The sequence below is a fragment of the Massilia sp. CMS3.1 genome (genome assembly GCF_051262535.1).
Lineage (GTDB): Bacteria > Pseudomonadota > Gammaproteobacteria > Burkholderiales > Burkholderiaceae_D > Telluria.
The window spans coordinates 1-56,565 of sequence record NZ_JBIMES010000012.1 but is presented as its reverse complement, the minus strand read 5'-3'; the positions used below and the strand labels follow the sequence as shown (position 1 = coordinate 56,565).

54 protein-coding genes and 1 riboswitch (1 of these 55 only partly in view) are annotated in these 56,565 nt (G+C 63.5%); of the genes, 37 read left to right on the top strand and 17 right to left on the bottom strand.

Annotated features, from left to right (window positions below):
• The 11 genes from purH to ACHAC9_RS18425 form a co-directional block, all read left to right on the top strand.
• Positions 1-84, top strand: the 3' end of a protein-coding gene (gene purH, locus ACHAC9_RS18475; protein ID WP_435762054.1) for a bifunctional phosphoribosylaminoimidazolecarboxamide formyltransferase/IMP cyclohydrolase. 1,518 nt of this gene lie to the left of the window's left edge; 84 of the gene's 1,602 nt are visible here — the last part of the coding sequence; the start codon falls outside the window, past its left edge; it ends in the stop codon at positions 82-84.
• Between the two features lie 108 nt (positions 85-192).
• Positions 193-729, top strand: coding sequence for a crossover junction endodeoxyribonuclease RuvC (ruvC, locus tag ACHAC9_RS18470; RefSeq protein WP_435762052.1), 537 nt, complete (start codon positions 193-195; stop codon positions 727-729).
• Between the two features lie 18 nt (positions 730-747).
• On the top strand, positions 748-1,326 hold the full coding sequence (gene ruvA / locus ACHAC9_RS18465) for a Holliday junction branch migration protein RuvA (RefSeq protein ID WP_435762050.1): 579 nt from the start codon (positions 748-750) through the stop codon (positions 1,324-1,326).
• Between the two features lie 28 nt (positions 1,327-1,354).
• Positions 1,355-2,416: a Holliday junction branch migration DNA helicase RuvB gene (ruvB, locus tag ACHAC9_RS18460; protein ID WP_435762048.1), complete on the top strand. Its 1,062-nt coding sequence runs from the start codon at positions 1,355-1,357 to the stop codon at positions 2,414-2,416.
• A 20-nt stretch (positions 2,417-2,436) separates the two neighbouring features.
• On the top strand, positions 2,437-2,892 hold the full coding sequence (locus tag ACHAC9_RS18455; RefSeq protein WP_435762233.1) for a YaiI/YqxD family protein: 456 nt from the start codon (positions 2,437-2,439) through the stop codon (positions 2,890-2,892).
• A gap of 91 nt (positions 2,893-2,983) precedes the next feature.
• Complete coding sequence (locus tag ACHAC9_RS18450; RefSeq protein ID WP_435762046.1) at positions 2,984-4,777, top strand: CIA30 family protein; 1,794 nt, start codon at positions 2,984-2,986, stop codon at positions 4,775-4,777.
• A gap of 18 nt (positions 4,778-4,795) precedes the next feature.
• Positions 4,796-5,923 carry a sensor histidine kinase gene (locus tag ACHAC9_RS18445; protein WP_435762044.1) on the top strand — a complete coding sequence of 376 codons (1,128 nt, stop codon included), beginning with the start codon at positions 4,796-4,798 and terminating at the stop codon, positions 5,921-5,923.
• Positions 5,920-6,525, top strand: coding sequence for a response regulator transcription factor (locus ACHAC9_RS18440; RefSeq protein ID WP_435762042.1), 606 nt, complete (start codon positions 5,920-5,922; stop codon positions 6,523-6,525). Before ACHAC9_RS18445 ends, ACHAC9_RS18440 begins: the two co-directional genes overlap by 4 nt.
• 147 nt (positions 6,526-6,672) lie before the next feature.
• The gene (locus ACHAC9_RS18435; protein WP_435762040.1) at positions 6,673-7,128 is read left to right on the top strand and encodes an MgtC/SapB family protein; all 456 of its coding nucleotides are present in this window, start codon (positions 6,673-6,675) and stop codon (positions 7,126-7,128) included.
• Positions 7,129-7,213: 85 nt separating this feature from the next.
• The gene (locus ACHAC9_RS18430) at positions 7,214-7,420 is read left to right on the top strand and encodes a hypothetical protein (RefSeq protein ID WP_435762038.1); all 207 of its coding nucleotides are present in this window, start codon (positions 7,214-7,216) and stop codon (positions 7,418-7,420) included.
• Between the two features lie 49 nt (positions 7,421-7,469).
• Positions 7,470-7,871, top strand: coding sequence for a hypothetical protein (locus tag ACHAC9_RS18425; protein ID WP_435762036.1), 402 nt, complete (start codon positions 7,470-7,472; stop codon positions 7,869-7,871).
• On the opposite strand, the gene ACHAC9_RS18420 is transcribed toward ACHAC9_RS18425, so the two are convergent.
• From ACHAC9_RS18420 to ACHAC9_RS18405, 4 genes are all read right to left on the bottom strand, one after another.
• A complete protein-coding gene (locus ACHAC9_RS18420; protein WP_435762034.1) occupies positions 7,868-8,209 on the bottom strand; it encodes an SMR family transporter in 342 nt (113 codons plus the stop codon). The two genes, ACHAC9_RS18425 and ACHAC9_RS18420, sit on opposite strands and share 4 nt — an antisense overlap.
• Before the next feature lie 54 nt (positions 8,210-8,263).
• Positions 8,264-8,713, bottom strand: a complete 450-nt coding sequence (locus ACHAC9_RS18415) for a DUF2147 domain-containing protein (protein ID WP_435762032.1) — start codon at positions 8,711-8,713, stop codon at positions 8,264-8,266.
• Between the two features lie 87 nt (positions 8,714-8,800).
• Positions 8,801-9,169, bottom strand: a complete 369-nt coding sequence (locus ACHAC9_RS18410) for a VOC family protein (RefSeq protein ID WP_435762030.1) — start codon at positions 9,167-9,169, stop codon at positions 8,801-8,803.
• Positions 9,170-9,238: 69 nt separating this feature from the next.
• Positions 9,239-12,037: a valine--tRNA ligase gene (locus ACHAC9_RS18405; protein WP_435762028.1), complete on the bottom strand. Its 2,799-nt coding sequence runs from the start codon at positions 12,035-12,037 to the stop codon at positions 9,239-9,241.
• Between the two features lie 234 nt (positions 12,038-12,271).
• On the opposite strand from ACHAC9_RS18405, the gene ACHAC9_RS18400 reads away from it, so the two are divergent.
• The 10 genes from ACHAC9_RS18400 to ACHAC9_RS18355 all read left to right on the top strand — a co-directional run bounded on the left by ACHAC9_RS18400 (position 12,272) and on the right by ACHAC9_RS18355 (position 22,764).
• Positions 12,272-14,389, top strand: a complete 2,118-nt coding sequence (locus ACHAC9_RS18400) for a hypothetical protein (RefSeq protein WP_435762026.1) — start codon at positions 12,272-12,274, stop codon at positions 14,387-14,389.
• 31 nt (positions 14,390-14,420) lie between these two features.
• Positions 14,421-14,831, top strand: a complete 411-nt coding sequence (locus ACHAC9_RS18395; RefSeq protein ID WP_435762024.1) for a hypothetical protein — start codon at positions 14,421-14,423, stop codon at positions 14,829-14,831.
• 105 nt (positions 14,832-14,936) lie between these two features.
• A riboswitch (TPP riboswitch) is annotated at positions 14,937-15,039 on the top strand.
• A 68-nt stretch (positions 15,040-15,107) separates the two neighbouring features.
• Positions 15,108-17,021: a phosphomethylpyrimidine synthase ThiC gene (gene thiC / locus ACHAC9_RS18390; RefSeq protein ID WP_435762022.1), complete on the top strand. Its 1,914-nt coding sequence runs from the start codon at positions 15,108-15,110 to the stop codon at positions 17,019-17,021.
• Between the two features lie 2 nt (positions 17,022-17,023).
• Entirely contained in the window at positions 17,024-17,239 is a 216-nt protein-coding gene (thiS, locus tag ACHAC9_RS18385; RefSeq protein WP_435762020.1) for a sulfur carrier protein ThiS, read from the top strand.
• A gap of 13 nt (positions 17,240-17,252) precedes the next feature.
• A complete protein-coding gene (locus ACHAC9_RS18380; protein WP_435762018.1) occupies positions 17,253-18,035 on the top strand; it encodes a thiazole synthase in 783 nt (260 codons plus the stop codon).
• Complete coding sequence (gene thiD / locus ACHAC9_RS18375; RefSeq protein ID WP_435762016.1) at positions 18,032-18,781, top strand: bifunctional hydroxymethylpyrimidine kinase/phosphomethylpyrimidine kinase; 750 nt, start codon at positions 18,032-18,034, stop codon at positions 18,779-18,781. Before ACHAC9_RS18380 ends, thiD begins: the two co-directional genes overlap by 4 nt.
• A 7-nt stretch (positions 18,782-18,788) precedes the next feature.
• Complete coding sequence (gene thiE, locus ACHAC9_RS18370) at positions 18,789-19,412, top strand: thiamine phosphate synthase (RefSeq protein ID WP_435762014.1); 624 nt, start codon at positions 18,789-18,791, stop codon at positions 19,410-19,412.
• Positions 19,413-19,525: 113 nt separating this feature from the next.
• Entirely contained in the window at positions 19,526-20,002 is a 477-nt protein-coding gene (locus tag ACHAC9_RS18365; RefSeq protein WP_435762012.1) for a chemotaxis protein CheW, read from the top strand.
• 127 nt (positions 20,003-20,129) lie between these two features.
• Positions 20,130-20,804, top strand: a complete 675-nt coding sequence (locus ACHAC9_RS18360; protein ID WP_435762010.1) for an ion channel — start codon at positions 20,130-20,132, stop codon at positions 20,802-20,804.
• A 79-nt stretch (positions 20,805-20,883) separates the two neighbouring features.
• Positions 20,884-22,764, top strand: a complete 1,881-nt coding sequence (locus ACHAC9_RS18355; protein WP_435762008.1) for a potassium transporter Kup — start codon at positions 20,884-20,886, stop codon at positions 22,762-22,764.
• Positions 22,765-22,835: 71 nt separating this feature from the next.
• Here the strand turns inward: ACHAC9_RS18355 and ACHAC9_RS18350 are convergent, their stop codons facing one another.
• Positions 22,836-24,413 carry a S8 family serine peptidase gene (locus ACHAC9_RS18350; RefSeq protein ID WP_435762006.1) on the bottom strand — a complete coding sequence of 526 codons (1,578 nt, stop codon included), beginning with the start codon at positions 24,411-24,413 and terminating at the stop codon, positions 22,836-22,838.
• 331 nt (positions 24,414-24,744) lie between these two features.
• Between ACHAC9_RS18350 and ACHAC9_RS18345 the strand changes: the two genes are divergently transcribed.
• The 3 genes from ACHAC9_RS18345 to ACHAC9_RS18335 all read left to right on the top strand — a co-directional run bounded on the left by ACHAC9_RS18345 (position 24,745) and on the right by ACHAC9_RS18335 (position 29,168).
• Positions 24,745-25,851 (top strand): S-(hydroxymethyl)glutathione dehydrogenase/class III alcohol dehydrogenase, encoded by a 1,107-nt coding sequence (locus tag ACHAC9_RS18345; protein ID WP_435762004.1) that lies wholly within the window; start codon positions 24,745-24,747, stop codon positions 25,849-25,851.
• Between the two features lie 219 nt (positions 25,852-26,070).
• The gene (locus tag ACHAC9_RS18340) at positions 26,071-26,736 is read left to right on the top strand and encodes a hypothetical protein (protein WP_435762002.1); all 666 of its coding nucleotides are present in this window, start codon (positions 26,071-26,073) and stop codon (positions 26,734-26,736) included.
• Between the two features lie 128 nt (positions 26,737-26,864).
• Complete coding sequence (locus ACHAC9_RS18335) at positions 26,865-29,168, top strand: TonB-dependent receptor domain-containing protein (protein WP_435762000.1); 2,304 nt, start codon at positions 26,865-26,867, stop codon at positions 29,166-29,168.
• Between the two features lie 4 nt (positions 29,169-29,172).
• Here ACHAC9_RS18335 and ACHAC9_RS18330 read toward each other — a convergent pair whose 3' ends face one another.
• A complete protein-coding gene (locus ACHAC9_RS18330; protein ID WP_435761998.1) occupies positions 29,173-29,502 on the bottom strand; it encodes a YnfA family protein in 330 nt (109 codons plus the stop codon).
• 118 nt (positions 29,503-29,620) lie between these two features.
• Between ACHAC9_RS18330 and ACHAC9_RS18325 the strand changes: the two genes are divergently transcribed.
• Positions 29,621-31,690, top strand: coding sequence for a M13 family metallopeptidase (locus tag ACHAC9_RS18325; protein ID WP_435761996.1), 2,070 nt, complete (start codon positions 29,621-29,623; stop codon positions 31,688-31,690).
• Between the two features lie 72 nt (positions 31,691-31,762).
• On the opposite strand, the gene ACHAC9_RS18320 is transcribed toward ACHAC9_RS18325, so the two are convergent.
• Positions 31,763-32,308 (bottom strand): SRPBCC family protein, encoded by a 546-nt coding sequence (locus ACHAC9_RS18320; protein WP_435761994.1) that lies wholly within the window; start codon positions 32,306-32,308, stop codon positions 31,763-31,765.
• Between the two features lie 384 nt (positions 32,309-32,692).
• On the opposite strand from ACHAC9_RS18320, the gene ACHAC9_RS18315 reads away from it, so the two are divergent.
• Positions 32,693-35,008 (top strand): UvrD-helicase domain-containing protein, encoded by a 2,316-nt coding sequence (locus ACHAC9_RS18315; protein ID WP_435761992.1) that lies wholly within the window; start codon positions 32,693-32,695, stop codon positions 35,006-35,008.
• A gap of 45 nt (positions 35,009-35,053) precedes the next feature.
• On the opposite strand, the gene ACHAC9_RS18310 is transcribed toward ACHAC9_RS18315, so the two are convergent.
• The 3 genes from ACHAC9_RS18310 to ACHAC9_RS18300 all read right to left on the bottom strand — a co-directional run bounded on the left by ACHAC9_RS18310 (position 35,054) and on the right by ACHAC9_RS18300 (position 37,405).
• Entirely contained in the window at positions 35,054-35,824 is a 771-nt protein-coding gene (locus tag ACHAC9_RS18310; RefSeq protein WP_435761990.1) for a BPSS1780 family membrane protein, read from the bottom strand.
• A 5-nt stretch (positions 35,825-35,829) separates the two neighbouring features.
• Positions 35,830-36,795, bottom strand: coding sequence for a homoserine kinase (locus ACHAC9_RS18305; protein WP_435761988.1), 966 nt, complete (start codon positions 36,793-36,795; stop codon positions 35,830-35,832).
• A gap of 61 nt (positions 36,796-36,856) precedes the next feature.
• Complete coding sequence (locus ACHAC9_RS18300; RefSeq protein WP_435761986.1) at positions 36,857-37,405, bottom strand: hypothetical protein; 549 nt, start codon at positions 37,403-37,405, stop codon at positions 36,857-36,859.
• 167 nt (positions 37,406-37,572) lie between these two features.
• On the opposite strand from ACHAC9_RS18300, the gene polA reads away from it, so the two are divergent.
• Positions 37,573-40,311 (top strand): DNA polymerase I, encoded by a 2,739-nt coding sequence (polA, locus tag ACHAC9_RS18295; RefSeq protein ID WP_435761984.1) that lies wholly within the window; start codon positions 37,573-37,575, stop codon positions 40,309-40,311.
• Positions 40,312-40,361: 50 nt separating this feature from the next.
• On the opposite strand, the gene ACHAC9_RS18290 is transcribed toward polA, so the two are convergent.
• Positions 40,362-41,363, bottom strand: a complete 1,002-nt coding sequence (locus ACHAC9_RS18290) for a helix-turn-helix transcriptional regulator (protein ID WP_435761982.1) — start codon at positions 41,361-41,363, stop codon at positions 40,362-40,364.
• 159 nt (positions 41,364-41,522) lie between these two features.
• On the opposite strand from ACHAC9_RS18290, the gene ACHAC9_RS18285 reads away from it, so the two are divergent.
• The 4 genes from ACHAC9_RS18285 (at position 41,523) to ACHAC9_RS18270 (ending at position 43,716) form a co-directional block, all read left to right on the top strand.
• The gene (locus ACHAC9_RS18285; protein ID WP_435761980.1) at positions 41,523-41,825 is read left to right on the top strand and encodes a hypothetical protein; all 303 of its coding nucleotides are present in this window, start codon (positions 41,523-41,525) and stop codon (positions 41,823-41,825) included.
• A 52-nt stretch (positions 41,826-41,877) separates the two neighbouring features.
• The gene (locus ACHAC9_RS18280; protein ID WP_435761978.1) at positions 41,878-42,183 is read left to right on the top strand and encodes a hypothetical protein; all 306 of its coding nucleotides are present in this window, start codon (positions 41,878-41,880) and stop codon (positions 42,181-42,183) included.
• Positions 42,184-42,252: 69 nt separating this feature from the next.
• Positions 42,253-42,951: a hypothetical protein gene (locus ACHAC9_RS18275; protein ID WP_435761976.1), complete on the top strand. Its 699-nt coding sequence runs from the start codon at positions 42,253-42,255 to the stop codon at positions 42,949-42,951.
• Between the two features lie 126 nt (positions 42,952-43,077).
• Positions 43,078-43,716: a head GIN domain-containing protein gene (locus ACHAC9_RS18270; protein ID WP_435761974.1), complete on the top strand. Its 639-nt coding sequence runs from the start codon at positions 43,078-43,080 to the stop codon at positions 43,714-43,716.
• An 18-nt stretch (positions 43,717-43,734) separates the two neighbouring features.
• Here ACHAC9_RS18270 and ACHAC9_RS18265 read toward each other — a convergent pair whose 3' ends face one another.
• A complete protein-coding gene (locus ACHAC9_RS18265; protein WP_435761972.1) occupies positions 43,735-45,300 on the bottom strand; it encodes a methyl-accepting chemotaxis protein in 1,566 nt (521 codons plus the stop codon).
• Positions 45,301-45,428: 128 nt separating this feature from the next.
• Entirely contained in the window at positions 45,429-46,172 is a 744-nt protein-coding gene (locus tag ACHAC9_RS18260; RefSeq protein ID WP_435761970.1) for a hypothetical protein, read from the bottom strand.
• Between ACHAC9_RS18260 and ACHAC9_RS18255 the strand changes: the two genes are divergently transcribed.
• Positions 46,155-47,039 carry a dienelactone hydrolase family protein gene (locus ACHAC9_RS18255; RefSeq protein ID WP_435761968.1) on the top strand — a complete coding sequence of 295 codons (885 nt, stop codon included), beginning with the start codon at positions 46,155-46,157 and terminating at the stop codon, positions 47,037-47,039. The two genes, ACHAC9_RS18260 and ACHAC9_RS18255, sit on opposite strands and share 18 nt — an antisense overlap.
• A gap of 186 nt (positions 47,040-47,225) precedes the next feature.
• Positions 47,226-47,900 carry a ZIP family metal transporter gene (locus ACHAC9_RS18250; RefSeq protein ID WP_435761966.1) on the top strand — a complete coding sequence of 225 codons (675 nt, stop codon included), beginning with the start codon at positions 47,226-47,228 and terminating at the stop codon, positions 47,898-47,900.
• Between the two features lie 42 nt (positions 47,901-47,942).
• On the opposite strand, the gene ACHAC9_RS18245 is transcribed toward ACHAC9_RS18250, so the two are convergent.
• The 3 genes from ACHAC9_RS18245 to ACHAC9_RS18235 form a co-directional block, all read right to left on the bottom strand.
• Positions 47,943-48,794, bottom strand: a complete 852-nt coding sequence (locus ACHAC9_RS18245; RefSeq protein WP_435761964.1) for a sulfurtransferase — start codon at positions 48,792-48,794, stop codon at positions 47,943-47,945.
• A gap of 8 nt (positions 48,795-48,802) precedes the next feature.
• Positions 48,803-49,738, bottom strand: a complete 936-nt coding sequence (locus ACHAC9_RS18240; RefSeq protein WP_435761962.1) for a DMT family transporter — start codon at positions 49,736-49,738, stop codon at positions 48,803-48,805.
• A 97-nt stretch (positions 49,739-49,835) separates the two neighbouring features.
• Positions 49,836-50,936 carry an aromatic ring-hydroxylating oxygenase subunit alpha gene (locus ACHAC9_RS18235; RefSeq protein WP_435761960.1) on the bottom strand — a complete coding sequence of 367 codons (1,101 nt, stop codon included), beginning with the start codon at positions 50,934-50,936 and terminating at the stop codon, positions 49,836-49,838.
• A gap of 363 nt (positions 50,937-51,299) precedes the next feature.
• On the opposite strand from ACHAC9_RS18235, the gene ACHAC9_RS18230 reads away from it, so the two are divergent.
• The 3 genes from ACHAC9_RS18230 to dxs are packed head-to-tail and all read left to right on the top strand — an operon-like array spanning position 51,300 to position 54,337.
• Positions 51,300-51,560, top strand: a complete 261-nt coding sequence (locus tag ACHAC9_RS18230; protein WP_435761958.1) for an exodeoxyribonuclease VII small subunit — start codon at positions 51,300-51,302, stop codon at positions 51,558-51,560.
• Entirely contained in the window at positions 51,557-52,462 is a 906-nt protein-coding gene (locus ACHAC9_RS18225; protein WP_435761956.1) for a polyprenyl synthetase family protein, read from the top strand. The genes ACHAC9_RS18230 and ACHAC9_RS18225 overlap by 4 nt, the downstream gene beginning before the upstream one ends.
• Positions 52,463-54,337 (top strand): 1-deoxy-D-xylulose-5-phosphate synthase, encoded by a 1,875-nt coding sequence (dxs, locus tag ACHAC9_RS18220; RefSeq protein ID WP_435761954.1) that lies wholly within the window; start codon positions 52,463-52,465, stop codon positions 54,335-54,337. It begins immediately after the preceding gene.
• A 24-nt stretch (positions 54,338-54,361) separates the two neighbouring features.
• Here the strand turns inward: dxs and ACHAC9_RS18215 are convergent, their stop codons facing one another.
• Positions 54,362-55,258 (bottom strand): DMT family transporter, encoded by an 897-nt coding sequence (locus tag ACHAC9_RS18215; protein ID WP_435761952.1) that lies wholly within the window; start codon positions 55,256-55,258, stop codon positions 54,362-54,364.
• A 97-nt stretch (positions 55,259-55,355) separates the two neighbouring features.
• Between ACHAC9_RS18215 and ACHAC9_RS18210 the strand changes: the two genes are divergently transcribed.
• Entirely contained in the window at positions 55,356-56,294 is a 939-nt protein-coding gene (locus tag ACHAC9_RS18210; RefSeq protein ID WP_435761950.1) for a LysR family transcriptional regulator, read from the top strand.
• Positions 56,295-56,565 lie beyond the last annotated feature (271 nt).

Sequence of the window (56,565 nt, the reverse complement as noted above, 5' to 3'; positions counted from 1 at the left end):
ATGCGCGACCAGGAAGTGATCGACGCGGCGGACGAGCGTGGGGTGGTGATGCTGTACACCGGGACCCGTCATTTCCGGCATTGATGTTCTAGGATGGGATGTTTGAGGTCCTCGGCCTCAAACATCCTATCTACCTGTGTTTTTACCCAGTATTTTTCCCACGAACGTTGCTGGCCGGTATAACATTCGTCCATGATTATCCTCGGCATCGACCCAGGCCTGCGCACCACCGGCTTTGGGGTTATTGAAAAACACGGCAGCAAGCTGCGCTACATCGCCTCGGGCACCATCAAGGCCGGCCTGGAGGGCGCTTTGCCGCCGCGCCTGAAGATCATCCTCGCCGGCGTGCGCGAAGTCGTGGCAACCTATGGCCCGGACTGCGCAGCCATCGAAAAAGTGTTTGTGAACGTGAATCCGCAGTCGACGCTGCTGCTCGGCCAGGCGCGCGGCGCGGCAATTTGCGCGCTGGTCGGCGCCGACCTCGAGGTCGCCGAATATTCGCCGACCCAGATCAAGCAATCGGTCGTCGGCAGCGGCAAGGCCGCCAAGCCGCAAGTGCAGGACATGGTCGCGCGCCTGCTGAAGCTGCCCGGACTGCCCGGTAGCGATGCGGCCGACGCCCTCGGTGTCGCCATCTGCCACGCCCACACCTATGACACGCTGGCGCTGCTCAACGTGCTCAACCCGCAGAAGACCACGCTGCGCATGAAAAACGGTCGCCTCGTCTAACCAGAAAAAAGGTCAACCATGATTGGTCGCATCTCCGGAATCCTGCTGGAAAAGAATCCGCCGCAACTGCTGGTGGATTGCCAAGGCATCGGCTATGAAGTCGATGTGCCGATGAGCACTTTTTATAATCTCCCGCACACCGGCGAGAAGGTGGTGCTGTTTACCCACCAGGCGATCCGCGAAGATGCGCATTTGCTGTTCGGTTTCGGCAGCGCCAGCGAGCGCGCGCTGTTTCGCCAGCTGATCAAGATCACCGGCGTCGGCGCCCGTACCGCGCTGGCGATATTGTCCGGCATGACGGTGACCGATCTGGCGCAGGCCGTTACCTTGCAGGAATCCGGGCGCCTGATGAAGGTACCCGGCATCGGCAAGAAGACCGCCGAGCGGCTGCTGCTGGAACTGAAGGGCAAGGTCGGCGCCGATCTTGGCATCGTCGGCAGCGCGCCGCGCGACGATACCCAGTCCGACGTGCTCAACGCGCTGCAGTCTTTGGGGTATTCTGACAAGGAAGCGCTGCTGGCCATCAAGAACCTGCCGGCCGGCTCGACCGTGTCGGACGGCATCAAGTTCGCATTGAAAGCGCTGTCGAAGGCATGAAGCGCCGTTTGTCATCAAAGATTGAATAATGAGCATCCAGACCGACAATTTCACCGAGCAGCGGGTCATCGACGCCGCGCCGGCCTCGCCCAACGAGGAGGCGATCGAGCGCGCCTTGCGCCCGAAGCAGCTCGACGAATACGTCGGCCAGGAAAAAATCCGCGGCCAGCTCGAGATTTTTATCTCCGCCGCCCGCAAGCGGCGCGAAGCGCTCGACCACACGCTGCTGTTCGGCCCACCGGGCCTGGGTAAAACCACGCTGGCGCACATCATCGCGCGCGAGATGGGCGTCAACCTGCGCCAGACCTCGGGCCCGGTGCTCGAGCGCCCGGGCGACCTGGCCGCCATTCTCACTAATCTCGAGCCGAACGACGTGCTGTTCATCGACGAGATTCACCGTCTGTCGCCAGTGGTCGAAGAGATCCTGTACCCGGCACTCGAGGACTACCAGATCGACATCGTGATCGGCGAAGGCCCGGCCGCGCGTTCCGTGAAACTCGACCTGCAACCGTTCACGCTGGTCGGCGCCACCACCCGCGCCGGCATGCTGACCAATCCGCTGCGCGACCGCTTCGGCATCGTCGCCCGCCTCGAGTTTTACAACGTCGAGGAGCTGACCAAGATCGTCACCCGCAGCGCCGCGCTGCTGGCAGCCCCGATCGATCAGGACGGCGCCAAAGAGGTGGCAATGCGTGCGCGCGGCACGCCGCGTATCGCGAACCGCCTGCTGCGCCGCGTACGCGACTACGCGGAAGTGAAGGGCAATGGCGAGATCACGAAAGAGATCGCCGACCTGGCCCTGATCATGCTCGACGTCGACTCGGTCGGCTTCGACGTCATGGACCGGAAACTGCTCGAAGCGGTGCTCTTCAAATTCGGCGGCGGTCCGGTCGGCATCGGCAACCTGGCGGCGGCCATCGGCGAAGCGGCCGACACCATCGAAGACGTACTCGAACCCTACCTGATCCAGCAGGGCTACCTGCAGCGCACCCCGCGCGGGCGCATCGCCACCCCGGCGGCTTATCAACACTTTGGCGTCGCCGCCCCGCGCATCAGCCCGACCGGGGACTTGTGGGATCCGTTGCGTTGAGCACTGACCTGACCCACGCGATGCAGATCTGGGTCGATGCCGACGCTTGCCCGGCCGTCATCAAGGACATCCTGTACCGCGTTGCCGAGCGCACGCACATCCAGGTCACGCTGGTGGCGAACCAGCTGCTGCGCGTGCCCGGCTCGAAATTCATCCGCTCGGTGCAGGTGCCCAGCGGCGCGGACGTGGCCGACGCCGAGATCGTCGAGCGCCTCAGTCCCGGCGACCTGGTCGTCACCGGCGACATTCCGCTGGCGGCGCTGGTGCTGGAAAAGGGCGGCTTCGCCCTGAATCCGCGCGGCGATTTTTATACGAAGGACACCATCGCCCAGCAACTGAGCATGCGCGCCTTCATGGAAGAACTGCGCAGCGGCGGCGTCGACACCGGCGGCCCGGCCGCCTTCAGCCAGGCCGACCGCCAGCAGTTCGCGAACGCGCTCGATCGCCACCTGGCCCGGCACCGTCCCCGCACATGACATTTGTCACCTGGAAGTGGTGGCAGCTGCTTCTACCGTAGCTGCCGCGGCATCCGGATACTCGGTTCATACCAACCCACTGGAGAGCCCGATGAAACCGACCACCCTGACACGCCTGTTCCTGCTCGCCGCCCTCGGCGCCGGCCCCGCCGCATTCGCCGCGCCCACGCTGGTGCAGGACGTGCGCGTGTTCGATGGCAAGGCCACCCACGAACGCCGTTCGGTATTGTTCGACAAGGGCATCATCATCGATGCCGACTTCCGTGGCGCGGCGCCGAACGGGGCGCGTGTGGTCAGCGGCGCGGGCCGCACGCTGCTGCCGGGCCTGATCGACGCGCACACCCACGCCTTCCGCGCGCACGAACTGCCGGTGTTGTTCGGCGTGACCACCCAGATCGACATGTTCACCGACGTCGCCATGATGAAGAAGGCGAAACAGGCGATGGCGCAGGGCGGCAATCACCAGCATGCCGACCTGTTTTCGGCCGGCACGCTGGTCACCGCCCCGAATGGTCACGGCACCCAGTTCGGCATCGCCATCCCCACCATCACCAGGCCCGAACAAGCCCAGGCTTTCGTGGACGCGCGCATCGCCGAAGGGTCCGACTTCATCAAGATCGTGATGGAAACCGGCTACGGTTTTCAGTCGCTCGACCTGGCGACGACGAAGGCCGTGATCGCGGCGGCGCACGTGCGCGGCAAACTGGCCGTGGTCCACATCGGCAACGAGAAGGATGCGCGCGCCGTGCTCGAAGCGGGCGCCGACGGGCTGGTGCACCTGTTCCCGGGCGCTACGGCCGATGCGACGGGGCTGGCGCAGCTGGCGCGCAGCAAAGGCGCCTTCGTGATCCCCACCTTTACCGTGCTCGAAAGCATGGCCGGCTGGCGCGGCGACGACCTGCTGGCCAATCCGGCCTTTGCCAGCCTGCTCGACAAGGAAGCGCAGGCCGCGCTCAAAGCGCGCTATGGGAACAGTGCGCGCCCTGAGAGGCTCGCCGCGCCCAAGGCAGTTGCCGCAGCCATGATGGCGGCGGGCGTGCCGGTGCTGGCGGGGACCGACGCCGGCAACCCGGGCACCCAGTACGGTGTGAGCATGCACCGCGAACTGGCGGCGCTGGTCGACGCCGGCCTGAACCCGGCGCAAGCGTTGGCGGCAGCCACCAGCGTGCCGGCGCACGTGTTCAAGCTGGGCCAGCGCGGGCGTATCGAGAAGGGCTTCAAGGCCGACCTGCTGCTGGTCGATGGCAACCCGACGGCGGACATCCTGGCCACGCGCCGCATCGTCGAGGTCTGGAAGGATGGCGAGAGCGCGAATGGCTTGCGCGACGGCCAGCGCCAGCAGGTCGCCAAGGCGGCCCAGCAGGGCGCAAAGGCCATCGCGCTGCCCCCGGGAGGGCGCATCAGCCTGTTCAGCGAACAGCACCTGGCCAGCCCGTTCGGCATGGGTTGGGGGCCGTCGACCGACGGTTTCGTCGGCGGCAAGTCGACCGTCACCCTGGCGGCGGGGCCGGCGCTGGCGGACGGCCAGGTGCCCCTGGCGATCGATGCGAAAGTGGCCCCGGGCTTGCCGTTCGCCTGGGCCGGCGTGGCCTTCATGCCGGGAAAACAAGCGATGGAGTCGACCGACCTGTCGGCCGCCAAAGTGGTGCGCTTCAAGGTGCGCGGCGATGGCAAGACCTACCAGATGATCGCGATGTCGCAGGGCGTGCGGATACCGGGCGCGAAGCCCTTCACCACGGGACCGGCGTGGACCGAAATATCGGTGCCCTTCAGCGAGCTGAAAGGCATCGATCCGGGGGCCGTGACCATGTTAGGATTCAACGCCGGCCCACAGCCGGGTGACTACCGCTTCGAGATCGCCGACGTGCGCCTGCTGGCTGAATAACTACGAAAGAAAAGCGCGATGAACTCGATCAGCCAGGCGATTCGGAGAGTGTGGGCGGGGCCGTGGATCCCGCCTGACCAGGGCAGGATGCCGTACTTCTGGCTGCTGAGTCTTGGCTACATGTTCTGGAAGTACGCGTACGTGCACCCGAGTGCCGTCGAGGCGGCGATGCTGGTGCTGACCTTCGTGGTTTTCATCCCGCTGTACTGCGCCAGCTACTGGGCGCGCGGCTGGGAAGTGCTCGCCTGCATGCTGGGGGGCTGCCTGATCGGCATCGCCTGGGTGCGCTGGAACGTCGGCGCCTCCACCTTCTTCATCTTCGCTTGCGCGATGGCCGCCCAAATCATGCATGTGCGGCGCGCCATGCTGGCGATCGGCGGCGTGATCGCGATCGGCGTTCTCACATCGCTGCTGATCGAGCCGATGCAGATGCGCTTCATGTTCCTGATGCCGATCCTGACCGTCAGCCTGCCCGTGGGCATCGGGTCCTTCATGGATGCACGCCTGCGCCGCTCGCGCCAGGCGCTGGTGCGCAAGCAGGAAGAGGTCGAGCACATGGCCACCATCGCCGAGCGCGAACGCATCTCGCGCGACCTGCACGACCTGCTTGGACATTCGCTCTCGCTGATCGCCCTGAAGGCCGAACTGGCGCGCAAACTCGTGCACCGCGATGCCGAGGCCTGCGCCCGCGAGATCGGCGACATCGAAACCAGCGCGCGCCAGACCCTGGCCGAGGTGCGCGCGGCGGTCACCGGCTACCGCCACAGCGGCCTGGCCCACGCCCTGGCCAACGCGCGCGCCAGCCTGGCCGCGGCCGACGTCGAACTGTGCGAACAGGTCGAGCGTATCAACCTGCTTCCTGCGACCGAACACGTGCTGGCTCTGGCGCTGCGCGAAGCGGTCACGAACGTCGTGCGCCATGCGGGCGCGCGCCGCTGCACCTTGTCCCTGTTCGTGGAAGAGGGCAGCGTGGTGCTGCGCGTGCTCGATGACGGCAGCCGCCTGCGCACACACGCGGACCTACGGCATGGCAACGGGCTGTCCGGCATGCAGGAACGCGCGGCGGCGCTCGGCGGCAAGCTGGCGCTGCGCGTCGGCACCGGTCTCGCGCTCGAGTTGCGCGTGCCGGCAGGCGGCGCCGCATGATCCGCATCCTGATCGCCGAAGACCAGGCGCTGGTGCGCGGTGCCCTGGCTGCGCTGCTGGGACTCGAACCCGATTTCGACGTGGTCGCCCTTGCCGCCGACGGCAAGGAGGCACTGGCGCTGTGCGAAGCGCTGGTACCGGACATCGTGCTGACCGATATCGAAATGCCGCGCATGACGGGGCTGGAACTGGCCGCCAGCCTGGCGCAACAGGGTGCGCGCAGCCGCGTCGTGATCGTCACGACTTTCGGGCGCAGCGGCTACCTGCGGCGCGCTTTGGCAGCCGGCGTGCGCGGCTACCTGTTGAAGGATGCGCCGGCCGACACGCTGGCCGCCGCGATCCGCAGCGTGCACGCGGGCGGGCGCGCGGTCGCGCCCGAACTGGCGCAGGAAATCTGGGGCGGCGCACAAGACCCCCTGTCCGAGCGCGAACGTCAGGTGCTGCGCCTGGCCGGGGAGGGCCGCAGCAGCGCCGACATCGCGCGCCAGGTCCACCTGTCGGAGGGCACGGTGCGCAATTACCTGTCCGAAGCCATCAGTAAACTCGGCGCCACGAACCGGATCGAAGCCTGCCGGATGGCGCGCGATGCGGGCTGGCTGTGACGGCACGCAACAGCGCCACCGAGTCTCCAGCGTGCGCCGCTGAGCTCGCTCATCTGTCATGATCTCCGAAAATGATGACAGGAGCGCGACGTGTGGTGGCAGCAAAGCTGGATAACGATACAACATGAATTTTCGGACCTGGGCGATGTGGAGTCCATCACCCGGCTGGTGGTGCGCCTGCTGGTGGCGGTCGTGCTCGGCGGCATCCTCGGCTACGAGCGCGAATCGGTCGGCGCCTCGGCGGGCTTGCGCACCCACATGCTGGTTTCGCTCGGCTCGGCCCTGTTCGTACTGATTCCCTTGCAGGCCGGCATGCAGATCGAAGACCTGTCGCGCGTCCTGCAGGGCGTCACGGCCGGCATCGGATTCCTCGGCGCCGGCGCCATCCTCAAGCAGAGCGACACGAACGACATCCGCGGCCTGACGACCGCCGCCAGCGTCTGGCTGACGGCCGCCGTCGGCGTTGCCGCCGGCATGGGGCGCGAGGCGACCGCGGTGGTGAGCGCATTGTTCGCGCTCGCGATCCTTGCCCTGCTGCGGCCCCTGTCCAAAAGCTTCGCTGCGAGCAGACCGGACGGCACTGCCCCCATTCCACCTGACTAAGCATTTGCACGCCTGCAAGCGCGCGCCACATCGGTGCGGGTTTGCTAGGATGCACGCTAGAGGGTGGAGGTAGCGAGGCTATTGAATGTCTGGAAGCGCCAATGTCGATCCGCGCGCAAATGCCTATCTGGCGGCACGCGTCAACGACGCCTTGAAGTTGCTGCAAACGGATGGGTTGTCGCCCGCGCTCGAGTTCATGCAGCTCGTCGGGGTGCCGCGCAAGGTCGCGCTGCGCGTGCTGTGTTCACCAAGCCAGCAACGCTCGCACGACCGGCGCCGTACGCCGCGCTAGCGCCATCTCCGCACCGTGTCGCCGCATTGCATCCTTTGGGAGAGATGACATGTTCAGCCTGGACGACTTTGGCAAGCTTCAGTTTCTCGAAGGCCGCTGGAAAGGGCGGAGCCCCGACGGCAAGGAGTTCTTCGAGCAATACGATCGCCCCGACCAGCGCACCTTCCGCTCGCGCCGCTTCGGCAGCGCGGCATTCACCGAGTCCAGCGACGGCAGCACCATCAGCTTCCTCGACGGCGAAGTCTTGTCGTCATGGGGAGAATTTACCTGGCGCGCCTCGGAGATCGGCCTTGCCCACGCCACCTTCGCGCCCGTGAACGCGCCCACCCAGTTCACCTGGCGCCGCCTCGACGCCGACACCCTCGAAGCGCACCAGCGCTGGAGTACCGACGGCGGCGAACAGCAGCAGCACACGATCCGCATGACCCGACTCGGCGGCGCCCTGGGCTAGTGCCCGACGCTTTTCGAGAACAGGTTAATGACCAGCACGCCCGCAATGATCAGTCCCAGCCCGATCAGCGCCGGCAGGTCCAGGCTCTGCTTGTAGACGACCCAGCTCACGATGGAAATGAGGATGATTCCGACGCCCGACCAGATCGCATACGCGATTCCCGTCGGCAGCACCTTCAGGCTGAAGGTCAGCAAATAAAACGAGGCGGCGTAGCAGACGACCGTCAGCACGCTGGGCCACAGTCGCGTGAAATTGTCGGTGGCCTTCAGGGCCGTGGTGGCGATCACCTCGACCACGATGGCCAGGCCCAGGAACAGATAGCTTTGAAATAGGGTCATCGGATGGAAAAAAAAAGCGGCCGCAGGGGCCGCTTGATGGTCAATCAACCAGTGTTACTGCTGCTCGCGGTGCCAGACTTGCGAGCGGCCGAACATCGGCGCGCCGATATAGCCGCGCACCTCGAGGCGCTGGCCGCCTTCGCGCAGCGTCGCCTTGCTCTTGTAGACCTTGCCCTTGCCCGGATCGAGGATTTCGCCGCCGGTGAACTCGTTGCCGTCCTTCTTCAGGCCCGACACGATCGTCATGCCGACGATCGGCTGGTTCTTGCGCGAATCGCTGCAGGCGGTGCAGGTCGGGTTCTGCTCTTCGTTCGGGCCGCGGAACAGCTTTTCGATCTTGCCCTGCAGGGCGCCGTTTTCTTCGGTGATACGCACCAGGGCTTTTGGCTTGCCGGTCTCGTCGTCGACCGTCTTCCACAGGCCGACCGGCGACGTGTTTTGGGCGCCGGCGGCGCCAGCGAACAGCATGGTGGCCACGAGGCCGGCTTTGATCAGGATACGCATTGGGTTGTCTCCATTGTTGTAGTTACGCTGGGGGGAGTGTAGCAAACCCTGCGTGCAAGTTGGCGATAAAAAACGTTGCTGAATGTTTCAGGCGCCCGGCAATGCGTGGCCGACCATCAGGCGGTGCCCGTCGACCGTGCGCAGTCCGAACTCGCGCATGTCCCAGGGCTCGTCGGCCAGCGCCTTCGTGATCTCGGCGCCCGCGGCGAGCGCCCGTGCATGCCAGGCGTCGGCATCGTCCACCACCAGGTAGCCAAAGTACGAGTGAAAGCCGGTGTCGGCGGGCGGCATGGCCTCCGGACAGACGCCCGCCATGATGCGGCAGCCTTCGCGTTCGAACATGCGCCAGCCCGGGTCGCCCATGTCATGGACGGCAAAGCCGAGGGCGTCGCGGTAAAAGGCGGCAGAGCGGTCGAGGTCGTGGACGGCCAGCACGTACATGTGATCGACGATCATCGTGTTCCTTCTTCCATGGATTCGGTCAAAAAAAACGCGGCCACCAGGGCCGCGTTCGTCAGGGGCGGGTCAGCCCGCTGACAGTTTGTCCAGCTGTTCGCGCATCTTCTCGATCGTCGCGGAGAAGTTCGCCAGGCGTTCCTTTTCCTGGGCCACGACCGCCGCCGGCGCACGGGCGACAAAGCTTTCGCTCGACAGCTTGGACGTCGCCTTCGCGATCTCGCCCTCGATGCGCGCGATCTCCTTCGACAGGCGTTCGCGCTCAACGGCGACGTCGATCTCGACTTTCAGCATCAATTTCGTCGTGCCGACGATCGACACCGCGGCCGGCGACTCCGGCAGCGTCTCGACGATCTGCACTTCCGCCAGTTTACCGAGCGACTGGATGAAGGGCGCGAAGCCGGCCATGTTGGCGCGGTCGCTGTCATTGCCCGGCTCGACGATCAGCGGCACGCGCACCGACGGCGACAGCTTCATCTCGCCGCGCAGGTTGCGCGTGGCATTCGTCAAGTCCTTCAGCTGCGCCATCCAGCCTTCGGCGCCTTCATCGATCAGCGCCTCGTTGGCGATCGGGTAGGGCTGGAGCATGATCGAGTCGCCAGTCTTGCCGGCCATCGGCGCAATCGCCTGCCACAGCGCTTCGGTCACGAACGGAATCACCGGATGCGCCAGGCGCAGGATCACTTCCAGCACGCGCAGCAGGGTGTGGCGGGTCGCGCGCTGCTGGGCTTCGGTGCCTTGCTGGACCGTGACCTTGGCCACTTCCAGGTACCAGTCGCAGTATTCGTCCCAGACGAATTTATAGATGGCGCTGGCGATGTTGTCGAAGCGGTAGTCGGCAAAACCTTTTGCCACGTCCAGTTCGGCGCGGTTCATCAGCGAGATGATCCATCGGTCGGCCTGCGACAAATCGGCTTCATCCGGCGCACCGCAATCTTTCCCTTCCGTGTTCATCATCACGAAGCGGGTCGCGTTCCACAGCTTGTTGCAGAAGTTGCGGTAGCCTTCGGCGCGGCCCAGGTCGAAATTGATGTTGCGGCCCAGCGAGGCGTAGCTCGCCATCGTGAAACGCACGGCGTCGGTACCAAACGCCGGGATCCCGGTCGGGAACTCCTTGCGGGTGGCTTTCGCGATTTTCTCGGCGGCGCGCGGGTCCATCAGGCCGGCGGTGCGTTTATTCACCAGCGACTCGATGTCGATACCGTCGATCAGGTCGATCGGGTCGAGCGTATTGCCCTTCGACTTGGACATTTTCTGGCCCTGCGAGTCGCGCACCAGGCCGTGCACGTACACCGTCTCGAACGGCACTTTATTTGTGAAGTGCGCCGTCATCATGACCATGCGCGCGACCCAGAAGAAGATGATGTCGAAACCGGTGACGAGCACCGACGACGGCAGGAACATCTTCATGTCCGGCGTCTCTTCCGGCCAGCCCATGGTCGAAAACGGCACCAGGGCCGACGAGAACCAGGTATCCAACACGTCTTCGTCACGGCGGAGCGTCCCGGTGATGCCCTGTGCGGCAGCTTTTAATGTCGCTTCTTCCTCGTCGCGGGCGACGATGATGTTGCCGGCTTCGTCGAACCAGGCCGGGATCCGGTGGCCCCACCACAGCTGGCGCGAGATGCACCAGTCCTGGATATTCCCCAGCCACTGGTTATAGGTCGTGCTCCAGTTCTCCGGCACGAACTTGATCTCGCCGCTGGCGACCTTTTCCAGCGCCACTTCAGTGATCGATTTGCCGGGATTGAAGCTGCCTTCCGGCGCCGGTTTCGTCATGGCGACGAACCACTGGTCGGTCAGCATCGGTTCGATGACGACGCCGGTACGGTCGCCGCGCGGCACCATCAGCTTGTGCGGTTTCACCTGTTCAAGGAGACCAAGCGCTTCCAGGTCGGCCACGATCTGCTTGCGCGCCGCGAAACGGTCCAGACCCTGGTACTGCGCCGGGCCGTTCTCGTTGATCTTCGCATCCAGGGTCATGATCGTGATCGGCGCGAGATTGGCGCGCTGGCCGACGGCGTAGTCGTTGAAATCGTGCGCCGGCGTGATCTTCACGCAGCCGCTGCCGAATTCCTTGTCGACGTAGGAGTCGGCGATGACCGGGATCTCGCGCTCCGTCAGCGGCAATTTCAGCATCTTGCCGACCAGGTGGATATACCGTTCGTCGGTCGGGTCGACCGCGACAGCCACGTCGCCCAGCATGGTTTCAGGACGGGTGGTGGCGACCGTCAGGCTGCCCGAACCGTCGGCCAGCGGGTACTGGATGTACCACATCGAGCCGTCTTCCTCGCTTGAGTCCACTTCCAGGTCCGACACGGCCGTGCCGAGCTTCGGATCCCAGTTCACCAGGCGCTTGCCGCGGTAGATCAGGCCTTGCTCGTAGAGGCGTACGAAGACTTCGGACACGGTCTTCGAGCGCGTCTCGTCCATCGTGAAGTATTCGCGCTGCCAGTCGGGCGATGTGCCCAGGCGGCGCATCTGGCCGGTAATCGTGTTGCCCGACTCTTCCTTCCACGCCCAGACCTTCTTGATGAATTCGTCGCGGCCGAGGTCGTGACGCGAGATCTTCTGGGCGTCGAGCTGGCGCTCCACCACGATCTGGGTCGCGATGCCGGCGTGGTCGGTGCCCGGGATCCAGGCGGTATTGAAGCCGCGCATGCGGTAGTAGCGCGTCAGGCCATCCATCACGGTCTGGTTGAACGCATGGCCCATGTGCAGCGTGCCCGTCACGTTCGGCGGCGGCAGCTGGATGCTGAACGCTGGTTTGTCGGCGTCCATGGTGGCGGCGAAGTACCCGCGCTGCTCCCACTCGGCGCGCCAGGTTTGTTCAATGTCGGCTGGCTCGAAAGACTTGGCTAATTCCATGATGTGATGGCGTTTGAATGTACGAAAGGAACCATTATAGGTCACCTCGTATTGCCTTTCCCAGATCCAGATTCCTTGATTTGCGTCTAAACACGTTCCCAATCGTTACGAATAACAGCGGCCTCGACGAATCGTCTGCATCTCCCTTGCGGTCAAAGGAAAGCAGCCGGCATGAGGGCGGGTACCGCCGCCCCGGGCTACGCCCATAACGATAGGCCATTTCTAGGAGCAAACATGTCACAACTGGATCCAACCGGGGTGGAGAATGCAAGCGACGAAGCGCTGGCCGAACCGAACGGCCATATGTCGTATGAAGAAGTGTCCGGCATGACCAATGGCGAGCTGGGTATCGGCGAGCCGCACGACACCGCGCCGACCGGCGCCCTACCTGAAGCCGCCCCGGTTCCGCATGTACCGCCATTTCCGATTCCCAAGATTCCTCTCCCGCAAGTGCCCATCATCAAGAAGGCAGTCAGCGGATGCTATGCCGGTGCGCTCGGCAGCTTCTCGATCGAACTGCGGGTCGACGTCGACCGCAGCCGCTCCATGAAGCGGGTCAGCGGCGACTTTTACCAGATGGTCGGCAGGACGCTGTCCTATTACGGTTCGTTCATCGTGGACAGTCCGACCGTCACGGTGGGATTTTCCCAGATCGTCATCAAGGGAAAGGCGCAGTTTAGCTTTGCGGCCGGGGCGCCTGTGGTGCAGGTCACGATACCGCGGGTGAGTTTCTTCCAGCCGCAGGCAGCTGCAACTTTGCAATTCTTCACCGTGAGCAATTCGCCGGGCGCGTCCTATCATTGCCCGTTTGCCTCGCTTCACTACCGCTCGGTGCGCATCGAAACGGATTGCGTATCGGATGTCACGACTTCTCCATTTTCCGCCTACAACACCGGCATGCTGCCGTCGGGCGGCACTGCGCGCAACGTCAACGTCGTCAGTGCGTTTGCCGAGGCCGGCATCGGCATGGCGCCGACCGCTGGCAACAACGTCATCGACATCAGCGCCGCCGGCGCGAACGCCAGCTGGAGCAATGCCGAGCTGCATGCATCGATGCAACAGCATTTTTCGCTCTGGAGCGATCTGCAGCAATGGTACGTCTGGCAGTTGGTCGCGCAGAACCACGATCTCGGATCCGGCCTGTACGGCATCATGTTCGACCAGGACGGCAAGCAGCGCCAGGGGTGCGCGGTGTTCCATGCGGGCGTTGGCGGGACCACGGCCGAGCAGCAGCGGCTGCAGCTCTACACCTATGTGCATGAACTCGGCCACTGCTTCAACCTGATGCACTCCTGGCAGAAACAGTATGCCTCGCCGCCGAAACCGAACCGGCCCGACTCGCTGTCCTGGATGAATTACCCGTGGTATTACCCGAAAGGCGGAGCGGCCGGTTACTGGAGCAGTTTCGATTTCCGTTTCGACGACGAGGAACTGATCCACCTGCGCCATGGTTTCCGCAACGACGTCATCATGGGCGGCAGCGATTTCATCGTCGGCGCCTCGCTCGGGCGCGAGGTGATGGCCGACCCGATTTCCGACGATTCGGGCCTGGTGCTGGCGATCTCGACTTTTCAAGAGAGCTTTGCGCTCGGCGAGCCGGTCGTGCTGGAGCTCAAACTCCGGGCGACCGACACGCGTGGCCGCCGTGCCCATACCTGGCTGCATCCGAACTACGGCCTGGTCAAGATCGTGATCAGCCGGCCGGGCGGGGAAGTGCGCGCCTACGAGCCCCTGATCGACCACCTGGTCGGCGAGCGCCAGGCCGTGCTCGGCGTGGGCGACGAGATCGCCGACAGCGCCTATATCGGCTACGGCAAGGGCGGCTTCTACTTCGACCAGCCGGGACGTTACCGGGTGCGGGCCGCGTATGCGGCGCTCGATGGCTCGCAGGTGCTGTCCGATATCCTGACGATCCGGGTGCGTTATCCGGTCAGCCAGGACGACGACAAGCTGGCCGACCTCTTCATGGGCGAAGCGCAGGGCGCGCTGCTCTACCTGAAGGGTTCGGACAACGAGACCCTGCGCGCCGGTAACGACGCGTTCGACGAAGTGCTCGAGCGCTTCGACGCCCATCGGATGGCGAGCTATGTCAGGATGGTCAAGGGCGTAAATGCCGCGCGCACCTTCAAGACCGTGAATGCCGGCGAGGGCAAACCGGTCAGCGTGCGTCAGGCCCAGCCTGATGCCAGTATCGCGCTGCTGTCCCGGATGGCCGAGAGCCCGGTGCTCGATCCGATCTCCAGCAAGCAGGCGCTGTCCTGCCTGGCCTCTGCCCAGAATATGATCGGCGATGAGAAGGGGGCGCAGGCAAGCCTGGCGGCAGCGTCCACGCGCGCTGGCAAGAAGTCCTGATGGATCGGGGCTGGAAGAAAAGGGGGGGATCATGGCGCGTCAGCTCTGGAGTGTCGTCGTGCTGGTGGCGCTACTGGCTGGACAGGCCTGCAATAACCGCGGCCTGTCCAGCACGCTTGTTGCAACAACCGAGAATGCGAGGGCAGTCATGATGTTACGCGTGAGGCTGGGCGATGGCTTCCAGAACAACACAGTGACCGTGCGGGTCGATGGCAAGGAGGTGTACCACCGGGCCGGCGTCAGCACGGACTGGAGCATTTCGCGTGCCGATGCCATCGAGGTGCCGACCGAGGCGCCGACCGTGCGGCTGGAAGTATCGATCGAGAACGGGCCGCAAGCGGCCCAGGACATCACGCCGGGGCACACCCCGTTCGTCGAGGTGCGCCTCATCGACGGGGAACTGCATCTGCTGCCGCTGAACGCGGAGCCGCCCATGATGTGACCTGCGCGCGTCGACTGCCGGCGCGGCGCCACTGCCGTAAAAAAGAGGCTGACAGCAGCACACCGGCAAATAGTTGGGCTATACTGAGCCCGTTGCCGATATGGCAGCAAACGCTAGGGGTCCTGCGCATCAATTGAAGCGCGGGTGAGAAATACCCTCTGAACCTGATCTGGATAATGCCAGCGAAGGGAAGCTTCGAGATGTCCTGCCGGCCGCGCACACGCGCCCGGACGGTCTTCTGCGACTCCTTTGCTGGCTCCTGCCCAAAGGAGCCGCATGAACGCACCACTGAAGTTCGACGCCACCACCGCCACCGTGGACCTGGCCGCCATTGCACCGTTTCCCAATTCGACCAAGGTCTTCATCGAAGGCAGCCGCCCCGACATCCGGGTGCCGATGCGCGCGGTGGCCCAATCGGATACCTCCGCCAGCTTCGGCGGCGAGCCCAACCCGCCGGTGTTCGTCTACGACACGTCGGGCCCCTACACCGACCCGGCGGCCACGATCGACATCCGGCGCGGCCTGGCGCCACTACGCGCCGACTGGATCGCCGCGCGCGGCGACACCGAGGCGCTGCCCGGCCCGAGTTCCGCCTTCGGTGCCCAGCGCCTGCGCGATCCCGGCCTGGACGCGCTGCGCTTCGGGCTGGGACGCACACCACGCCGGGCAAAAGCGGGCAGCAACGTCACCCAGATGCACTATGCGCGACGCGGCATCATCACCCCCGAGATGGAATTCGTCGCCCTGCGCGAGAACCTGCGCCGGCAGGAATACCTGGCGCAGCTGGAAAACAGCGGCCCGATGGGAAAGCGCACGGCCGAACTGCTGGGCCGCCAGCACCCGGGCCAGTCCTTCGGCGCGAGTATCCCCGACGTGATCACGCCGGAATTCGTGCGTGCGGAAGTCGCGCGCGGACGCGCCATCATCCCGGCCAACATCAATCATCCCGAGAGCGAGCCGATGATCATCGGCCGCAACTTCCTCGTCAAGATCAACGCCAACATCGGCAACTCGGCCGTGACCTCGTCGATCGGCGAAGAGGTCGACAAGATGACCTGGGCGATCCGCTGGGGCGCCGACAACGTGATGGATCTGTCGACCGGAAAGCACATTCACGAAACGCGCGAATGGATCGTGCGGAACAGCCCGGTTCCGATCGGCACCGTGCCGCTCTACCAGGCGCTGGAAAAGGTGCATGGCAAGGCCGAGGACCTCACTTGGGAGATCTACCGCGACACGCTCATCGAGCAGGCCGAGCAGGGCGTCGACTATTTCACGATCCACGCCGGCGTGCGCCTGGCCCACGTGCCGATGACGGCCAAGCGCCTGACGGGGATCGTCTCGCGTGGGGGCTCGATCATGGCCAAGTGGTGTCTGGCGCACCACAGGGAGTCCTTCCTCTATACGCATTTCGAGGACATCTGCGCCATCATGAAGATGTATGACGTCGCCTTCAGCCTGGGCGACGGCCTGCGCCCCGGTTCGATCTACGACGCCAACGACGAAGCACAGCTGGCGGAACTGGCCACCCTCGGTGAACTGACGCAGGTCGCGTGGAAACACGATGTGCAAACCATGATCGAGGGACCCGGCCACGTGCCGCTGCACCTGATCCGCGAGAACATGCGCCTGCAGCTGGAAGGCTGCGGCGAGGCGCCGTTCTATACCCTCGGGCCGCTGACCACCGACATCGCGCCCGGCTACGACCACATCACGTCGGGCATCGGCGCCGCCCACATCGGCTGGTACGGCACCGCCATGCTGTGCTATGTGACCCCGAAAGAGCACCTCGGCCTGCCCGACAAGGCCGATGTCAAGGACGGGATCATCACCTATAAAATCGCCGCCCACGCCGCCGATCTCGCGAAGGGCCATCCCGGCGCGCAGATCCGCGACAACGCGCTGTCGAAAGCGCGCTTCGAGTTCCGCTGGGAAGACCAGTTCAATCTCGGCCTGGACCCCGACAAGGCGCGCGCCTTCCACGACGAAACGCTGCCCAAGGAGTCGGGCAAGGTCGCCCACTTCTGCTCGATGTGCGGTCCGCATTTCTGCTCGATGAAGATCACCCAGGACGTGCGCGCCTACGCCGCCGCGCGTGGCGTCCCGGAAGAGGGAGCGCTGGCGCTGGGCATGGGGGAAAAGGCGATCGAGTTCGTGCGCGGCGGTGCGAAGCTGTACCGCGAGGTATGAACATGCGCGCGATTGAACTTGAGATTGAACTCAATGGCGAACCGTATCGCCTGCCCGCGGGCCAGACGCTGGGCCACCTGGTGGGCGCGCTCGGCATCCTGAGCGGGGCGGTGGCGCTGGCGGTGAACCGCCAGGTAGTGCCCCGCCAGCAGTGGGAAGCGCGGCCCCTCGCACCCGGGGATCGGGTGGACATCGTACGCGCCATCGGCGGCGGCTGAAAGGACTGGACCCATGAACGAAGACTCCCTCATCATCGCCGGTAAAACCTACCGCTCGCGTTTGCTGGTCGGCAGCGGCAAGTACCGCGACCTCGATGAAACACGCGCTGCGACCCTGGCGGCCGACGCCGAGATCGTGACGGTGGCGATCCGGCGCGTCAACATCGGCCAGGACCCGGACGCGCCGAACCTGCTCGATGTGCTGCCCCCGGGCCGCTTCACGATCCTGCCGAACAGCGCCGGCTGCTACAACGCAGCCGATGCGGTCTATACCTTGCAGATGGCGCGCGAACTGCTCGATGGCCGCAAGCTCGTCAAGCTCGAGGTGCTGGGCGACGAGAAGACGCTGTTCCCGCACATGCCGGAAACCCTGCGCGCGGCCGAGACCCTGGTGCGGGACGGCTTCGACGTCATGGTCTACTGCAGCGACGATCCGGTCCAGGCGCGCATCCTGCAGGAGATCGGCGTGGTCGCCGTGATGCCGCTTGCGTCCCTGATCGGCTCGGGCATGGGCATCGTCAATCCGTGGAACCTGTCGCTCATCATCGAGCAGGCCACGGTGCCGGTGCTGGTCGACGCCGGGGTCGGCACTGCCTCGGATGCGGCGATCGCCATGGAACTCGGCTGCGACGGTGTCCTGATGAACACGGCGATCGCGCATGCGCGCAGACCCGTGCGCATGGCGCGCGCGATGAAGCTGGCCGTGCAGGCGGGGCGCGAAGCGTATCTCGCCGGGCGCATGCCGAAGCGCTTTGCAGCCGCGCCTTCGTCGCCGCTCGAAGGGCGCCTCGCATGACCGTGCCTTGCGTACTGGTCTTCGCCGGGCTCGATCCCGGCGGCGGCGCGGGCCTGGCGGCCGATGTGCTGGCGATCGCCGCGCAGGGAGCGCACGCGCTGCCGGTGGCGACAGCACTGACGGTGCAGGACAACGAACGCGTGCACGCGGTGGCGCCGGTGGATGCCGGCTTCGTGCTGCGCCAGGCCGAGGCGCTGCTTGCGGTGTGCGACATCCGTGCAGTGAAAATCGGCATTCCCGGCAACCTTGAGAACGCACGCGCGATCGCCGGGCTGCTGCGCCGTTTGCGCGAACGCGCACCAGGCCTGCCGATCGTGCTCGACCCGGTACTGGCCAGCGGGCGCGGCGACGTCCTCGGCGCCCACGACCCGGTCGACAGTGTGGCTGAACTGCTGGCACTGGCGACCATCGCATTGCCGAACGAACCGGAAGTGTGCGCCATCGGCGCTGCTGCGTGCGCGCAGCTCTTGATCACGGGCGGCCATGGGGACGGCCGCTTTGTCACCAACCGCTGGTACCGCGACGGGGCACTGGTACAGCGCTGGCGCTGGCCGCGCCTGCCCGGGCAGTTTCACGGCAGCGGCTGCACCCTGGCTTCCGCGCTGGCTGCCCGCCTGGCACTGGGCGAGGGCATGTTCGACGCCCTCGGCGCGGCCCAGGTCTATTGCCATGCGGCGCTGGCCGGGTCGTTCGCGATCGCCCCGGGGCAGCGCGTTCCGCGCCGCTTCCTCCACTCCATTGCATAGGACATCCATGCGCGGCTTATACCTCGTCACCCCGAACTGGGACGACACCGAACGGCTGCTGGCGGCGACCGAAGCGGCCCTGCGCGGCGGCGCGGCCCTGGTGCAGTACCGGCAGAAGAACGCCGGCAGCGACTTGCGCCTGGAGCAGGCCAGGGCGCTGCTGGCCTTGTGCCGGCGCCACGGCCGGCCGCTCATCATCAACGACCACGTCGACTTGTGCATGCACATCGATGCCGACGGCGTCCACCTGGGCGCGCTTGACGCCGCACTTGCACAGGCGCGCCGCGCGCTGGGGAAGACCGCGATTGTCGGTGCTTCCTGCTATGGCGACCTGGCGCTGGCGCGCGCGGCGCAGGCCGCCGGCGCCAGCTACGCCGCCTTCGGCGGCTTCTATCCGTCGCCCGTGAAGCAGTATGATTTTGTGACTTCACCGACGCTGCTGGAGGCGGCGCGCGCGGACATCACGCTGCCGCTGGTCGTCATCGGCGGCATGACGCCGGAACATGCCGCACCGCTGGTCGCGCGCGGAGCGGACATGGTGGCGGCCATCACGGCCGTCTACGGCGACCCGGATCCGGAAGGCGCGGCACGCCGCATGACCGCCTTGTACGACGGACCCCGGCGCGGATGATGTGCCGTTGCAAGGGAGAGACACATGGCTGTTTCCGAACGATGCGCTATTTATTGCCATGCGGCAAAAATATATAATCCCGGTATTCTCTTTTTTCAGACCAATGTAAAACCATGGACAACATGTTGATGAACGATGGGGTCCTCGAAGCACTCGCCTTCAAACTCGGCAACGAGGAATACGGCATCAAGATCCTGAAAGTACAGGAAATCCGCGGCTACGAATCGGTCACCCGCATTGCCAGCGCTCCGGAGCACGTCAAGGGCGTGGTCAACCTGCGCGGCACCATCGTGCCGATCGTCGACATGCGCATCAAATTCAAGCTCGGCGAGCCGACCTACAACCAGTTCACCGTCGTGATCATCCTGAACATCCAGGACCGCGTGGTGGGCATGGTGGTCGATTCGGTGTCCGACGTGATCTCGCTGACGGCCGACCAGATCAAGCCCGCGCCCGACATGGGCGGCGCCCTGAACACCGACTACGTGGTGGCCCTGGGCACGGTCGACGAGCGCATGATCATCCTGGTCGACATCGATCGCCTGATGTCGTCCGCGGACATGGGCGTGATCGACAGCGTCGCCGCCTGATCCAGGCGGCTGCCGTCCCCCGGACCCGCCCGCGTGGCGGGTTTTTTCATGCCTGGACGAGACGTGCCGCGTCACTGCTGCGCTTGTGCATACAATAGCGGACCGAACATTCCTTCACGAGAAAACGATGCATCTGCTCCGCATGATCGTCCACACCCGACGCCACCCGTCGGCCATCCTGCTGCTGGCCCAGCTGCTCGGCATGGTCCTGTATCCCTTCCTGGAGCAGACCAGGTACGGCCACGTCGCTTTTAACGCCTTCGGCATCGTCATTCTCGCCTTCACGGTCCGCATGGTGCAGCGCACGCCGGGCCACACCTGGATCTGCGTAGCCATGTCGCTCCCGATCATCGCGCTGCTGACGGCGCAGATGCTGTTCGACATGCCGTATCTGCAGCTCTGGTCCTCGGCGATCGAAGCCCTGTTCTACTTCTACGCCGCCGGCAGTCTGATTTCCTACATGCTGGCCGACCGCCGGGTGACCACCGACGAACTGTATGCCGCCGGCGCCACCTTCACCCTGCTGGCCTGGGGTTTCGCCCACCTGTACATGGCGGTGCAGGCGCTGACGCCGCACTCGTTCGGCGCTGCCGTCAACCCCGAGCTGGCACGCACCTGGACGGAACTCAATTACCTGAGTTTCGCGCTGCTGTCCTCCACCGGCATCGGCGACGTCATTCCCTTGACGGGCCACGCCCGCTCGCTCGCCAGCATCGAGATGTTCGTCGGCCTGATGTACCTGGCGGCGGTCGTGGCCCGGTTGATCGGACTGACGATGCAGCCTTCGAAACCGGTTGAGTGAAAGCGCTCGCGCCCGCGTGCAGGGCTCTTATGCGGAAGATGGTTACAATATTGCTCATTTTATTAATGCCGAGAAAAACGTGAATAAAGAAGCATCCGGAAAATCAGGCATCGCCGCATTGACGCTCGGCGCCATCGGCATCGTCTACGGCGATATCGGTACCAGTCCGCTGTACACGATGAAGGAAGTGTTCGCGCCAGCCCACGGGATTGCCGTCACGCCGGCCAATGTCACCGGTGTGGTGTCGCTCATTCTCTGGTGCCTGATCATCGTCATTTCACTGAAGTACGTGACGCTGGTCCTGCGGGCGGACAACGGCGGCGAAGGGGGCATCATGGCCCTGACCGCACTGGCCCTGAAGTCCGTGAGCAGCCATTCCCATCTCTACTACCCGGTCATGTTGCTCGGGATGGTCGGCGCCGGGCTGTTTTTCGGCGACGGTGTCATCACGCCCGCGATTACCGTCTTGTCTTCCATCGAAGGACTCGAAGTGGCGACGCCGGCATTCAAGCCCTATGTGGTTCCGATCACGCTGGCGGTGCTGGCGGTGCTGTATCTGGCGCAGCGCCGCGGCACGGGCGGCATCGGCAAGTGGTTCGGGCCGATCGTCCTGGTATGGTTTGCCGCCCTCGCCGCGATGGGCGTCGCCAACATCGTGCAAAACACGGACATCCTGGCAGCCTTCAACCCGCTCTACGCCTTTACCTATCTGCGCGAGAATGGCTGGTTCGCCTTCGTTTCCCTGGGCGCGGTCGTGCTGGCGCTGACCGGTGCCGAGGCGCTGTATGCGGACATGGGACACTTCGGACGCAAGCCGGTACGGCTCGCCTGGTTCTCGGTCGTGTTTCCCGCATTGGCGCTCAATTACCTCGGCCAGGGTGCGATGCTGCTGTCGAATCCTGCGGCAGCGAGCAATCCTTTCTTCAACCAGCTTGGCGCGTGGAGCATCTATCCGCTGGTGGCCTTGTCGACCGTCGCCGCTGTCGTGGCATCGCAGGCGACGATTTCCGGTGCCTTCTCGGTGGCGCAGCAAGCGATCTCGCTGGGTTTCCTTCCGCGCATGAAAATCGTTCACACGTCGAGCGAGGAAAAAGGGCAGATCTACATCCCGCTCATCAACTGGCTTCAGTTCGCAGCCGTGGTGTTTGCGGTCGTGGCCTTCGGCTCGTCGACCAACCTGGCGTCGGCCTACGGTATCGCTGCGACGGCCACCATGTTGACGACGACCTTGCTCACTTTCTTTGTCGTCTACTACGGCTGGAACTATTCGCTGCTGGCAGTCCTGGGGGCGACAGGTTTCTTCCTCATTTTCGATATCACCCTGTTCGCTTCGACGAGCCTGAAAATCATCAGCGGTGGCTGGTTCACGCTGGCGATCAGCTTTGTACTCGTGACGCTGATGCTGACCTGGCGCAAGGGCAAACAGCTGGTCTATGAAAACTTGCAGGCGCACCTGATACCCCTGCCCGACTTCCTGACCAGCCTGTTCCACAGCCCGCCCCACCGCGTTCCCGGAACGGCCGTGTTCTTCCGTGCGGAAGGCGATGGCGTGCCGCATGCCATGTTGCATAACCTGACTCACAACAAGGTACTGCACGAACGGGTCATCTTCCTGACGGTGCAGCCGCTCGGCATTCCAACCGTTCCGATCAAGGAACGCATCGCGATCGAGCCGCTTGGGCACGAGTGCTACCAGGTCACCCTGTCATATGGATTTGTCGATGAACGGGACGTGCCGAAGGATCTGCTTGCCTGTGCAGAGCATGGATTGGTGTTCGAGCCGATGGAGACCTCGTATTTCATCGCCAGGCAGAACATCATTTCCACGCCGGGGTCGGGCATGGCGGCCTGGCGCGAAGGCGTGTATTCGTCGATGGCCCGGAATGCTCGCGATGCGGCCGACTATTTCAAGCTTCCGTCGAACCGCGTGATCGAGCTTGGCACGCAGGTGGAAATCTGATGGTGGGATAAGGCAGCACACGAAAAAGAGGACACCGAAGTGTCCTCTTTTACATTCCACCTGCAGCCGGATTACATCCCGCAACCCAGCGACTTGATACGGTCGTGCGCAGCTTTTGCCTGCACCAGGCCGAAACCGTACTTGGTGTCGCGGCCGGCGGTGCCCAGGTCCAGCGCGCTCTTGCCGAGCGAGGTGCGGATCTGCGCAGCGGTGCAAGTCGGGAAGTAGCTCCACACCAGGGCGGCGACGGCTGCCACGTGCGGGGTTGCCATCGAAGTGCCGTCGAAGTAGGCGTAGTTCGATGCCTTGATGCCGACGGTGGCGCTCTGGCCGAATTGGGCCTTCATGGCGTTGCCATCGACATCGGTCGCGGTGACCGACGGGATGGTCGTCACGGTGGTGCCGAGCGTGCCGCCAAAGGTGCCCGCCACGTTGTTGTACACGATGGCGCCGACGCCGCCGCTGTTCTGGCAATTCAGGACCTTGGTCGAGAAGTCGACCGTGCCGCGTGCGATCAGGCAGACCTTGCCGGCGACGGCGCTGTTGACCGTGTCGCCGATGCCGAAATCAGCCAACGGCGCGGTTGCGGTCTTGACCGGCGCACCTTCCATCGCGCCCGGTGCATAGCTGTTCGCGCCAACCGACAGCACGGCTTCCTGGCCGCTGCCCATCGGTACGGTCGACAGCACGCCCACGCCAGGACCTGCCAGTTCGACCTTGCTGTTGTACTGCGAGAAGGTGGCCCAGGCCTTGTTCTCGTCGACCGCGCCGACCGAGACCACGCTGGTGTAGCCGGCAGGGTAGGACAAGCGGGTATTGCCGTCGTTACCGGCCGCGGCGATGGAGAGGATGCCGGCGGAAGCGAGCGAGGCGAAGGCGTTTTTCTCGGTCGTGTTCTGGGTCGGGCCGCCGAGCGACATGCTGATGATGTTCGCGCCAGCCGCCTTGCACTTGTTGGCAGCCGTCGCCAGCGAGGACGAATAGGCCCAGGCTTCGGCGCCGAAGACCTTCACGATGTGCAGCTTGATCTGCTTGTTCGAATTCACGCCGACCACGCCGGTGCCGCTGTTGTTGATCGCGGCGATGGTGCCGGCGACGTGGGTGCCGTGGTGGTTCTCGTCGGTATACCACCAGCCGGTGCCGCTGTCGTATTCGCCGGTGACCTGATTGCTTGAGAGGTCTTCGTGGTTCTTGTCGTAGCCCGAGTCGATGATGCAGATCTTGCGGTTGGCAGCAGCCGAATCGCTCAGCAGGTCGGCCTGCACTTGCTTGATACCGTAAGGGACCAGCTGGCCGGCAACGTAGGGCGCGCCGGTGGACGGCGAAGTCAGCGCCAGCGGGTAGCGCTTCGCATCTTCCTCGATGTATTCAACGTTCGGATTGTTTTCCAGCCCCTTGAGGGCGGAGCGCGGCACTTCGACGGCCATGGCATCGTCATTGAAGATTTCGTGCTTCACCTTGCCCTTGAGGCCGCTCACCAGGGACTTCAGGACGGCTTTCTGCCCCTTCTTGAATTTCACGATGACGCGGGTGGTATCGGTATCGACAACGCTGGCGGCGCTGGCGGTATTGCACAGCAAGCCGACTGCAGCGGCAGCCAGGCACAGGCGGAAGGTCTTGTTTGAAGCACGAGCGGTAGGTTGAGCCATTGTTTACTTCTCCGTATAAAAGCCTATCGAAATGCCGCGATTCTTTGCTCGCGTGCACGTTTTTTTATAAAACGTTAGGGTTGCCGTTCTTCACGGCCGAGTCCAGTGTAGGCACGAAACATATGCATGGGCAAATGACAAATTAATCGTGCTCAGCCGTGTTGCAATATTGCACGTTCGCACGATTGAAAACGGCTTGGATTATTTATTCAGTGCTATATTTTTTGCCCTCAGCATTGTGCATATGCAGCATTTTTGCAGCCTGCACAGGCAACCTTGTTTCTTTGCTCTTGGTATGATGGCTGCTCCATCCCAAGTCACAGGAACATTCATGAAAACCAAGGCAGCGATTGCGTGGAAGGCGGGTCAGCCGCTGACGATCGAAGAAGTCGAGCTCGACGGCCCGCGTGCCGGCGAGGTACTGGTCGAAGTCAAGGCCACCGGCATTTGCCACACCGATTACTACACGCTCTCGGGCGCCGACCCCGAAGGCCTGTTCCCGGCCATCCTCGGCCATGAAGGTGCCGGCGTCGTGGTCGACGTCGGTCCGGGCGTGACCAGCCTGCGCAAGGATGACCATGTCATCCCCCTGTACACGCCGGAATGCCGCCAGTGCAAATTCTGCCTGTCGCAAAAGACGAATTTGTGCCAGGCGATCCGCTCGACGCAAGGGCGCGGCCTGATGCCGGATGCCACCTCGCGCTTTTCGATCGACGGCAAGCCGATCTACCACTACATGGGCACGTCGACCTTCTCGAACTACATCGTGGTGCCGGAAATCGCGCTGGCCAAGGTGCGTTCGGACGCGCCCTTCGACAAGATCTGCTACATCGGCTGCGGCGTCACCACCGGCATCGGCGCCGTGATCTTTACCGCCAAGGTGGAGGCGGGTGCGAATGTCGTCGTGTTCGGCCTGGGCGGCATCGGCCTGAACGTGATCCAGGCGGCGAAGATGGTCGGCGCCGACAAGATCATCGGCGTCGACATCAACCCGGCGCGCGAGCAAATGGCGCGCAAGTTCGGCATGACCCATTTTGTGAATCCGACCCAGGTCGAGAACGTGGTCGACAGCATTGTCGGGATCACCGACGGCGGCGCCGACTACAGTTTCGAATGCATCGGTAATGTGAACACCATGCGCCAATCGCTCGAGTGCTGCCACAAGGGCTGGGGCCAGTCGATCATCATCGGCGTGGCCGAAGCGGGCGCCGAAATTTCCACCCGCCCCTTCCAGCTGGTGACCGGCCGCGTGTGGAAGGGTTCCGCTTTCGGCGGCGCGCGCGGACGCACCGACGTGCCGAAAATCGTCGACTGGTACATGGAAAACAAGATCAACATCGACGACCTGATCACCCACCACCTGCCGCTCGAGCGCATCAACGAAGGTTTTGATCTGATGAAGTCGGGCGAGTCGATCCGCTCGGTCGTGGTCTACTGATCGATATCGTTTGTAGAGTGCCTGGCAGGATACCCAGGGCAAGGCGCAAGGTCGAAGACAGTACGCTGGTACGGCGACACGTTGCAACGCCGTCATGGGCGTCTTGCCAGGCACTCTACCGCCTGTTCCGCGAAAGCGACCGTTTATCGCACGGCGCGGACAGGCGGTACTTCGTTCTTCTACAGTCCATCCATTGCCAACTGGCTTCTGGAGGACATCATGCAGGCTTCCCGCTTTACGTTCGTCAAACACGCGCTCCTGCTGAGCGCTGTCGCTGCCGCCTGCGCGGCCCCTTTAGTGAGCGCCAAGGCCGCGCCGCCATCCGAGGGCGTGCAAAAGGTGCGCGCCATGCACCGCAGCGAGGGCGGCGAATCCTACGCCCTGGTGCGTGCGGGCTCGCGCCTGGACCTGACGGGCAATAAGGTCTCCGACGCCGATATCGAGGCCATCAAGCGTCGGGTGCAGGGCGAATTCTTCTGGTTCCGCAAAGACGGCAAGGAATATATTCTGCAGGACGCAGCCATGTTGGAGCGCGTGCGCCAGGCCTGGGCGCCGATGGAAAAGACTGGCGCCGCGATGGAGAAACACGGCAAGGAAATGGGCCGTCACGGCGAAGAGATGGGCAAGTACGGCAACCAGATGGCACTCGCCGCCGTCACCCTGAACAAAGAAAAAATGGAAGCCATCGGCAAGAAGATGGAAGACGCCGGCAAGCCGATGGAGGCGGTCGGCAAGAAAATGGAAGTACTGGGCGAGCAGATGGAAGCGCAGCAGAAGGAGGCCGACCGGACCACGCGCGCCATCATCGGCGAGGCGCTTACCAGCGGCAAGGCACGTCTCAACAGCTGGGGTCAGGTTGAGGAGACGAGCTCAAGCGTAAAGTGACCCCAGCTTTTTTCTGTGTGCCGGCGCCTGAAACACGCCGTTACCAAATCGCGCGCATCGAAAAGAATGCGGACCCGGCAGCATGCGACAATTGCAGCTGATCAAACTCTGCAATGCCGACGCCTTCCATGCCTGCCAAATACCGCTCCACCGTGTCCGTCCCTGTCCTGCCGCGCCGCCGTCCCTTGGTGGCCTTCGTTCTCGGGACGCTGATTGTCTCCGGCCCGGCCTGCGCACAGCAGCCGGCGCCGCAATCGGCGCCTGTGGCGGTTGCGGTGGCCGCCCCCGAACAAAACCAGTCGACGACGGACAGCCCGGCCACCGTCTCCGTTACCACCAAGCGCAATTCGAACCGGATCGACCGCCAGGTTTACGACGTGAAAGCCGACCCGGCCAGCTCGAACGACACCGTGGCCGATACCCTGAACAAAGTGCCGTCGGTGGCGGTCGACGCCGACGGCGGGGTGACGCTGCGTGGCAAAAGCAATGTCCAGATCTATGTCGACGGCAAGCCCTCGGCCATGATGCAGGGCGAGAACCGGGCGGCGGCGCTCAATGCGCTGCCGGCGGCGGACCTGGAATCGGTCGAAGTCATCAACAATCCCGGTGCCCAGTTCGGTAACGAAGGCGGGGGCGGGCCGATTCTGAACCTGGTGATGCGGCGCGAGCGCACGCCTGGCGGGTTTGGATCGGTCAACGCGAATGCCGGCACCGAGGGCCGCTTCAACGCCAACAGTTTCGGCAGCTATACGACGGGACGCATGAGTGCGCAGGGCAGCCTGTACGGGCGTCGCGACAAGCGCGGCGCGAGCGGCGACACGGTGCGCGAGCGCATCGACCCGGTCACCGGCGCGGTCGCGCGCAGCACCCAGGCATCGAACAGCGACACGGAAAACAAGGTCGTGGGCCTGAACGGTTCGCTCAGCTACAACCTGGGCGACAAGGACGTAGTGGCCGTGGCCGTCATGGCATCGGGCAGCGACAACGATACCATCTCGAGCGAGCGCTACCAAGGCACGAACCCGGCCGGCGTGCTCGATAGCGACTACCTGCGCTCTGGCCAGCGCGAGGGCAGCAACCGCACCTACAGCCTCTCGACCCGCCTCGACCACAAGGGCGATTCGCAAGGCGAACTGTTCAAGATGGACCTGCGCCTGTCGGGTGCAAAAAACGAGGGCGACAGCCGCAACGCCACCGACTACACGGTACGCCCGGTCAATGCGCAGGCCGCACGCACGCGCCAGGACAACCTGACCGACAACCGCGTGGCCGACTTTACGGGCGACTACGAGCTGCCGGGCGAGCGCGGCATCTTGAAAATGGGCTACAAGCTGGCGCGCACCAGCAGCGTGTTCGACAACGCCTACTTCGACGTCGATGCGGCCTCGCTGTTTGAGCGCATCAACACGGGGCGCACGAATCGCTTCGAACTCGACGAAACGACCGCGGCTCTATACGCTTCGTACCAGTGGCGCATCAACAGCCAGTGGGGCGTGCTCGGCGGCCTGCGTGCCGAGTACACCGACGTCGACCTGTTCCAGGTGACGACGAATATCCGTGCCCGCAACAATTATCTCGACGCGATTCCGAGCGCCTTCGTGACCTATGGCTGGTCGGACGACACGACGCTGCGACTGAGCTATGCGCACCGTATCCGCCGTCCGAGTGCGGGCGACCTGAACCCGTTCGTCATCTACCGTGACGAGTTCAATGTTTCCTCGGGCAACCCGAACCTGCGGCCGAGCGATGCCGACTCGCTCGAACTCGGCCTCGAGACCAAGCTCGGCAAGGTCGATACGAACCTGCGCCTGTACGCGCGGCGCGATACCGATCTGATCTCGGAGCGGCGCTTCTTCCTGGCCGATAACGTCTTGCTGACGACGCGCGAAAACGCCGGCAGCAGCAATTCGGGCGGCCTCGAATTTTCATTCGGCGGCAAGGCGACCGAGAAACTGACTCTCAATGCGAGCGGCAACCTCGGCTATTCCGAGCAGACCGTGCTGGGCAGCGCCAGCGGCGACAAGCGCAGCGCCACCTCGCTCAGCGGACGCGCCCGTATCGGCTACCAGATCGACCGCGAGAACCAGCTGCAGCTGATGATCAACGCCCAGGGCAAGACCCTGCTCGGCGAGGGTTTCCGGGAGCCGTCCGCCACGGCCGACATCAACTACCGCCGTACCCTGACCCCGGCGCTGTCGCTGGTGGTGAACCTCAACGACGTCTTCGATTCGCAGAAGATGGACATGATCACCGAGACCGACCGCCTGCGCGAAACCAGCATCCGCCGTTTCGACGGGCGCACCGTGTTTGTCGGCCTGTCCTACCGTTTCGGCAGTGTCGGCGGCAACGGGCAGCGCCAGGGACGGCCGGGCGGCGGGCCAGGCATGCGCGGTGCCGGCGGCGGCATGGGGCCGGGTGGTCCGGGCCATTGAGCGCTTACTTTGGTTGCAGGGCGATGACGGCCATGCCGGCCAATGCCAGCGAGGCGCCGGCCGCGTCCCACCGGGTGAGGGCGACACCGTCGACAAAGCGCAGCCACAGTAGGGCGATTGCGATGTACATGCCGCCGTAGGCCGCGTAGGTACGGCCGGCGGCGCTGGGGTGCAGCGTCAATAGCCAGGCGAACAGCGCCAGCGATGCGGCCGCGGGCAGCAACAGCCAGAGCGGCTTGCCCTGTTTCAGTACCAGCCAGGGCAGGTAGCAGCCGACGATTTCAGCCAGCGCGGTCAGCGCGAACAACAGGGCGAGTTTGATCAGTTCCGGCATGGCGAAGTCGCGTGATGGTTGCCGGATGATACACCTGGCGTCAGCGCTCACTCATCAATATTGCTTTTAGCAATACTTGTATGTCAGCATGGAGAATCCCTTTTCCGGACCCGATCCCATGCACCAATTCACCCGTCTTGCCCTCTCCAGCCTGCTTGCCGGTACAGCTGCGCTTGCTTCTGCGCAAAGCACCCAAGCTGAACGCCCGGCCACGACCTTCCCGTATACGCCGGGCCTGGACGTCAATTCGATGGACAAGAGCGCCAACCCTTGCGTCGACTTTTACCAGTTCGCCTGCGGCGGCTGGATGAAGAACAACCCGGTCCCGGCCGACCAGGCGCGCTGGTCGGTCTACAGCAAGCTGGCCCAGGACAACCAGCGCTACCTGTGGGGCATCCTCGACGCTCTTGCAAAACAGAAGGAAGGCCGCAGCAGCACCCAGCAAAAGATCGGCGACTATTTCGGCGCCTGCATGGACGAAGGCGCGATTGCGACACGTGGCGCGGCGCCATTGCAACCCTGGTTAGAGCAGATCGACGCGATGGCCGGCAAGCGCGACTTGCCACGCCTGGTGGCGGCGCTGCAGCTGACCTTGTCAAACGAGGATTTCTTCTTCGGCTTCGGTGCCAACCAGGACTTCGGCGACTCGACCCGCGTCATTGCATTTGCCGACGGCGGTGGCCTGGGCTTGCCGGACCGCGATTATTACCTGAAAACCGATGCGCGCTCGAAGGGGATCCGTGCCAAGTACCTGGCGCACATGACGACCATGTTCGGCCTGATCGGCGAGTCGCCGAAGGTGGCCAGGCGCTCGGCGGCGACGGTGATGCGCATCGAGACGGCCCTGGCACAAGCCACGCTGACGCGCGTCGAGAAACGCGACCCGTACAAGTTGTACAACAAGGCCGATCTGAAAGCCTTGCAGCGCATGACGCCCGGCTTCGACTGGAAGACCTACCTGGCCGAGATCGGCCAGCCGGGGTTGAATACCTTCAATGTCACCGAGCCAAAGTTTTTCCGTGCCTTCGGCAAACAGTTGCGCGCCAACGAGCTCGCCGCCATCAAGACCTATCTGCGCTGGCATGTGCTCGAAGCCATGGCGCCGGCCTTGTCGCCGCAGTTCGACGAACCGCATTTTGCCTTCTTCAGCAAGACGCTGCGCGGCGTCGAGAAACAGCAGCCGCGCTGGAAGCGCTGCGTGCAACTGGTCGACGCCCAGCTGGGCGAAGCGCTTGGCCAGGAATTCGTCGGCCGCGCCTTCTCGCCTGAACTGAAAGCCAAATCGCTGCACATGACGCGCCAGGTGGAGGAGGCGATGGCGAAGGACATCGAATCGCTCGACTGGATGAGTCCTGCAACGAAGAAGCGCGCCCGCGAAAAACTCGACGCCATCGTCAACAAGATCGGCTATCCGGACACCTGGCGCGATTATTCGCATTACGAGGTGCGCGCGGACGACTTTGCCGCCAATGTCGTGCGTGGCAACCTGTTCGAACACCGGCGCCAGCTGGCCAAGATCGGCAAACCCCTGGATCGCAGCGAGTGGCTGATGACGCCGCCGACGGTGAACGCCTATTTCAATCCGCAGATGAACGACATCAATTTCCCGGCCGGCGTGCTGCAGCCGCCGCTGTTCGACCCGAAGATGGACGACGCGCCGAACTACGGCAACACGGGCGGCACCATCGGCCACGAGCTGACCCATGCGTTCGACGACGAGGGCCGCCAGTTCGATGCCAAGGGTAATTTGAAAGACTGGTGGACCAAAAAGGACGGCAAACAATTCACCGACCGCGCCGCCTGCATTGCCGACCAGTACGCCGGCTACACCGTGGTCGACGACATCAAGATCAACAGCAAGCTGACCCTCGGCGAAGACGTGGCCGATCTGGGCGGCGTAATCCTCGGCTGGATGGCGTGGAAGACGCAGATGGCAAGCATGCCGCAGCAGGCGCAGGCGCTGCGGGACGGCTTGAGCCCTGAGCAGCGCTTTTTTGTGGGCTACGCGCAATGGGCCTGCGAAAACGACCGCCCGGAAAACCTGCGCGTGACGGCGGTAACCGATCCGCACTCGCCCGGCAAATACCGGGTCAATGGCGTCGTGATCAACATGCCGGAATTCGAAAAGGCGTTCTCGTGCAAGCCGGGGCAGCCGATGGTGGCGGCCAAGCGTTGCCGGGTCTGGTAGGCACAATAAAATAATGCCCGAAGGCCAATGCTGGCCTCCGGGCTTTTTTGCTCTTGCCAAGTGCAGGGCTGATCAGTGCTGGTCGATCTTGCCGCGCCAGCCGCCGGTTTCGGCGCCGCGCTTTTCCAGCATTTCCTTGTAGTTCGTCAGGTTCGCACGGGTTTCCATGCGCACCGCGCCCAGGGCGTCGCCGATCGCTTCCAGCACGCCGTCCGGCTGGTAATCCATCTGCAGGGTCACACGGGTGACGTTGTCGGAAATCTTGTGGAAAGTCACCACGCCGGCATTGTGCACGCCGCCGATGCTGCGCCAGGCGATGCGCTTGTCCGGGATCTGCTCGGTGATTTCCGCATCCCACTCTTTGTCTTCGCCGGCGATATTCGCTTTCCAGTGCAGGCGCTTGTCGTCGAGCTGGCGGATATCCTTGACGCTCTTCATGAACTGCGGGAAATCTTCGAACTGGGTGAACTGGTTGTAGGCGGCGCGCACAGGCACGTTGACTTCGATTGCCTCGATAATCGACGAGTCCCCATTCTGGGTGCGATTTTTCTTCATTTTCTTCGACAGCATAATTCCACCGACAGCAAGTGCGGCGACAGTCATCACTCGATTCAACATAGGTTTCTCCTCGTAAGAACAATTGGGTGAGCCACGCGGTAGTTTGCGTATTTGTCGTTAAGTTAAGTGAATTTCTGAACAGGTGGCGCGCGGGAGAATTACCTGCTAATACTGCTGAGTTAGATGCAGTTGCCAGATAATGCGGCGTGCTTATTACTTTTTGTTGGAAAATTGGTGTCTGTTCCGCGACGATCGTCTGGCGCTCATCCGCACTAAATTTGCCAATACTGCCGATAACCATGGCAGCATGTCCATGTATACAGAAGAAGGCTGATGAAATAATGTTTCATGGATTGCGCATTTATGAAATTTTATTTCGCCACTGCACAGTTTCTGCGCGAGACTGGATGGGCATACAGTAAATCCGAACGGTATAATGGTCGCATGAATCTCCTTCACAACCTCAATCCCGAACAATTGGCCGCCGTTACGCTGCCCTCGCAAAGCGCGCTGATCCTTGCGGGCGCCGGTTCGGGCAAGACCCGCGTGCTGACCACCCGCATCGCCTGGCTGCTGCAGACGCAGCAGGTGAGCCCGGCCGGCATCATGGCGGTGACGTTTACCAACAAGGCGGCGAAGGAGATGTTGACCCGCCTGTCGACGATGCTGCCGGTGAACACGCGCGGCATGTGGATCGGCACTTTCCACGGGTTATGTAATCGGCTGTTGCGCACGCATTACCGCGACGCTGCCCTGCCGCAATCGTTCCAGATCCTCGATTCGCAAGATCAACTGTCGATGATCAAGCGCCTGTTGAAGGCAGCGAATGTCGACGATGAAAAATATCCGGCCAAAAACCTGATGTACTTCATCAACAATGCAAAAGACCAGGGACTGCGCGCCGGACAGGTCGAGGCCTATGATCCGATCGAACGCAAGATGGTCGAGCTGTACGAGCTCTACGACCAGCAATGCCAGCGCGAAGGCGTGGTCGATTTCGCCGAGTTGCTGCTGCGCTCGTACGAGCTGTTGTCGCGCAATGCGCCGCTGCGCCAGCATTACCAGATGCGTTTCAAGCACGTGCTGGTCGACGAGTTCCAGGATACCAACGACCTGCAGTACAAGCTGCTCAAAGTACTGGCCGGCCATGGCGAGCAGGTCGGCGGCGCGATCTTCGCGGTCGGCGACGACGACCAGAGCATTTACGCCTTCCGCGGCGCCAACGTCGGCAACATGTCGGCCTTCGAGCGCGATTTCCGCGTCCAGAACCTGATCAAGCTCGAGCAGAACTATCGCTCGCATGGTCACATCCTCGACAGCGCCAACTACCTGATTGCGAATAACACGAAGCGCCTCGGTAAAAACCTGCGCACGGACGCGGGGCAGGGGGAGCCGGTACGCATCTACGAAGCCTCGTCCGATCTCGAAGAAGCGCAGTGGATCATCGAGGAAGCCAAGAGCCTGATGGGTGAGGGCCTTGCACGCAAGGAAATTGCAATCCTGTACCGTTCGAACGCGCAAAGCCGGGTCATCGAGCACGCGCTGTTCGCGGCCGGCATTCCGTACACGGTGTATGGCGGCCTGCGCTACTTCCAGCGCGCCGAGGTCAAGCATGCGATTGCCTACCTGCAGCTGATGGACAATCCGCACAACGATTCGGCTTTCCTACGCGTCGTCAACTTTCCGACGCGCGGAATCGGCGTGCGCTCGATCGAGCAGTTGCAGATGGCTGCCGACACCTATGGCGTGTCGCTGTATGCGGCCGTGCCCTACATGACGGGCAAGGCGGGTACTTCGCTGGGCGCTTTCGTGAAGCTGATTGAAGGCGCGCGTTTCGAGACCCAGCAGCTGGCGCTGCCGGAAATGGTGCGCGTCGTGCTCGAGCGCAGCAACCTGCTGGCGCATTACGGGAACGAAAAAGAAGGCGCCGACCGCATCGAAAACCTCGAGCAGATGGTCAGCGCCGCGACGCAATTCGTTCAGGAAGAAGGTTTCGGCCAGTTCGCACCGGCCCACCTGGGACCACAGTCGCAGGCGCAGGCCGGGGACGCGGTCGTCTACCAGGACGGCATCGAGATCATGGATGCGGATACCCCCTTGTCGCAAGTGATGTCGCCCTTGTCGGCTTTCCTCGCCCACGCGTCGCTGGAAGCGGGCGACGCCCAGGCCCAGGCCGGGCAGGACGCAATGCAACTGATGACGGTGCACTCGGCCAAGGGCCTGGAATTTGACGCAGTCTTTATTACTGGACTCGAAGAAGGCCTGTTCCCGCACGAAACCAGCGCCCGCGAACTCGATGGAGTGGACGAAGAGCGGCGCCTGATGTACGTGGCCATTACGCGCGCGCGCAAGCGTTTGTACATGAGCTTCACCCAGCAGCGCATGCTGCACGGCCAGACCCGCTACAACATGAAGTCGCGTTTCTTCGACGAGTTGCCGGAAGAAGCCCTGAAATGGCTGTCGCCGCGTGTGCAGAGCCACTGGTTCGCCAACAAGAAAGCCGCCACCGCCTGGGACGACACCGCCTTCCGCAATGGGGGCAGCGACAACAAGATCGCCCAGCAGATCACCCAGAAGTCGGGCGGGAACGGCTCCGGCTGGCGCGTCGGCGAATCGGTCACGCACGCCAAGTTCGGCGAAGGCGTGATCGTGAATATCGAGGGTGGGGCAGGCGCGGCGCGCGCGCAAATTAACTTCGGCGCATCCGGCATGAAGGTGCTCGACTTGTCGGTGGCGAAGCTGGAGCGAATTTCGCGCTAAGCCCCTAAGCGCACCGTTGGCTGGACAAGTGTCCACCCAAGGACATCATTTGTTCAGGTTGACCCGGCCAGCGCCTACATCCACCGGCTTTCCGAAAATCTGCCGATACCCCGCGTACATCGCGCACTGCAGCAGCAGCACGAACAGGAAGATCAGCCACATGATCGCCACCCGCGCCAGGCTCGAGCCGCCCAGCACCAGCGCGACGATGAAGCACACCCCGAAGAAGATCGCAAACCACGCCATCAGGAGCACGATGAACACCCGTGCGTTTTTCACGACGGCGAAGAAGCTGTAGAAAGTCGCCTTGCCCAGACTCATCTGCTGCCAGTAGGTCAGGGGAGCGGCAAAGGCCAGCGCGATCAGCACCGCGACGTCCAGGATGAAGATGCCGAGCATCGTCAGCAGGTCGGACGCGTGCACTTGCGGCGGCGAGGCCGGGTCGACCGGCTGCGACAACTGCTGCCAGAAGCCAGGGTCGATCGCCACCTTGGTGAGCGAGGTCAGCAGCAGCGAGGCGCCGAGGTAGATCAGGCCGATCTTGCACAGGGCAGGGAAGGCCGGCTTCTTGAAACCGGTCAACAGAACGGCAGGACTGACGCGCTCCCCATTCTCGATCATCATGCACGCCTTCATGAAGGCCATCGAGAACGACGGAATCAGGACCACGGCGACCATCTTGCCGAGCAGCGGCACGGCGCTGATCAGGAGGCTGAACAGGATGTTGGCGAACAGCAGCGTGGTGAGTGCGGCGGGCTGTTTCCGGAACAGGCCGGCGCCTTCCTTCAGCCAGTTCCAGCCAGTAATTGCGGGCATGTTATTCATTCTTGATGGGTCAGTCGTGGTGCGGGTGTGGCGAGTCGGGCGCGCAGGATGCGCTCGAAATGGGTGGGATCGTGCGGCGTGAGCATTTCAGCTTCGCGCGGCACGTAAAAGTCATACAGGCGCGACAGCCAGAAGCGCAGCGCCGCAGCGCGCAGCATCGGCTGCCAGGCGGCGGCTTCTTCCGGCGTGAACGGACGCACGGCGCGGTAGGCGTCCAGCAGCGCTTCGACGCGCGCGACATCGAGCTCCCCGCTGCCCAAGTCGATGCACCAGTCGTTGACGGTCACGGCCAGGTCGAACAGCCAGGTGTCGACACCGGCAAAATAAAAGTCGAAGCAGCCCGTCAGGCGTTCGCCGACGAACATCACGTTGTTGCGGAACAGGTCGGCGTGGACAGGGCCGCGCTGCAACTGCGCATAGGTCGGTCCGGCGGCAAACGCCGCCTGATAAGCGAGTTCATCCTGCAGCAGCCGCGCATTCTCCGGCGACAGGAAAGGCAGCACCTGCGGCATGGTCGCCTGCCACCAGGCGAACCCACGCAGGTTCGGCTGGCGCAGCGGGAAGTCGCGCGCCGCCAGGTGCATGCGCGCCAACATGGCGCCGACCTCGGCGCAGTGGGCCGGCTGCGGATCCATCTGCGAACTGCCCTCGAGCTTGCTGACAATCGCCGCCGGCTTGCCGTGCAGGGCGACCACCAGCTCGCCTGCCGCATTGGCCACCGGCGCCGGCACCGGGATGCCGCGCTCGGCCAGATGGCGCATCAGCTGTACGTAGAACGGCAACTGCTCGAACGTCAGGTTCTCGAAGACCGTCAGCACGTACTCGCCGGCCTCGGTCGTCAGGAAGAAATTGCTGTTTTCGATGCCGGATGCGATGCCCTGGAGCGCCACTGCCTGGCCGAGAGGAAACTGCTCCATCCACTGGGTGAGTTCATCCAGTGTGACTGCGGTGAAAACTGCCATTATGCGAAGGTGGGGTAGGAGTCTGGGCGTGCGGGCGCAAGCGCCCGCCTTGGCGGGTTGATCAGCGGGTCGATGGCATCGGTGGCGGTGGCGGAATGTCGGCCGGCTTCGTCATCGGGACCGTTGCCGCTGGAACATTGCTGGTCGCCGGCGCCCGGTTTGCCGCAGCGGTGGCCGACGCGGTTGCCGACGTCTTGACCGGCGCCGCGGCGCCGCTGCCCGCTGCAGCCGCGGCGGCTGCCGCTTCGGCATCGGCCGCGGCCTTGCGCTTGCCGTTCAGGTCGAATTCCATCACCTGCCATTGCGGCGCACGGATACCGCTGCTCTGGGCATCGCCCGCCTGCGCATTGCCGGCGGGCTGGCCCGGCTTCATGACGTAACGGCTCTTGCCGCTCTGGACTTCGACTTCGGTGACCTGGCCGCTGTTGTTGCGCTTTTCCCGGATCTGGGTACCGCGGCGCGGATCGATGTTGGTGGCCGGCGTTTCGCTCTCCGGCTCGATGCGTTCGGTCACTGGCGGCTGCGCGCTGCCCGCCGTCTGCGCGGCAGCCGCGCCGGCACAGGAGAGCAGGGCGATCGACAGGGTCAGACGGGGAAATGTGCGCAGCATGATGGTCACCTTATATCGTTTCAACCATTGTAACAAACACAGTGCCTTCCCGTGGAAAGTGTGCCCGTCGCCCTTCGGTCCGCAAGGCCCTTGTTGTGCTTTCCTCATGCCGGATTCTGCGATAATGGCTGCCACTTCGCTTATCGCCGGCTTCACCCATCATTCCTATGCAAAATACCCTGCTGCTCGTCGACGGTTCCAGCTACCTTTACCGCGCCTTCCACGCGCTGCCCGACCTGCGCGGTCCGGACGGCCACCCGACCGGGGCAATGCACGGCATGGTCAACATGCTGCGCCGCCTGCGCGCCGACTATCCGGCTGCCTACATCGCCTGCGTGTTCGACGCCAAAGGTAAAACCTTCCGCGATGACATGTACCCCGAGTACAAGGCGACCCGCGCCTCGATGCCGTCGGATCTGTCCAAGCAGATCGAGCCGATCCACGAGGTAGTGCGTTACATGGGCTGGCCGATACTGATGATCGAAGGCGTCGAGGCGGACGACGTGATCGGCACCCTGGCCGTGCAGGCCGCCGCCAAGGGGATGAACACCATCGTCTCGACCGGCGACAAGGACCTGGCGCAGCTGGTCAACGACAAGGTCATGCTGATCAATACGATGAGCAACGAAAAGCTCGACGAAGCCGGCGTGCTGGAGAAATTCGGCGTGCCGCCGAACCGCATTATCGACTACCTGACCCTGATCGGCGACACGGTCGACAACGTCCCCGGCGTGAGCAAGTGCGGTCCGAAGACGGCCCTGAAATGGCTGGCCTTGCATGGCTCGCTCGACGGCGTGATCGACAACGCGCACAGCATTGGCGGCGCGGTCGGCGAGAACCTGCGCACGGCCCTGGGCTGGTTGCCGCAAGGGCGCCAACTGATCACCGTCAAGACCGACTGCGACCTGATGGGCCAGATCGTCTCGATCGAGGAAAGCCTGGTCGGCCGCCCGGAAGACAAGGACGCGCTGCGCGACTTTTTCGCGCGCTACGGTTTTAAAACCATGCTGCGCGAACTGCAGGCAGGGCCCGGCGTCGGTTCACCCGTACTCAATTCGCCGGAAGGCGCGCAGGACGCGCTGCCCGGCATGCCGATCATCAAGGGCGATTATGAACTCGTCACGACCTGGGAGCAGCTCGACAAATGGCTGGCGCTGGCCGACGCCGCCGAACTGACCTCGGTCGATACCGAAACCACCTCGCTCGACCCGATGACGGCGCAGATGGTCGGCATTTCGCTTTCCGTCGAAACCGGTAAAGGCGCCTACATCCCGGTAGCGCACCGCTATGCCGGCGTGCCGGAGCAGCTGCCGCGCGAAGAAGTCCTGGAACGCATGCGCGGCTGGCTGGAGAACCCGAGTAAACCCAAGCTCGGCCAGAACCTGAAGTACGACATGCACATCTTTAACAACCATGGGGTCACGTTAAAAGGCATCGTCCACGATACGCTGCTGCAGTCGTACGTGTTCGAATCGCACAAGCCGCACGACATGGACACGATGGCGATGCGCCACCTGGGCTATACAACGATTCCCTTCGTCGACGTCTGCGGCAAGGGCGCGAACATGATCTGCTTCGACCAGGTCGAGCTTGGCCGTGCGACCGAATACGCGGCCGAGGATTCCGACATCACGCTGCGCCTGCATGGGTCGATGCTGCCGCACGTGGAACAGGATGCGGGCCTCGCCTTCATTTATCAGAACATCGAGCTGCCGACCCAGATCGTGCTGCAAAAGATCGAGCGTAACGGCGTGCTGATCGATGCCGAGAAGCTGCACGTGCAGTCGCGCGAACTGGGTGCGCGCCTGGTCGAACTCGAAGCGCAAGCCTACGAGATGGCCGGCGGCCCGTTCAACCTCGGCTCGCCGAAGCAGATCGGCGAGATCTTCTTCGGCAAACTGCAGCTTCCCGTCATCAAGAAGACCGCCACCGGCGCGCCCTCGACCGACGAAGAAGTGCTGCAAAAGCTGGCCGAGGACTTTCCGCTGCCGAAGGTGCTGCTCGAATACCGCGGCATGGCCAAGCTGAAGTCGACCTACACCGACAAGCTGCCGACGATGGTCAACAAGAACACGGGCCGCGTGCACACGAATTATGCGCAGGCCGTCGCCATTACCGGCCGCCTGGCCTCGAACGACCCGAACCTGCAGAACATCCCGGTGCGCACCAGCGAAGGACGGCGCATCCGCGAAGCGTTTATCGCGGCGCCGGGAAATGTGATTGTGTCGGCCGACTACTCGCAGATCGAGCTGCGCATCATGGCCCACATTTCGGGCGACGAAGCGATGCTGCGTGCCTTTGCCGAAGGCGAGGACATCCACCGCGCCACGGCCGCCGAAGTCTTCGGCGTGGCGCCCGATGAAGTGGACAACCAGCAGCGCAGCTACGCCAAGGCGATCAACTTCGGCCTGATCTACGGCATGAGCGCCTTTGGTCTGGCTGCGCGCCTCGGCATCGAGCGCGCCGCCGCGGCCAGCTATATCGAACGCTATTTCGCGCGCTTCTCGGGCGTGAAACAGTACATGGACGAGACGCGCCTGGCCGCCAAGGCGAAAGGGTATGTCGAGACCGTGTTCGGCCGGCGCCTGTGGCTCCCCGAAATCAACTCCCCGAACGGCCCGCGCCGCGCCGGCGCCGAACGGGCAGCGATCAACGCGCCGATGCAGGGCACGGCGGCCGACCTGATCAAGCTGGCGATGATCGCGGTGCAGGGCTGGCTGGAAAGCGAACAACTCGCCACCCGCATGGTCATGCAGGTGCACGACGAACTGGTACTGGAAGTGCCGCAAGCCGAGCTGGAACTGGTGAAGGCGAAGCTGCCGGAGCTGATGGCGGGCGTGGCGGACCTGAAGGTGCCGCTGGTGGCGGAGACCGGGGTGGGCAGCAACTGGGAAGAGGCGCACTGAAAATCACTGGCGTTGACGTTACGCGTTCAACGCAAGGTGGAAACATCGCGCTATTCCGGCGTGAAGTGTCCGCCCAGATCCAGTACGTGTGCCAGGCCAGTCTTGTTCCTGACGTTGAGCTTGCGGTACACGCTGCTGAGCTGATTGCGCACGGTGCTCGGCGAGACGAGCAGGCGGTTTGCTATTTCCTTGTACTGCAAACCCTGCGCTGCCAGTACCGCGCAACGCCGCTCGGCCGCGGTCAATCCATTCGACGACCCGGTCTGGCGCGTGAGCGACACGGTCAGGACCGCATGCTCGACCTTGGCCCGCATATACACACGCTGGCCCGCGTAATCCATCGTCGACCGGCTCCTGAATGCTGCCATCAGCGGGCCCGGCAGGAACGGTGGGCTCCATTCCGGCCATTCTTCCTGCATCAGCGCAATCGCCTCATCCGCCGCGTAATACAGCCGTCCCTCGCGTGAACTCAGGAGCGTCACGGTCGTCTGCATGTGCAGCCGCGCGCTGTGCAGCCGGGTGTTGATCTGGCGGGCCTGGATCAAGTGAGGCAGTACCAGATTGGCAAGCCGTTCGGCGGTGCCGCGAAAAGCCTGGCGCCGCTGTGTGCGCCAGAACGAAATGGCCGTCAGTCGTCCTCCGAGCAGTCGATCGGAGACATACGTCAAGGAATGGGCGGTCTCGTAGCGACGGCAATAGGCCAGCACCTTGGGGTCGTCGATTGCCTGCGCGATGTCGGTAGCGACGCTCCTGCCACGATTGCGGAAAGTGGCGCTCAAGGCGGGATCCCTGCTTTGAACACTGCCGTTGACAAGGATGATTTCTTCACCCAGCGTGCGCTGCCGGTCGCTGATGCGTTCCGTCGGTGTGTTGTTCAGATAAATCCCGGTCGGAACCAGGCGGTCTCCAAACACCCCCACATCGCCGATCATGGCCGATTCGAATGCCAGATCGTGCTTGAAACGCCTGAGCAGTTCCTCATTACAGGTCGTTGGCGCAGTCTCCTGTGCAATGTCGTAAATGTCGAGGATAAGCCTGCTGTGAGTGTCCATGGCGGTAGAATTGGTTGCCGAAAAGATAATTATATTCTTTGTAATTTTCGGAGGCAACTTTTGGTTTGTCCATAGTACAAACGGCCTATGGAACTTGCGTGCTTGTTATCGAATAATGCATTGATCGCAACCCTTTGTTTAGCCACGAAAGTACTCCTTATGAAACTGATTTCCGCGCCCATCGCCGGCGCCTTGCTTGCCTTGAGTCTGTCCCTGGCCGGCTGCGGCACTAGCGAACCTACCGAAAACGACATGTTCGAAGCCATGGCTGCCTCGGATCACAATCAGCAGATGTTCGGGTCACCTGAAAAACTGAAGGTAAGCACCAAGAAAATTGGCTGCGAAAAGACAGGGGAAAAGACCTACAAATGCACCATCGGGCAACGCGATGGAAAAGGAATGGCATTGCCGCTTAATTTCACGAAAGGGGACGACAGGTGGATGATGCTGCCCGCCAGTTAAATCCGTCGCTGCCCGCAGTGTCATTTTCCGTATTCACTTCATGGAGTCTCTAATGCATTTTCGTACCTCGCCGCTTGCCACCCTTGGTGCCGCCCTGTTTGTCACGCTGCTGTCGGGCTGTTCCACGGTTGCTGAAAAGACCAATTTCCTGTCCGATGCCGACATCAAATCCAAGGTGGCGGGAACGCTCGGACATGCAAGCGATGCGATCACGCTGATCGACCGCCGCACCGAGGGAACCAACACCTACGTCACCGTCAGGGTCAAGGCCGGAAAGGAATTTGCCTGCACGCTCAATGGGGGCAACCTGCTCAGCGCGGGAATCGTCAATCCGCCGACCTGCACGCCGCGCGCCTGACGCCCATCCCGGTACGTTCGCCGCGTGGACAGCGGCGACAGTTCACTTGCATCTTAACGAAAGACTTGCATGTCTAAAATCGAAGCCTCGTACACCAAGACCATCGGCCCGGACGGCATCAAGTTCAAGATTCTGTCTGCCAGCTCCCCCGACGCGGGTTTTTCGCTGGCCCGCCTGTTGCTGTGCGCCGTCCCGGCCTATGTGTTCGCCGCCATCGTCGCCGGCCTGTTCGGTCAGGTCGTCTTCAGCGTGATCGGCCTGTTCGGCGCCAGCCTGGCCACACTGGCCGGGTTCGTCGTCATGGCGTCGGCCGCCGTGGCGTTCTTCTACGGCTGGTACAAGTGCTACCGCTGGTTCAACCGCTGGTACCTGCGCAAACAAACCGAAGGGCGCCATGCGTACGATGCCGAGCTGCTGGTGAATGCGGCTGGCCTGACCGTGCTCGGGACGAAGCAGTTCCTGCGCAGTGAAGACATCCACCGGCTGGTCATCAAGAATGCATTCGACGATTCTGTCGAGATGCCGCTCAGCGGCTATGTCGCCGTCGGCAGCCCGATGGCCGTGGGTGCCGCCGCGGCCGCGAATGCGATGACCAATACGGTTGCGATCCTGGCCAACAACAAGCGGCGCGCCATGGCAAGGATCAGCTACTTCGTGGCGATCGAGGCAGGAGGGGTGTCGCACAAAATTGCCGGCGGCTTGACCGACGTGTGCGCAAACGGCGTGATGACCGACATCGGCCGCGCACTCAGAAACGAGATCGCCTGACACGGCACGGCGCGCCGCGGCGAACGACGCGTCCATGCAGCCGATCGTGCATTCTGTCGCAAAGGCGGGCGGCGCGCGAAGGAAGCGCCCTAGAATGGTGTCACTTTCACCGAACAGGAAATCATCATGCGTGCTTTCGCTCCCTCTTTCGCTCTCGTCCTCGCCCTTTCCCTTGCTGCCGGCGCCGCCCAGGCCGCCGACCAGGTCCGCGCCGCGGCGCCTTTCACGTCGATCAAGGTGCAGGGCCCGATCAGCGTGACCGTGGACGCGGGCACGGCGCAGCAGTCGGTGCTTGCCCGCGGCAGCGACAAATTCATCAACGGCTTGACCAGCGAAGTGGTGAACGGCGAACTGCGCCTGCACATGCGCGACAAGAACCTCGACACGAACGCCGGTGAGCAGCGCATCATCGTCAAGATGGCGCAGCTGCGCGCCTTCAGCGCCGAAGGCGCCGGCGAAATCAAGCTCAACAACATTCGCGGCGAGCGCCTCGACGTGAGCTACCGCGGCGCCGGCAGCATGGCGATCAACGGCAAGGTAAACGCCTTCAAGATGACGGCTGAAGGCGTGGGCGAGGTCGACACCAAGGCCCTGATCGCGAACGACGTCGATATCCGCTTCCGGGGCATCGGCGACATCAAGGTGTATGCCAGGGACAAGCTCGACGTGACCGTGCAGGGAATGGGCAAGCTCAGTTACTACGGCAAGCCGAAGACGATGAACAAGTCGATCGCGGGACTGGGTTCGGTCAACGCCGGCGATTGAAACGCAGGGACTGCCAGGTCAGCGACTGAGCTTGAACACCTGCACCACGCTTGATAACTCATCGGCGCGGCGGTGCAGGTTCTCGGCCGCCGCTGCCGCTTCCTCGACCAGTGCGGCGTTCTGCTGGGTCATGTCGTCCAGGTTGCCGATCGACTGGTTCAGTTCTTCGATACCGAGGCTCTGGGCGCGGCTGTCGGCGCTCATCTCCGTCATGATCCCGGCCACGCTGCGCACCGACTGCAACAGGCTTGTCATCGTGGCGCCTGCCTGGTCGGCCAGCGTGCTGCCCTCGTCGACCTCGGCTACCGAGGCCTTGATGACGACACCGATATCGCGCGCGGCGGTGGCGCTGCGCTGCGCCAGGGCGCGTACTTCCGAGGCCACCACCGCAAAGCCGCGGCCGTGTTCGCCGGCGCGCGCCGCTTCGACCGCGGCGTTCAATGCCAACAGGTTGGTCTGGAAAGCGATTGCTTCGATGGTGCCGACCATGTCGGCCATGTTCGACGAGGCCTGGCGGATCGCCGTCATCTTGCCGACCACCTGCGCGACTGCCTTGCCGCCGGCCGCCGCCTCATCCGACGCCGATGTCGACAAGGCCGTCACGTGGACCGAGCGCTCCGTGTTCGCGCGCACTGCTGTCACGATCGTCTCGACGTTCGACGCAATTTCCTCGAGCGCGCCGGCCTGGGTCTCGGTGCGCGTCGCCAGATCGGCATTGCCGGATGCGATTTCGTGCGTGGCGACGGCGATGTTGTCGGACCCGCTGCGCACCTTGCCGACGATGTCGGCAAGGCCTTGGCTGACGCCATTGAGGGCCTGCATCAGTTGGCCGATTTCGTCGCGGCGCGCCACGTGCATCTGTGCGGAGAGGTCGCCCAGGGCCAGTTTCTGTGCAGCTTCCCGCGCCTGGACCAAGGGCTGCGTCACCATGCGCCGCACGCATTGATCGACGGTGACGCCGAGCGCCAACAAGGGCCACAGCATGGCGAGCAGGTAGTGCAGGCGCAGCCCCGCCAGGTCGGGGGCCGGTGCGTGGGTCGTCAACGCCCAGATGCCGGCCACCCCTGCAGTGCCGGCCACCAGGACCGCGATCAGCGCGAGCTTGAGGGAGATCGGCATCTGGCGCTGGCCGGCAACGTCGATGCCGACATACAGCACGCCGATCACGGCGCCGCTGCTGTTAAAAATCGGGTCGTAATGCGTCATGTACTGCGTGCCGAACAGCGTGGCGTAACCGACATAGGGTCGGCCGGCCAGCAGTTCCTGGTAGCCAGGATGCGCGCGGTCGAGCGGCGTGCCGAGGGGCCGTTCGCCGTTCGGACGCTTGACCGACGTGCTCACGCGCACGAAGTCCTGGGCCATGCGGACAAAAAATGTCGACGTGGCGCCCGTGCTCCTTTGAAATGCATCCGGTAGGGAGAAATCCAGATTCAGGATCGCCGGTCCGCACCTTAGCACCGGGGTCGGCGTCCCTTTGATATCGACGCTGTGCGCATGATCGACGGTAATCGTCCCCGGCAGTTGCCCGTGCAATTGCTTTGCCAGCGCATTGATCTGCGCTTTGAGCGGTTTGAAACTGATCATCCTGTCCCCCGAACGTTTCTTCTTGTGTAGCCAAGCTGTATGTCGTTGATCTTACCGTAAGCAATGAAATATTGCGAAGAATCAACAAATATGTGGCCAACATGAAACGTCGACGGTGCAGGCTGGAGTCAGGCCGGCTTTACCTCGTCGAATGGAAACCCGTAATCGGGCGCGTGGTCGACAGGCGTCCAGGGCCAGTGCACATGCCGCTCGATGCGCCGGCGTGCCTGGTAAAACTGGTCCTCGGTCAGGAAGATGCCGGCCAGGTCATTGCCGCCATAGAGGGCATAGAAAGTATGGTCTGAATCGGCCAGGCTCGCATTCACGATCTCGAAGAAGGCGACCGTGGCAAGTGTCCAGCGGTGGCCTTCGACGCCCTTGCCCTGGATGTCGTAGCGTTTTCCATCGGCGAACACCGCGTAGGTGCCTGCCTCGGCGTCGAATTCTTCGGCGATATCGATGTCGGACGCGTCGTACTGCCGCAACTGCGGATGCAGTTGCTCGTACGCTTCCAAGATGCCGCCTTCGGCCAGGTCTTCGGCGTCGAGCAGAATGATGTCGTCGCCATCGAAAGGCGACGGTGTGTCGGAATCGGTGCCACTGTCGTGGACGGAGGTGAAAAGGTGCTTGAAGCGTTCAAACATTGCGTGCCATTTCTGTTCTGCCAGGGTGATTGAATCAGGTTCGCCGTCCAGGACAATGGCGACTGGACGCGCGCCATCGATTTTCAACCCATCAGGGGACCTTGGCAACCGAATTCGATACGGCCGGGTTCGTGTGCCCGTCTGCCCATGCATCAGGCCCCGTGTCGCGGTAAGATAGTCAACCTGATAACCACTGACGAAGGGATGCACATGAAGGATCTCGTACAAGACGGCGACAGCCTGGTTGGCGCCAGCAGCTTTGAAGACGGCGTCGATCGCCGTGTGTTCCTGAAGGCGGCACTGGGCACGGGCTTTGCCGCCGCGGTCGTGCCGGTCGTGGCGCAGACCCTGGTCAAGACCGATGTTACGGGCTTGGCCACCGGGGACCACATCATCGTCATCGACGGCCAGGACGTGCCGGTCTACCGCGCCCAGCCCGAGGGCAAGGCCAATCCGCCGGTCATCCTCGTGATCTCCGAAATCTTCGGCGTGCACGAGTACGTCAAGGACGTGGCGCGCCGCTTCGCGAAACAAGGCTATATGGCGCTCGCGCCAGACCTGTTCGTGCGCGCCGGGGATGCGGCCAGGGAGCCGAATATCGCCGACCTGATGAAAAACATCGTCGGCAAGACCCCGGACGCGCAAGTCATGTCGGACCTCGATACCGTCGTCACCTGGGCGAAACAAAAAGGCGGCGACACCGACAAGCTCGGGATCACCGGTTTCTGCTGGGGCGGCCGCATCACCTGGCTGTATGCGAGCCACAACCCGAAGGTCAAGGCCGGCGTGGCCTGGTACGGGCGCCTGGTGGGCGAGCCGAACTCCAATTCGCCGCGGCATCCGATCGACATCGCGCCGAACCTCAAAACGCCGGTGCTCGGCCTGTACGGCGCGAAGGACACCGGCATTCCGCTCGACTCGGTGGAGAAGATGCGTTCGGCCCTGGACAAGGGCAACAGCGGGTCCGCATTTCACATCTACCCGAATTCGGGACACGCCTTCCATGCGGACTACCGTCCGAGTTTCAACGAGCTTGACGCCAAGGATGGCTGGCGCCGCGCCCTGGACTGGTTCCGCAAGCACGGCGTGGTGTAAGCGTCAACGCACGCGTACGAAAGCAAGCCCGGCACTGTACAATGCCCGGCTTGCCACGCCCAGCAAGTCCAGAACAAGAGGCTTCACATCGACCCGATTCTCACCTCCATCCTGCTGGCGACCCTGATCGCCGGCGTCGTCAGCATCTCGGCCGCGGCTGTATTTTCGTTCACGCTGCTCTCCAAAATGGTGGAGCGGCTGGTCAGCCTGTCGGTCGGCATCATGCTCTCGACCTCGCTCCTGCATGCGCTGCCCGAGGCCTTCGAATCCGGTGCCGATACGCACAAGCTGTTCGGGACCCTGCTGGCCGGCCTGCTCGTCTTCTTCCTGCTCGAGAAGCTGGCGCTGCTGCGCCATTCGCACCACCACGAGGGCGACGGCCACCATCACGCCCACGGGCACGATGCGCGCGAGGCGGGCAAGTCGGGTTGGATGATCCTGATCGGCGACGGGATGCACAATTTTACGGACGGTATCCTGATCGCGGCGGCCTTCCTGGCCAACCCGGAGCTGGGCATCGTCACTGCGCTGGCGATCGTCGCGCACGAGATCCCGACCGAGATCGGCGATTTTATTGTCCTGCTCAATGCCGGCTTTTCGCGCATGCGCGCGTATGTGTTCAACCTGCTGTGCAGTTTGCTGTCGGTGGCGGGGGGACTGCTCGGGTATTACACGCTCGACCGCGCCAGCGGGCTGATTCCGTACGTGCTGGTGTTCGCCTCGTCTGGCTTCATTTATATCGCGGTGAGCGATTTGATGCCGCAGATGCAGAGGCGGGCGACGGTGAAGGAATCGGTGCCGCAGGTGTTGTTGATCGGCCTGGGCGTCATCATCGTGTTGTTTTTGACGGCGGGGCATTAACCTAGGGTGGGCCGGGCGGCGGACCGCCCGATCGGTCGAAACCTACCCCTTGGCCACCGGCCGCGTCGGATCTGCACTCCATTCACTCCACGACCCCGGATACAGCGCCGCCCCCGGCATCCCCGCCACTTCCAATGCCAGCAAATTGTGGCACGCCGTCACCCCCGACCCGCATTGCATGATCGCCTCTGATGGGTCGTCGATCACCGCTTCAAACTCCTCGCGCAGCATCTCAGGCGCCTTGAAGCGCCCATCGTTGTGCAGGTTGTCCTTGAAGAAGCGGTTCTTCGCGCCCGGGATATGCCCGCCCACCGGATCGACCGTCTCGTTCTCGCCCCGGAACCGGTCCGCCGCACGCGCGTCGACCACGGTGCGCTGTTCGCTCTCGATATTCTCCAGCACCTCGGCCACCGTCACCGTCGGCACGAACGGCGCGCGCACGCCAATGGTCCCAGTCGCCCGGGCGGCAGGCGCCTCGGTCGACAAAGGCTGGCCGGCAGCCTGCCAGGCCGGCAAACCACCATCGAGCACCGCAGAAGCTTCGTGCCCGATCCAGCGCAGCAACCACCACAAGCGCGCCGCGTACATCCCGCCGTGGGCATCGTAGGCCACGACCTGGGTCGTGTCGCTCACGCCCCAGCGGCGCAGGGTCTCTGCCAATGCTTTCTTTTCCGGCAGCGGATGGCGCCCGCGAAACACGCCGTCCTCACCGCGCTTGACGCCCGCCAGCTCGGTCTCCATGTCCGCGAACACGGCATGCGGCAGGTGGCCGCCGGCATAGGCGTCGCGCCCAAAGGCGAGGTTGACGAGGTCGTGCCGGCAATCGACGACGACCAGTTGCGGATGATCGATATGCGCGGCCAGGTCATCCGCCGAAATCAGGGTCGTGTACATGGTGCTCCTCACAGTTCGCTTGCGATCGGGTCGGTCTTTTCCAGCACGGCGCCGCGCGCCGTTTTTCTCGTATTGTAGAACGTGGCCGCCATGCCGGACGCCAGGATCACGCCGATGCCGAGCCACACATGCCAGCCGAAGCGGTCGCCCCACAGCGCCAGGCCCCACAGGCTGGAAAACACGATGCCGGTGTACTGCAGGTTCGCCACCACCAGCACCTTGCCGACCCGGTAGGCGCGCGTCATCGCCATCTGCGCCATCAGGGCGGCCGCGCCGATGCCGAGCAGGAGCAGGGCGCCGCCTTCGGTATGACCGTGGAAGGGCATGCCGCCCGGTTTGCCGTCCCCGGCCAGCACGCCCACCAGGCCCGCCAGCGTCGTCGTCAGCGAAAAATAGAACACGACCCGGTATTCGGGTTCGCCCATCTGGCCCAGTTTGCGCACCTGCATGTAGGCTATCGCCGAGATGACCGACGAGCAGACGCCGGCCAGGCCGCCGAGCCACTGGTTGCTTGCGACCGCCGGCTGCAGCACCAGCGTCACGCCGAAGAAGCTGGCGGCCACTGCCAGCACCAGCGGCCACTCGACGGCGTTGGTGGCCGAATCGGAGCGCGACCACCAGCCGGCCAAAAACAGCCCGGCGGCCATCCAGATCGGCGCCATGTAGTTCAGCGTCATGGCCGTGGCCAGCGGCAGTTTGCTGATTGCGAAGAACCACAGCCAGAGCGAGGTCACGCCGACGGCGCTACGAAACAGGTGCTGTTGCGGGAAGGCCGTGCGGAAGCTGCCGCCGCGGTGGCGCACGATGGCGAACAGGATCACGGAGCCGATCAGGCCGCGGTAGAACAGGAGTTCGGAGGTGGTGTAGAACTCGGAAGCGAGCTTCACGCCGGCGCCCATGGCGGCAAACGCGAAGCTGGCGAACAGCATCCAAAGTGAAGGCATTACATTCCTGGGGTGACAAAAACCAGGTAGACGATACAGCAGCTTGCGAGGCCGCGCTTGGCGCGGCCCCGGGCAGGGCCGCGCACCGGCATGAGGTCTACAGGTCGATCTTGCTGCGGTACCACTCGTGGAAGTGCTGCATCCCGTCTTCCATCGGCGACTGGTAGGGGCCGACCTCGTTGACACCGCGCTCGAACAGGATCTTGCGTCCCGCGTCCATGCGCTGGGCGATCTCGTCGTCCTCGACGCAGGTCTCCATGTAGGCCGCGCGTTCGGCTTCCACCAGCTCGCGCTCGAACAGGGCGATTTCTTCCGGATAGTAGAACTCGACCACGTTGCGCGTCTTTTGCGGGCCCAGCGGCCACAGGGTCGACACCACCAGCACGTTCGGATACCACTCGACCATGATGTTCGGGTACAGCGTCAGCCAGATGGCGCCTTGTTTCGGCGCCTTGCCGCCATTGAACTTCAGGACCTGCTCCTGCCACTTTTTATACGTGGGCGAGCCGGCCTTCTGCAGGCCGCGATTGACGCCCACGGTCTGGACACTGAAGTCACGCCCGAATTCCCAGGTCAGGTCTTCGCAGCTGACGAAGTTGCCCAGGCCCGGGTGGAAGGGCTCGACGTGGTAATCCTCGAGGTAGACTTCAATAAACGTCTTCCAGTTGTAGTCGACCTCGTGGATGTCGACGTGGTCGAACATATAGCCCGAGAAGTCGAGGTCTTTCGTGACCGACATCGCGTTCAGCTTGCCCATCACGTCATAGCCGTTCTGCTCGAACAGCAGGCCGTTCCAGTTTTGCAGCGGCGTCCTGGACAGGTTCAGGCAGGGCGTCTCCGCGAAATGCGGCGCGCCGATCAGCTCTCCCTTGAGGTCGTAGGTCCAGCGGTGCAGCGGGCAGACAATGGCGTTCGCATTGCCGCGGCCATTGAACATCAGCGCCTGGCGGTGACGGCAGACGTTGGACAGCACCTCGATGCCGTTGGCATTGCGCACTAGCATACGGCCTTCGTTTTCGGAAGGCAGGGTCGCGAAATCGCCAGTGTCCGGCACCATCAGTTCATGGCCGACGTAACGCGGGCCCTTCTGGAACAGTTGCTGGAGCTCGCGCTGCAGCAGCGCATTGTCAAAATAAACATTTACCGGAAGCTGAGCGCAAGAGCGCGCCAGCTTGGCATGGGTAGCCAGATCGGACATCCCAACCCCCCTTTATGGAAGCTTCGAGCAAAGAAGAGAAAGAATCCAAAGACCAGTATTTAGTAGAAAGAAATACGGTGTTTCGGACAGAACCAGAAATTATATAGTGGAACGAGCTCTACCGTCCCGGTCCGTCGCGAGATTGTGGGGAGGAATGGCACAGAAAGTGCCAGAAGGGCATGGTTTTCATGAAATTGACAACGCTTGGGTTCTTTCACGTTTAGATGAACTTCCCTGGAAAAGGGCTCGGCATTCGCGCAAGCCACCCCAAGGGTGTGGTTTGTTCTAAAATACGCGATTAGATTACCGCGCGGCGCACCCTATGCGCATAGTGGAATCGCCAGCCCAACACAATAAGACACTATGGCAACTATTACTAACGCGGGAGCGGCGACGGCCCCAGCCTCTTTTGAAGAGGCGATGGCCGAGCTGGCCCAGCTCGTCACCCAGATGGAAGGCGGGCAATTGCCGCTGGAAACCTCGGTCGCCGCCTATGCGCGCGGTTCGGAACTGGTGAAGTATTGCGCGGCCCAGCTCGAGAAAGTCGAAGCCCAGGTCAAGGTACTCGAGGGCGACATGCTCAAACCCTTCAGCGCCGATGGCGCAGGCGAGGGCGCCCAATGACGGAGACGCCGACGGCGATGCCGTTCGCCGCCTGGATGGGCAGCGTGCAGGCCGAAGTCGAGGATGCATTGTCAAGCTTCCTGCCGGCTGCCCACCAGGTTCCCTTCAAGCTGCACGAAGCGATGCGCTACACCGTGCTCGGGGGCGGCAAGCGCGTGCGTCCACTGCTGGTGTACGCCAGCGGCGCGCTGTTCGGTGCCGATTCCGCCGCATTGAGCCGTGCCGCCTGCGCACTCGAGATGATCCACGCCTATTCGCTGGTGCACGACGACATGCCCTGCATGGACGACGACGCCCTGCGGCGCGGCAAACCGACGGTGCATGTGGCCTACGATGAAGCGACCGCCTTGCTGGTGGGCGACGCGCTGCAGGCGCAAGCCTTCCAGGTGCTGGCCGAAAGCGACACGCTGCCGCCGGCGCGCCTGGCCGGCATGCTGCGCCTGCTGGCGCAGGCTGCGGGGTCAAGCGGCATGTGCGGCGGCCAGGCGATCGATCTCGACAGCGTGGGCATCGCGCTCAATCTGGAGCAGCTCGAGCGCATGCACCAGCTGAAAACAGGTGCGCTGCTGCGCGCGTCTGTCCTGCTCGGCGCCCTGTGCGGCAAGGAATTGACGGCCGAGGAACTTGAATCCCTGGCGGCCTACTCAAAGGCAATGGGACTCGCATTCCAGGTGGTCGACGACATCCTCGATGCGACCGCCGATTCGGCGACGCTCGGTAAAACCGCCGGCAAGGATGCGGCCGACAACAAGCCGACCTATGTATCGATCCTCGGCCTGGAAGCATCACAAGCATTGGCGCAGCAATTGCGGCGCGCGGCGCATGACGCGCTGGCGCCATTTGGAGAACAAGCACTGCGGCTGCGCGAACTCGCGGATCTGATCGTGCAGCGGAAGGCCTAAATGAAACTGCTAGAAACCATCAACGACCCGTCCGACCTGCGCCAGCTGCCACGCGCGCAACTGACGCCCCTGGCCAACGAATTGCGCCAGTTCCTGCTCCACTCGGTCTCGAAAACGGGCGGCCACTTGTCCTCGAACCTGGGCACGGTGGAACTGACGATCGCGCTGCACTACGTGTTCGAGACGCCGCACGACCGCATCGTCTGGGACGTCGGCCACCAGACCTATTCGCACAAGATCCTGACCGGACGGCGCGACCGCATGACGACGCTGCGCCAGCTGAACGGCTTGTCGGGCTTCCCGAAGCGCGACGAAAGCGAGTACGACACCTTCGGCACCGCACACTCGTCCACGTCCATTTCGGCGGCGCTCGGCATGGCCGCCGCCGCCAAGCTCAAGGGCGAGCACCGCCATGCGATCGCCGTGATCGGCGACGGCTCGATGACGGCCGGTATGGCCTTCGAGGCGCTGAACAATGCCGGTGTCGAGGAAGACTGCAACCTGCTGGTGGTCCTGAACGACAACGACATGTCGATCTCGCCGCCGGTCGGCGCCCTGAACCGCTATCTGGCGCGCTTGATGTCCGGCCAGTTCTACGCCGCCGCCAAGAGCGTCGGGAAGACGGTACTGCCCGGTCCCTTGCGCGAGCTGGCCAGCCGGCTCGAAGAGCACGCGAAGGGCATGGTGGTCCCGGCCACGATGTTCGAGGAATTCGGTTTCAATTACATTGGCCCGATCGACGGGCATGATCTCGATTCCCTGATCCCGACGCTGGAAAACATCAAGAAGCTCAAGGGCCCGCAGTTCCTGCACGTCGTCACGAAAAAAGGGCAGGGCTACAAGCTGGCCGAGGCCGAGCCGATCCTGTACCACGGCACCGGCAAGTTCAATCCGACCGAGGGCATCATGCCAGCGGCGGCGCCGGGCAAGATCACCTACACCGAAGTCTTCGGCAACTGGCTGTGCGACATGGCCGCGGTCGACCCGCGCCTGGTCGGCATCACGCCGGCGATGCGCGAGGGTTCCGGCATGGTGCGCTTCCACCAGCAATACCCGGAGCGCTATTTCGACGTCGGCATCGCCGAGCAGCATTCGGTGACCTTCGCCGGCGGCCTCGCGACCGAAGGCATGAAGCCGGTGCTTGCCATCTATTCGACCTTCCTGCAACGCGGCTACGACCAGCTGATCCACGACGTGGCGCTGCAAAACCTGGACGTGACCTTCGCCCTGGACCGCGCCGGCCTGGTCGGCGCCGATGGCGCGACCCACGCCGGCAACTACGACCTGTCCTTCCTGCGCTGCATCCCGAACATGGTGGTGATGGCGCCGTCGAACGAGAACGAGTGCCGGCAGATGCTGACCACGGCTTACCACTATCCGGGCCCGGCCGCGGTGCGCTATCCGCGCGGCGCCGGCGTCGGTACGCCGATCGTCGAGGAACTCACCTCGCTCGAGATCGGCAAGGGCGAGATCAAGCGCCAGGGCAAAGACATCGCCATCCTCGCCTTCGGTTCGATGGTGGCGCCAAGCCTGGGTGCAGCGGCCGACCTGAACGCGACGGTCGCCAACATGCGCTTCGTAAAACCGCTCGACGTCGAACTGGTGAAGCAGCTGGCCGCGGACCACGCCTGCTTCGTCACGGTGGAAGAGGGCGCGACCATGGGCGGCGCCGGTAGCGCCGTGGCCGAGGCGATGGCGGCGGCGGGCATCGTCAAGCCGCTGCTGATGTTGGGCCTGCCCGATAAATTCATCGACCAGGGCGATCCGGTGGCCTTGCTGGCCTCCGTGGGGCTGGACGCGAAAGGCATCGCCGCCTCGATCCGCGCCCGCTTTGGCGCGGCGGGGGAGCCAAGGCTGGTCGTCAACAATACCTGAGGCCGAAGAGACGATCGCCGCTTCCTACCGGCTGCGCGTGCAGACGTACACCGCGCCGCCGGTAATGGCGAAGCCCACGAGCGACATGGTGCTGATCGCCTCGCCCAGCACCACATAGCCCATGAGCGCGGTGACGCCGGGGATCAGGTAGAACAGGCTCGCGACCTTGCTTGCCTCGTTCTTGCGCATCATGAGGAACAGCAGGCTGAAACCGCCGATCGAATTGACGATCGAGAGCCACGCCGTTGCGAACAACAGCGCCGGCGTCCATTGCACCGCCAAGCCCTCGACCAGCAGCGCCAGCACCAGGGCCACCACGCTGGCCGCGCACAGCTGCACGAAGCTCCCCGTGCGCAAGTCCATCGCGCTACAAAACTTCTTCTGGTAGAGCGTGCCGAGCGTGATGCCGGCCAGTGCCAGTATGCAGGCGCCGTAGCCGGCCAGCCCGCTTGAGCCGGTCCCGATTTTTTCCACCACCACCAGCGCAACGCCGCACAGGCCTACCGCCAGGCCGATGCGCTGGCGCACGCCGATCCGCTCGCCGAGGAAGATGCTGGCCCCAAATGCGGTAAACATCGGCATCGTCCCGACGATCAGCGCCGAGACGCCCGCGCCGACGCCCAGCTTGAGCCCCGAATACAGTCCCGCGAATTGCAAGGCCTGGAACAGCAGGCCGGCCACCACCAGGTGGCCGACCTGGGTCCGGCTCGCCGGCCACGGCGCGCGGGTGACCAATGCCACCAGCAACAGCACCAGCGCCGCGACGCCAAAGCGCAGGAACAGCAGGGTGAACGGCCCGGCATAAGGGAGTCCGATCTTGCCCACTACATAACCGGTACTCCACAACAGCACGAACAGGACGGGAAGGGAAAGCAGGCTGGCGCGCAGCTGATGGGCTGCGGGAAGGCTGAGGCTGGTCATGGAGGTCTTTCGGGTTGTCAATCATCCGAGCTTAGGACTTTACCAATTTGGATACAATATCCCGATCGAGCAATAGTTTGTTTCCAGATTGGATACCATGAGCGACATAAAACCACGCGACTTCAGCGACCTGTGGGCGTTTGTCCGCATCGTCGACACCGGCAGTTTCTCGGAGGCGGCGCGCCAGATGGGCACGACCAAGGCCAACATCAGCAAGCAGCTCACCCGCCTCGAGCAAGCCTTGCAGGTCAAGCTGCTGAACCGCTCGACGCGCCGCCTCGGCACTACCGAAGCGGGCCTGGAGATCTACCGCCACGCCGTGCGCATGATCGACGAGGGCAGGGCGATCGAAGCGGCAATTGCCGGCATGCAGAACGGTCCGGCCGGCCTGCTGCGCGTGACCACCTCGATGGCCTTCGGGAACACGCAGCTGGCGCGCCTGCTGCCGGGCTTCATGGAGCGCTATCCGGACGTACATGTGGTGCTGCACCTGACGGACCGGGTGGTGGACCTGGTGGAGGAGGGGATCGACCTTGCCGTGCGCCTGACGCCGCAGGTGACCTTGAACAGCGCCGTGGCGCGCCCGGTCGGCCGCTTGCACCATGTGCTGGTGGCATCGACAGCCTATCTCGACCGGCACGGCAGGCCGGCGTCGCTCGCGGACCTGCAGGCGCACCGCTGCCTGGCCTTTGGCGCATCGCCGGCAGGTGCCGCCTGGACCTTCCGCGTGGACGGCGAAAAACAGCAGTTGCGCTTCGACAGCGCGCTAACGGCCAACAGCAGCCAGTCGCTGCGCATGGCGATGCTGGGCGGCGCCGGCATTGCGCTGTTGCCGACCTACATCGTCGGCGGCGATATCGCCGGTGGCGCCGCCGAGCAACTGTTGCCTGACGTGCAGCCGCTCGGCCCGTTCGGCGACCAGCTGTACGCCGTCTACATGCAGAACCGCTTTCTGCCGCAAAAAGTGCGCGTGTTCATTGACTATCTGCTCGAGAAGATCGGAGATGCGCCGGAGTGGGACGATTTCTTGCGCTGACAGCATATTATGATGCCCCAAAGCATTAATGATATGAAAAAGTTATCGGAATTCTTTACAGTTGAGCTCGCTACTGATGGGTTGATTTTCATAAGTAATTGATTCTAAACACTTATGTAAGTCTGGCACGGCAATTGCTTATAGGGAGATACTTGTACCCCATTGACCTACTGAATAGAAAAGACTACGAATCATGAAACTTCTGAAAAAAATCGCTCTCGCCGCCGCTGTTGCAATGACCTTCGCCGGCAGCGCCAGCGCCGCGACCGTG

Coding starts and splice junctions, on each gene's coding strand:
- ruvC (WP_435762052.1), top strand. CDS start 193: ATGATTATCCTCGGCATCGACCCAGGCCTGCGCACCACCGGCTTTGGG.
- ruvA (WP_435762050.1), top strand. CDS start 748: ATGATTGGTCGCATCTCCGGAATCCTGCTGGAAAAGAATCCGCCGCAA.
- ruvB (WP_435762048.1), top strand. CDS start 1,355: ATGAGCATCCAGACCGACAATTTCACCGAGCAGCGGGTCATCGACGCC.
- ACHAC9_RS18455 (WP_435762233.1), top strand. CDS start 2,437: ATGCAGATCTGGGTCGATGCCGACGCTTGCCCGGCCGTCATCAAGGAC.
- ACHAC9_RS18450 (WP_435762046.1), top strand. CDS start 2,984: ATGAAACCGACCACCCTGACACGCCTGTTCCTGCTCGCCGCCCTCGGC.
- ACHAC9_RS18445 (WP_435762044.1), top strand. CDS start 4,796: ATGAACTCGATCAGCCAGGCGATTCGGAGAGTGTGGGCGGGGCCGTGG.
- ACHAC9_RS18440 (WP_435762042.1), top strand. CDS start 5,920: ATGATCCGCATCCTGATCGCCGAAGACCAGGCGCTGGTGCGCGGTGCC.
- ACHAC9_RS18430 (WP_435762038.1), top strand. CDS start 7,214: ATGTCTGGAAGCGCCAATGTCGATCCGCGCGCAAATGCCTATCTGGCG.
- ACHAC9_RS18425 (WP_435762036.1), top strand. CDS start 7,470: ATGTTCAGCCTGGACGACTTTGGCAAGCTTCAGTTTCTCGAAGGCCGC.
- ACHAC9_RS18420 (WP_435762034.1), bottom strand. CDS start 8,209: ATGACCCTATTTCAAAGCTATCTGTTCCTGGGCCTGGCCATCGTGGTC.
- ACHAC9_RS18415 (WP_435762032.1), bottom strand. CDS start 8,713: ATGCGTATCCTGATCAAAGCCGGCCTCGTGGCCACCATGCTGTTCGCT.
- ACHAC9_RS18410 (WP_435762030.1), bottom strand. CDS start 9,169: ATGATCGTCGATCACATGTACGTGCTGGCCGTCCACGACCTCGACCGC.
- ACHAC9_RS18405 (WP_435762028.1), bottom strand. CDS start 12,037: ATGGAATTAGCCAAGTCTTTCGAGCCAGCCGACATTGAACAAACCTGG.
- ACHAC9_RS18400 (WP_435762026.1), top strand. CDS start 12,272: ATGTCACAACTGGATCCAACCGGGGTGGAGAATGCAAGCGACGAAGCG.
- ACHAC9_RS18395 (WP_435762024.1), top strand. CDS start 14,421: ATGGCGCGTCAGCTCTGGAGTGTCGTCGTGCTGGTGGCGCTACTGGCT.
- thiC (WP_435762022.1), top strand. CDS start 15,108: ATGAACGCACCACTGAAGTTCGACGCCACCACCGCCACCGTGGACCTG.
- thiS (WP_435762020.1), top strand. CDS start 17,024: ATGCGCGCGATTGAACTTGAGATTGAACTCAATGGCGAACCGTATCGC.
- ACHAC9_RS18380 (WP_435762018.1), top strand. CDS start 17,253: ATGAACGAAGACTCCCTCATCATCGCCGGTAAAACCTACCGCTCGCGT.
- thiD (WP_435762016.1), top strand. CDS start 18,032: ATGACCGTGCCTTGCGTACTGGTCTTCGCCGGGCTCGATCCCGGCGGC.
- thiE (WP_435762014.1), top strand. CDS start 18,789: ATGCGCGGCTTATACCTCGTCACCCCGAACTGGGACGACACCGAACGG.
- ACHAC9_RS18365 (WP_435762012.1), top strand. CDS start 19,526: ATGGACAACATGTTGATGAACGATGGGGTCCTCGAAGCACTCGCCTTC.
- ACHAC9_RS18360 (WP_435762010.1), top strand. CDS start 20,130: ATGCATCTGCTCCGCATGATCGTCCACACCCGACGCCACCCGTCGGCC.
- ACHAC9_RS18350 (WP_435762006.1), bottom strand. CDS start 24,413: ATGGCTCAACCTACCGCTCGTGCTTCAAACAAGACCTTCCGCCTGTGC.
- ACHAC9_RS18345 (WP_435762004.1), top strand. CDS start 24,745: ATGAAAACCAAGGCAGCGATTGCGTGGAAGGCGGGTCAGCCGCTGACG.
- ACHAC9_RS18340 (WP_435762002.1), top strand. CDS start 26,071: ATGCAGGCTTCCCGCTTTACGTTCGTCAAACACGCGCTCCTGCTGAGC.
- ACHAC9_RS18335 (WP_435762000.1), top strand. CDS start 26,865: ATGCCTGCCAAATACCGCTCCACCGTGTCCGTCCCTGTCCTGCCGCGC.
- ACHAC9_RS18330 (WP_435761998.1), bottom strand. CDS start 29,502: ATGCCGGAACTGATCAAACTCGCCCTGTTGTTCGCGCTGACCGCGCTG.
- ACHAC9_RS18325 (WP_435761996.1), top strand. CDS start 29,621: ATGCACCAATTCACCCGTCTTGCCCTCTCCAGCCTGCTTGCCGGTACA.
- ACHAC9_RS18320 (WP_435761994.1), bottom strand. CDS start 32,308: ATGTTGAATCGAGTGATGACTGTCGCCGCACTTGCTGTCGGTGGAATT.
- ACHAC9_RS18315 (WP_435761992.1), top strand. CDS start 32,693: ATGAATCTCCTTCACAACCTCAATCCCGAACAATTGGCCGCCGTTACG.
- ACHAC9_RS18310 (WP_435761990.1), bottom strand. CDS start 35,824: ATGCCCGCAATTACTGGCTGGAACTGGCTGAAGGAAGGCGCCGGCCTG.
- ACHAC9_RS18305 (WP_435761988.1), bottom strand. CDS start 36,795: ATGGCAGTTTTCACCGCAGTCACACTGGATGAACTCACCCAGTGGATG.
- ACHAC9_RS18300 (WP_435761986.1), bottom strand. CDS start 37,405: ATGCTGCGCACATTTCCCCGTCTGACCCTGTCGATCGCCCTGCTCTCC.
- polA (WP_435761984.1), top strand. CDS start 37,573: ATGCAAAATACCCTGCTGCTCGTCGACGGTTCCAGCTACCTTTACCGC.
- ACHAC9_RS18290 (WP_435761982.1), bottom strand. CDS start 41,363: ATGGACACTCACAGCAGGCTTATCCTCGACATTTACGACATTGCACAG.
- ACHAC9_RS18285 (WP_435761980.1), top strand. CDS start 41,523: ATGAAACTGATTTCCGCGCCCATCGCCGGCGCCTTGCTTGCCTTGAGT.
- ACHAC9_RS18280 (WP_435761978.1), top strand. CDS start 41,878: ATGCATTTTCGTACCTCGCCGCTTGCCACCCTTGGTGCCGCCCTGTTT.
- ACHAC9_RS18275 (WP_435761976.1), top strand. CDS start 42,253: ATGTCTAAAATCGAAGCCTCGTACACCAAGACCATCGGCCCGGACGGC.
- ACHAC9_RS18270 (WP_435761974.1), top strand. CDS start 43,078: ATGCGTGCTTTCGCTCCCTCTTTCGCTCTCGTCCTCGCCCTTTCCCTT.
- ACHAC9_RS18265 (WP_435761972.1), bottom strand. CDS start 45,300: ATGATCAGTTTCAAACCGCTCAAAGCGCAGATCAATGCGCTGGCAAAG.
- ACHAC9_RS18255 (WP_435761968.1), top strand. CDS start 46,155: ATGAAGGATCTCGTACAAGACGGCGACAGCCTGGTTGGCGCCAGCAGC.
- ACHAC9_RS18250 (WP_435761966.1), top strand. CDS start 47,226: ATGGTGGAGCGGCTGGTCAGCCTGTCGGTCGGCATCATGCTCTCGACC.
- ACHAC9_RS18245 (WP_435761964.1), bottom strand. CDS start 48,794: ATGTACACGACCCTGATTTCGGCGGATGACCTGGCCGCGCATATCGAT.
- ACHAC9_RS18240 (WP_435761962.1), bottom strand. CDS start 49,738: ATGCCTTCACTTTGGATGCTGTTCGCCAGCTTCGCGTTTGCCGCCATG.
- ACHAC9_RS18235 (WP_435761960.1), bottom strand. CDS start 50,936: ATGTCCGATCTGGCTACCCATGCCAAGCTGGCGCGCTCTTGCGCTCAG.
- ACHAC9_RS18230 (WP_435761958.1), top strand. CDS start 51,300: ATGGCAACTATTACTAACGCGGGAGCGGCGACGGCCCCAGCCTCTTTT.
- ACHAC9_RS18225 (WP_435761956.1), top strand. CDS start 51,557: ATGACGGAGACGCCGACGGCGATGCCGTTCGCCGCCTGGATGGGCAGC.
- dxs (WP_435761954.1), top strand. CDS start 52,463: ATGAAACTGCTAGAAACCATCAACGACCCGTCCGACCTGCGCCAGCTG.
- ACHAC9_RS18215 (WP_435761952.1), bottom strand. CDS start 55,258: ATGACCAGCCTCAGCCTTCCCGCAGCCCATCAGCTGCGCGCCAGCCTG.
- ACHAC9_RS18210 (WP_435761950.1), top strand. CDS start 55,356: ATGAGCGACATAAAACCACGCGACTTCAGCGACCTGTGGGCGTTTGTC.